Here is a 55,558-nt window from a genome sequence, read left to right on the forward strand (position 1 = left end):
GCCGATCAGCACGAGCACTTCGCCTGGGCGAACCTCGAGATTGATTTCCTTGAGTACTTTTGTTGCGCCGAACGACTTGCTCACGCCGTTCAGGTTGATGACTGGCTTGGACCCGATGGATGTGGTCATGACAACAGGCTCCTACGATCATGGTGGCGCACCCACTGCGACAGCGGGAAACACACGACGAAATACAGTACGGCGACGAGTCCATAAATCTCGACCGGCTTGCCGACGCGGTCGACGATGGCCTGTCCGCCATGCATCAGTTCGGACATGCCGATCATGCTGACAATCGACGTATCCTTGATCAGCGAAAGGTACTGACCGATCAGCGGCGGCAACACGATCTTGCCCGTCTGCGGCAATACCACCGAGAAGAACGTCTGTGTCTTGCCGAGGCCGAGAATCTGCGAGACTTCCCATTGGCCTTTGGGCACGGCTTCGATGCCCGAGCGGAACACTTCGGCGATATACGCGCCCTGGTACACGCTCAGGCCGACGACGCCCGCCGCGAACACATCGATCGCATAGCCGAAGTACGACACGCCGAAATAGATGAACATCAGCGTGATGAGCACGGGCGTGCCGCGAAACAGTTCGGTGTAGAGCTTTGCGACGCGCGCGCTGCCCCACGGTCCGAACGAGCGCAAGACGGCGGCGAGCAGGCCGATCAGCGTGCCGCCGACGATCGATGCCGCGGATAGCAGCAGGGTTGCGACCAGTCCCTGAAGCAGGATCGACAGGCTGGTCGTCAGCAGTTCGGTTGACATGAGCGGTTTCCCCTTCGATGGATCAGGTGCGGTTCGCCTGACGTGGAATCAGCCATAGCCGCCTGCGCGTGTGCTGCGTCAGCATGAGGGGCGGATGGAACACGCGCGCGCCGATCTGCTCCGCAATCCATGACAGGCAATTGCTCAGGATCAGATACGCGATCAGCGTGACCGAGAAGGTCTGGATATAGAGCAGGGTGCGCGCATTGATCACGGTCGCCGTGCCCGTCAGTTCCGGCAACGCAATCGCGGACAGCAGCGACGTGCCGAGCAGCAGCTGGATCAGGTTGTTGACGATCGCGGGATACACGGCGCGCGCCGCTTGCGGCAATACGACTTCGATAAAGACCTGCGAGCGCCCGAGGCCAAGAATGCCGGCCGCTTCGATCTGTCCGCGCGGCACCGACTGAATGCCGGCGCGGAAAACTTCCGCCATGTAGGCACCCACATTCACGCCGAGCGCAATCACGCCCGCTGTGTACGCACTCAGATTCAGACCCAGCGACGGCAGACCGAAGAACACGATGAAAATCTGCAGCAGCACGGGCGTATTGCGGATCAGCTCGATATAGCCGCGCGCGACGACACGCAGCGGCGTGAGATGCGAAGCGCCCGCGAGCGCCGTCAGCAGACCGAGAATCAGCGCGACGCAGAACGCGAGCAGCGTGACCTGCAACGTGAGCCACGCGGCCTGGAAGAACTCGGGCACATAGCCCCACAGGGTCAGCCATTGATAACTCATCGTCGTTCCTTCGCAAAGTCGGGCTGTCGTTCGCGTCGCGCGGTTGCTTTCGGGTTCAGAACTGCGGGTTCAGCGGATAGCGAGGCCCGGTGCCGAACCATTTCGTGTACAGCTGCGCGTTGAGCTTCGACGCGTTGATGTTGAACAGGAACAGGTTCAGGTAATTCAGCCACACCTGATCGCCGGCCTTCACACCGAACGCGTTGTATTCGAGCGGCACGAGGGCCTCGTTGGTGACGGTCAGCTCCGGGTCAAGCTTCGCCTGATAGGCGAGGAAGTTGTTGTCCTCGATCATCGCGTCGGCCTGGCCCTGCTTGACGGCGAGAATGGCCGCTTCCGAGCTGTCGAATTCCTGGATCTTCACTTGAATGCCCAGCGCACGCACTTCGTCGCCGTTCGTCGATCCCTTGACGGTCGCGATCGTATGGCCCGACATGTCCTTGACCGACTGAATGCCGCTGCTCTTCTTGACGAGCAGCGCCTCGCTCGCGACGACATACGGCGTCGTGAACGCGATTTCCTTTGCGCGTTCGAGATTGCGTGTGAAGTTGCAGAAGACCACGTCGACTTTGGCGGTCTGCAGATTCGGAATGCGGTTTGCACTCGTCGTGTTGACCATTTCGAGCTTCACGCCCATCTGCTTCGCCAGTTCTTTCGCGAGGTCGACGTCGTAACCGTCTGGTTGTCCGCTCTTGTCGTAGAAGCCGAACGGCGCGAAGGTCAGGCAGTCGCCGACACGCAGCGTGCCGCGTTGCAGGACGGCCTGCAAGGTCGAACCGGTCGCGGCGTCCTGACCGGGTGTTGCGATCTTGGTGCAACCGGCGAGCGCGAGCAGGCCGACGACGGCCGACAAGCAGGCGAACCTTACGCTTTCTTTGAACAGTCTCATTTTCGACCCTGTGAGAGGAATTCCATCGTCGCGATCCGAGCGGTATTGGCTATGCGCAGGCGTTTCAACCGGCGGATCGCGTGCTTACCTTCTTGTCCGATATATCGGAATCGAATCCGGCACATCAGATGAAGCCCAGTGTTTCATGGAAAAAAACGCATGACAAGCGGGTATACGAGGGCTTCGCGGGAGCCTCTGAGGACGCAGATGAAGTCTGGTGTTTCGTCGCGATGCCGCGTCCGTTGCAACTTGCGCGAGCGGAGCAACAGGCGGCATGGACGTGAGTGCGGCCTCGCAGGCAGCGTCCGCCTGGGATCACACAATCACGATCCAAAGCTTACGAATTTGATTCGACATGCGAAATGAATGAGGGGAAATGTCGGCGCATCCGCTTTGGAACGGTTGCTTGCGCAAGTGGTCGAATCGGGTTCGCGCATGGTCCGCGATCGCGAACAATAGGAGGAGACGTGAAAGCAATCGCAAAGATGCATTCCGGCTTTCTGGCAGCAGGATGCGTGTTGATGGTGGCGTGTCCCGGTTCATCGAGTTTCGCGGCCGGCACGGAGTCCATCCTTCTACCTCAGGATGCACCGCACTACAGGACGGGAGACAGTTGGACGTTTCTGCGGACGGACCTGCTATCCGGCAAGAGCAGAACCTTTACACAAACGGTTAGCTCGGTCCGTGCCGATGGGAGTGCCTCTCTCGTGATTGCTCCCGGAGGCGCGCGTGTAGAACTCACGTCGGAAGCGAATGTGATTCCCGACGGGGCCGATCAGCGTGCCTGCGGTATCGCGCTTCACTTTCCATTGCGAGCAGGCGCACGCTATGAGGCGGATTGTCAGGCTAACGGTGCGGCGGGCGAGACCGTGTTCCGGCGAGCACAGTGCGAAGTCGAAGCCGTGGAAACGATCAGCACGAGAGCGGGTTCGTTCTCTACGATCAGGGTCAGGATGAAGGGCAACTGGTCGCCGCAATCGGGTGCCGGAGGCGGCCCGATCGACGAGACGCTGTGGTACGCCCCAACGGTGAAGCGGGTGGTAAGGGAGGCGTATCAGGTTCGTCTTGCGGGAAAGGGTGTGCCCGCGACCACCGAAATCGACCTGGTGCGTTACGCGGTGAAACCCTAGTCGTGATTGCCGCGCAAACCAGTCAGCGCTCGCTGCGCCGTTTTCCTTCGCCGGACGATTTCCGCTCGCGTTGGAGCGAAGGCGATCGTTCGGTCAGGCGAGCCGTCTCGTCATGAGCCGGAGAGCCCGCCCCCATGAACTGCCGTCGATATTCAGCCGGTGTGGTTTGCCTCGCGGCCTTGAACTGTCGATTGAAATTGGCGACGTTCGCGAAACCCGAGCGGGCGGCGATGACGGCAACGGGCAGAGACGTGTCGGCCAGCATCCGGCACGCATGCCCGATACGAACGCGAGCGATATACCGCCCGACGCTCTCGCCAATATGCTGGACGAAGTAGCGCGTGAGCGTGCGCTCCGACAGGCTGGCCGCCGCGCAGAGTTCCGACAGCCGCAGCGGTTCGGCAAAGCGCGCGTCGATCAGTGAAAGCACGCGGTTGATACGCTCGGGCTCATGCCCCGATGGCCCCGTGTTCGTCTGATTGAAGGCGCTCGGTGATGCGAGCGGCTGGCCGGGCGCGTCGGCGAGCGTGCACAGAATATCGAGCGCCGTGCTCAACCGTTCGCGCGCCACGTTCGAAAGCAACGAGTCCAGACGGCTGCGCATCCATTCGCCGGCGGGCAGCTCGAACGCCAGCCCGCACGCCGCTCTGCGCAACAGCTTGCGCAGCGGTTCATATTCGCGGCAGCAATCCGCCATCCGCCGCGCCCAGTCGCCGTCGAACCAGATAACGATGGCGACCTGCGGAGAAGACGGCTCGATCGAGCGGTTCGACGCCCACGTATGCGGCAAATCCGGCGGCACGAGGACGAGATCCTCTGCTTCATAGTCGTTGACCGAGTCGCCGATGTAGCGCTTGCCATGGCTATTCATCGTCAACGTCAGCTCGTATTCCGGATGGTGATGCCATTCGAACGGAATACGCGGAAGCTGCCGATGGTAAACCCGGACCGAACAGTCCTCGCCGAACTCGACATGCTCGTAGGCTGGTTTCATGGCGGAAAACGCAAATCAATTGCCTGAATAGTATCACCATGGCTGATATGCGCGTCATATCCTAGCGGCACGAAATTCACACACGGAGACAAACATGGCGCTGCAAATCGACGACTTGCCGGGTGCAATCCGGCAGGCAAAAAAGGAGTTGCGCGCGGCACTGCCGAATTACCGGGAAGTCTTCGCCGAAGTCGAACAGGCGATCGGCGAAGAGGCGAAGCGAATTGCCGCGCAGCGCGATCGCGGGGAAGACGTCATTCCCGAGATTCAGTATTCCGACATCGCCGGGCAACGCGTGACTGCCGAACAGATCGCGCTCGTCAAGGCACGCGGCGCATGTGTGATTCGCAATGTCTTCCCGCGCGCGCAAGTGCAAAGCTGGGATGACGAAATCGCGCACTACGTCGAGCGAAATCGTCTCGACAAGCGCCTCGAAAACCGCGCGGAGGACAAATACTTTGGTCAGCTAGCTTCAAGCAAGCCGCAAATTTACGGCGTGTACTGGTCGAAGCCCCAGGTGCTGGCGCGTCAGTCGGAATCGCTGACCGCGGCGCGCGTATTCCTCAACAAACTCTGGCGAAACGAGAGCGACGGACGCGTTCATTTCGATCCGGAGCATATTCCCGTTTATGCCGATCGTTTGCGTCGACGGCCGCCTGGCTCGGCGTCGCTCGGCTTGTCGGCGCATTGCGACGGCGGATCGGTCGAACGCTGGATCGAAAGCAATTTTCGCAAGGTGTATCGCCATGTGTTTTCCGGCAACTGGCGTAATTACGATGCGTTCGACGCCGCTTTCCGTACTGACGTGGAAGAGATCGCGTCGCCCGCTGTCTGTTCAATGTTCCGCACCTTCCAGGGCTGGACGGCGCTGACGCCGCAAGGCCCCGGCGACGGCACGCTGCAGCTCGTGCCTATCGCCAATTCGATGGTGTACATCCTGTTGCGCGCGCTTCAGGACGATGTCGCCGACGACGATCTGTGCGGCGCCATGCCTGGGCGTGCCCTCTCGATCAAAGCGGAATTTCACGCGCCCCTGTTCGAGGCGTTGTCGTCGATTCCCAAAATGGAAGCGGGCGATACCGTCTTCTGGCACAGCGACGTGATTCATGCCGTTGAAGACGAGCATAAAGGCGCGGGCTACAGCAATGTGATGTACATCGCGTCGGTGCCGGCGTGCGCGAAAAACGACGCTTATCTGAAGCGTCAGTTGCCGAGCTTCCTGAAAGGCGAAAGCCCGCCCGACTTCCCGACTGACCATTTCGAAGTGGACTTCACTGGCCGTGCAACGGCCGACGACCTGACACCGCTTGGCAAGACACAACTCGGCTTTGATCTGTAGTTGAAACGGGCACGCATGCGCGATCGTTCTGATCGTGCATGCGTCGCACCACCCATAAAGAAAAATTTCGGAGACTGCAATGAAACAATCACTGACGTCGGTTGCGACGGCTGTCGCGCTGCTTATTTCAGGTACACATGCTGTTCTCGCTGCAGAACAGATTTCCGTACTTCACTGGTGGACCTCCGGTGGCGAATCGAAAGCCATCCGGGTGCTCAAGGACGACATGAGCAAACAGGGCTACGAGTGGAAAGACTTCGCTATCGCGGGCGGCGCGGGCGCGGCGGCCATGACGGCGCTGAAGACGCAGGTGATCTCGGGCAACGCGCCGTCGGCCGCGCAGATCAAGGGGCCGCTGATTCAGGACTGGGCGGAGCAAGGGACGCTGGTCACGGTCGATCCCGCTGCGGCCGACTGGAAAGCGCACACGCCCTCGCAAATCGATAGTGACGTGAAAGCAGGCGGTCACTACGTGGCTGCGCCTTTCTCCGTTCATCGGATCAACTGGCTGTGGATCAACAAGGCGGACCTCGACAAGGTCGGGGGCACACCGCCGACGACGTGGCCGGAGTTCTTCGCGCTCGCCGACAAGTTTCGCGCCGCGGGCATCACGCCTGTCGCGCATGGCGGTCAACCGTGGCAAGACATGACGATCTGGGAGACGGTCGTGCTGTCGCAGGGCGCGGACTTCTATCGCAAAGCACTCGTCGATCTCGATCAGAAGACGCTGACCTCGCCGCAGATGGTGCAAGTGTTCGAGACCGTCCAGAAGATCCGCACTTACTTCGACAAGGGCTATCACGGCCGCGACTGGAATCTTGCGACCGCGATGGTGATATCCGGCTCGGGCGGCATGCAGTTCATGGGCGACTGGGCCAAGGGCGAATTCGCCAACGCGAACAAGAAGGCCGATGTCGACTATATCTGTGCGGCTGCGCCCGGCACGTCGAACGCCTATACATACACGGCCGATGCATTCGTGTTCTTCCAGCAGAACGGCAAGAAGGACGCGACGCCGGGACAGATCGCGCTCGCGAAAACGATCATGTCGGTGGATTTCCAGCAGCAGTTCAGTCTCTACAAAGGTTCGATTCCTGTGAGGCTGGATGTGCCGATGGACAAGTTCGACAGCTGCGCCAAGAAATCTCGCGCAGACGAGCAGGCGACGATCAAGACGGGCGGCTTCCTGCCTTCGCTGGCCTTCGGTGAACTTCAGTCGCCGGTCACCGCCGGTGCGATCACCGACGTCGTGACCAATTTCATGAACTCCAACGAGGATGCGAAAGAGGGGGTGCGTAAGCTCGCCGCCGCTGCGAAGGTCAAGTGACGGTGCGTGTCGGCCGATCAGGAAACGCGCAACTTCACTCGTGAAAAGGGGAGAAAGATGGATCCGGTAGCAAAGCGAAAATGGCCGCGCTCAGGGCTCGAAACAACCGTGATGGGGTTCGGCGCCGCGCCGATCGGCAACATCTTCAGGCCGATCAGCGAAGCGGATTCGGCGGCACTGATCGAGGCGGCGTGGGACGCGGGCGTACGTTACTTCGACACCGCGCCGATGTATGGGCATGGTTTGAGCGAAGCGCGCTGCGGACAAGGGTTGCGCTGGTATCCGCGCGATCAGTTTGTGCTGTCCACCAAGGTTGGGCGGCTGCTCAAGCCGCGCAGGCGCGCCGACATCGAGTTCACACCGTGGGTCGACGGACTGCCGTTCGAAACGGTTTTCGACTACAGCTATGACGGCACGATGCGTTCGATCGAAGACAGTCTGCAACGTCTGGCGCTGGAGCACATCGATATCGCGCTGATCCATGACATCGATGTCTTCACCCACGGCGAGCGCCAGCCCGAGATGTTCGAAGCGGCGATGGCGGGCGCGTCCAAAGCACTGCTGAAGCTCCGCGACGAAGGTGTCGTGAAGGCGGTGGGGCTGGGCGTCAACGAATGGCAGGTCGCGCACGAAGCGATTCGCAGACAGGATTTCGACTGCCTGCTGCTGGCCGGCCGCTACACACTGCTCGAGCAGGATGCACTGGACGGCTTTCTGCCGCTGTGTGAAGAGAGGCAGGTGTCGGTGATTCTCGGTGGCGGCTACAACAGCGGCATTCTCGCGACGGGCGCGGTGCCGGGTGCGAAATACAACTACGCGCCTGCGCCCGAAGCCATTCTGGAACGCGTGCGCAAGATGGAGCAGGTCTGCCGGGATTATTCCGTGCCGCTCAAAGCCGCTGCATTGCAATTCGTACTCGGCCATCCCGCGATCCCGACCAACATTCCGGGTGTACGGTCGGTCGCGCAACTCGAAGACAATCTTAGGACCTTCCGGACCGACATACCCGCCGAATTCTGGGCCGAGCTGAAGCGTCGGGAGTTGATCCGTCACGACGTGCCGACGCCGCAATAACGTTGGGCTTCGATCATGGCCGCGCTGTACCGGACTGTCGGATGCGCGCAGCGATAACCAGAGGGAATTGCCCCATAAACCAATTTCAATAGACGGCTATCACCGTTTTCTCCAGACTCTGGGGGCGTCGGACCTCGCACCATGGCCCGCCCCCCGATAAGAGCGCGCACTAGCGCAAAAGCCCCGGAGGAGACACACGATATGCCGCATCGCCCAAGAGTCACACGCTCGGTCCTCGCGCTCATGTGCGCGATGTCTTTCATCATGTATCTCGATCGCGTGAATCTTTCCGCTGCCGCGGGACTGATTCGTGACGATCTGCATCTTTCCAACACCGATATCGGCTTCGTGTTCGGCGCATTCGCCTATACGTACGCGATTTGCCAGGTGATCGGCGGATGGTTCAGCGACCGCATGGGCGCGAAGACCACGCTCGTACTCTGCGCGACGATCTGGATCATCGCGACGGTCGCGACAGGTGTCGCCGGCGGCGTGGTGTCGCTGTTCTGCGCGCGGATGCTGCTCGGTATCGGCGAAGGGGCGGCATTGCCCGCGCAGGCGCGTGCGCTCGTCAACTGGTATCCGGCGAGCAGGCGCGGTTTTGTTCAAGGACTGACGCATTCGTTCTCACGTCTCGGGAACGCGGTCACGCCGCCGCTGATCGCGCTCCTCGTGGCGTTCGCGTCGTGGCGCGCATCGTTCCTGCTGGTCGGCGCGCTCACTGCCGTCTGGGTCGTGGTTTACGCGTGGTACTTCAAGGACGACCCGCGCAAGCATCGCCATATCACGCCGGAGGAAGTGGCCGAACTGCCGCCGGAAACGATGGGATCGGCGAAGAAGACACGCGAGCCGACGCCTTGGGGCCGGCTCATCAAGCGTATCGGTCCGACCATGATGGTCTACTTCTGTTACGGCTGGACGGGCTGGCTGTTCTTCACGTGGCTGCCGACTTTCTTCATGCACGGACGCGGCCTCGATCTCAAGAGTTCGGCGCTGTTCTCGGCGGGCGTGTTTCTTTCGGGCGTGGTCGGCAATACGGCGGGCGGCGTGTTGTCGGATCGCATTCTCAAGCGTACGGGCAACGTGGTTGCGGCGCGCCGCAACATGATCATCGTCGCGTTCCTGGGTGCGCTGGTGTTCCTGGCGCCCGTGATGGTCGTGCACTCGCTGCCCGTCATGGCTGCATCGATGAGCCTGTCGTTCTTCTTCCTCGAAATGACGATCGGGCCCATCTGGGCCGTGCCGATGGACATCACGCCCAAACACGTGGGCATCGCGAGCGGACTCGTAAATGCAGGCTCTGCCATCGCGGGCATTTTCTCGCCGATCGTGTTCGGCTTGATCGTCGATCGCACGGGAAGCTGGACGCTGCCGTTCATCGGATCGCTGGGCTTGCTGGCGGTGGGAATCGTGATGACGTTTTTCATGCGTCCGGATATCAAGCTGGATGAGGACGCGCGGCACACGGAGGCTTCCGTCGAGCATGGCTTGAAGCTCGCCGACGAGCATCGTTGAAGCATTCGAACGCAACAGGCCGCCTTCGTGACAGAAGGCGGCGTCCCTTTTCAAGCGGCGCGAATCGCCTCGATCACCAGCTGTGTTGCCGGACTGATGCGCCGGTTCTTGCGCAGGATCAGTCCATAAGGGGCGAGGCGGCCACGTAAGGCCGTGCCGAGCGAGGCGATCGTGCCGAGCGCCTCGTAGTAATCCGCCACGGACGATGGCAGCACGGCCAGCATGTCCGAGTCCCGCAGCAGCGAGAGTGTCGTGAGAATCGACGAGGTCTCCACGGTGCTCGCAGGCGGTGCCACGCGCGATTCCCTGAATGTCTGGTCGATGATTTCGCGCATCGGGCTCGGATGCGGCTGCATGATCCAGGCAAACTTCGCGACTTCCGCCAGTCTGGGCCGACCCTCGATCGCCAGCGCCGGATGATCCGGCCGCGCGACGATGGAAAGCGCCTCTTCCGATAAGGTCTCGAAGCTCAGGTCCAGCGCCGGAAAGCCATACGGTATGCGCCCGACCACGATATCGAGCTGGTCCTGCTGCAAGGCCTGCACGAGCACGTCGCTGGTATCGATCTGCACGCTGATCTGCAGGCGCGGATGTGCCTCCTTCAACTGCACGATCACGCGTGTCAGCAGGTCCGGCGCGGGCGCCATCACCGCGCCGATGCGCACCTTGCCGATATCGCCTGCCTCGATGGCGGCCAGTTCCTCGCGAAGCTCGTCGAGGTCCTCGAACATCACCCGCGCATAGCGCATCACCGCCTCGCCATAGACAGTCGGCTCCATGCCGCGCGCATGCCGCACGAACAGCAATACGCCGATGGTGTCCTCCAGTTCCTTCAGCGCCTTGGTGGCGGCCGGCTGTGTCATGGCCAGTTCGTCGGCGGCGCTGCGCAGCGATCGGGTTTCGGAGAGCGCGTGCATCAGTTGCAGATGGCGCAGACGAAGTCGTTTCCGGATGGTCGAGGAGGGCGCAATCATCTGTTGGCGTGATCTTCTTGAGTGATAACCGCGAGAAATAGGCTGATGCAAATAATTCAATAGTCAGTTATCGCGGAGTTTCGCACACTAGCGCTACCCGAAATAGCCGCGCAAACCCTCGATGTGTGTGGCGCAACCCGATTGAACGGAGACAACCCAGATGAAGATCAAGCACGTCCGCGCACGCGTTTTCGAATGGAAGGGCAAGGTCGTTCCGCCGCAATCGCACTTCTGCACGAATGCCGTCGACATCCTCTTCGAACGCGGCGACGCGATGGGCTCGTTTCGCTTTCACGGCTGGCTGGTGGTGGAAATCGAATGCGACGACGGCACCGTGGGCATCGGCAATTGCGCGCTCGCGCCGCGTGTGGCCAAGCAGATCGTCGACGAATATCTCGCGCCCATCGCAATCGGCGAGGACCCGTTCGATTACGAATACCTGTGGCAGAAGATGTATCGCCGCACGCTGGCATGGGGCCGCAAGGGCATCGGTATGGCGGCCATCTCGGCGATGGACATCGCCATCTGGGACATCATGGGCAAGGCGGTGAAGAAGCCCGTGTTCAAGCTGCTCGGCGGGCGCACGAAAGAGAAGATCTGGTGCTATGCGTCGAAGCTCTACAACAACGACGATCGCGATGCCTTTCTCGGAGAAGCGCAAGGCTATCTCGACCAGGGCTTCACTGCCATGAAGATGCGCTTCGGCTACGGCCCGAAGGACGGCCCGAAGGGCATGGCGAAGAACCTCGAACAGGTGCGCCTGCTGCGCGAACTGGTGGGCGACGAGGTGGACATCATGCTTGAATGCTACATGGGCTGGACGCTCGAATACGCGCGCCGCATGCTGCCGCGCCTAGCCGAATTCAATCCGCGCTGGCTGGAAGAGCCGGTGATCGGCGACGACGTGGAAGGCTATCAGGAGCTCAAGAAGATGAACGTCCTGCCCATTTCGGGCGGCGAGCACGAGTTCACCGTGTACGGTTTCAAGGACCTGCTCGAACGGCGCGCGGTGGACGTCATCCAGTACGACACCAATCGTGTCGGCGGCATCACGGCGGCGCGCAAGATCAATGCGATGGCGGAGGCGTGGTCCGTGCCCGTCATTCCGCATGCGGGGCAGATGCACAACTATCACCTCACGATGGCCTCGACCGCCAGTCCGATGTCGGAGTTCTTTCCGGTGTTCGACGTCGAAGTCGGCAACGAGCTTTTCTATTACATCTTCGACGGCGAACCGCAGCCGGAGAACGGCTATCTGCAACTGTCCGACGAGACGCCGGGGCTGGGTATCACGCTTTCGGACCAGCATCTGAAGGACTTCGACATCATCGAATGAGCCGCGTGACGGCAGGGCCAATGCAGCCCGTGAGGCACAACAGGAGACGGACATGCAGAGCAGGATGGAGACCCGCGTGGCGACGCGCGATGCGGCAACGGCTGAGCGCGCAACCAGCGTGCGCTGGCGCATCTTCGGTGTGGTTTTCCTCATCACGCTGATCAACCTGGTGGATCGCATTTCGTTGTCGATCGCGATGCCCACCATCGCGAAAGAGTTCGCACTTTCGCCCGCGATGCAGGGCCTTATCCTCTCCAGCTTCTTCTGGTCGTATGCGCTGCTGCAGATTCCGGGCGGCTGGCTGATCGACCGCTTCGGGGCGCGCAAGGTAGTCGCGGGCGCGACGCTGCTGTGGGGCATCTTTCAGACGCTGATGGGCGCGGCGACGGGCGGCCTCTCGATGCTCTGCATGCGCATCGGGCTGGGCGCCGCCGAAGCGCCGTTGTTTCCCGCCGGCAGCAAGCTCAATGCGTTATGGCTCTCGAAGAAGGAACGGGCACGCGGCGCGGTGCTGATGGATGCGGGCTCGCCGCTCGGCGCGGCGATCGGCGGGCTCGCGATCTCCAACCTGATTCTGATGTTCGGCTCGTGGCGCACGGCGTTCGTCGTCGCCGGTCTCGCGACCATCGCGTGCGGATGGCTGGCGTGGCGCTATCTCCGCGACGACCCCGCGAAGCATCCGGGCGTCAACGCGGCGGAGCTGGATCATATCCGCGATGGCGCACCCGCGCAGGCCAGCGCAGCCGTTCAGGCGAGCGCGCACACGCAGGATGCGCCCTTGCCGCTGCGCTCGACGGTGGCGATGTGCGCGGGCCGCATGGCCTGGGCGATGATCTTCTTCGGCCTGTTGACCTGGGGCCCGACCTATCTGACACAGGCGCGAGGCTTGAGCCTGGCGCAGATCGGCGCGGCCACGTTCTTCATTTTCCTGGCGGGCGCATGTGGCTCGCTGACGGGCGGCTTTCTATGCGATGCGTTGTGCTCCTGGGGCGTCGCGCGCGGCAGGGTCGTGAAGGGGATGATCGCGGTGTCGGGTCTCGCGACGCTTGCGGTGTTCGCCATGCTGCCGGGTATTTCATCGCCTGTGACGGCCATCGCGGTGTTGTGCGCGGCAGCGTTCGTGCTGCTGTGGGGCAGCCTGTACTGGAGCTTGCCGTCGCTGCTCGCGAGCCCCGGGCGCGTGGGCCTGCTCGGCGCGTGCATGAATTGTGCGGGCAGCGTCGGCGGCATTTCGATTCCGCTCATTACAGGCTTCATTCTCCAACGCACCGGCTCGTTCGATGCGGTGCTGCATTTTTACAGCGCATGTGCGCTGGTGTATATCTTCGGCTCGCTGGCGATCGATCTGCGCCACACGCGCTGACAACTGAAAGGCAAAACTACGATGAAACCCCGTATTGCAGTCCTGCTCGGCGATCCTGCCGGCATCGGTCCCGAACTCATCGCGCGTCTGCTCGCGCGGCCCGAAAACCGCGCCTGCGCCAATCTGCTCATCATCGGCGACAGACGCGAACTCGATAAAGGCATGGAGATCGCGCAACAGCGCTTCGATTACACCGTGGTCGAGAACGAAGCCGATGCGAAGCGCGATACCGACGTGCCGTCGCTGATCGATTTCCGCCTCGCCGACGACGCGCCCTATGAACGCGCCGTGTCGACGGAGCGCGGCGGCCGTTACAGCCTCGAAGCCTTCAGGAAGGCCTTGCGCCTGACGCGGGACATGCGCACTCACGCGATGATGTTCGCCCCCGTCAACAAGACCTCGCTGCACCTGGCGGGCATGGAAACGAGCGACGAGATGGAATGGTTTGCGCGCCAGCTCGATTACAGCGGCGCGTTCTGCGAATTCAACGTGCTGGACGAACTGTGGACCTCGCGCGTGACGTCGCACATGGCGCTGAAGGACGTGAGCGCGCGCCTGTCGGCGCAGCGCATCGTCGGCGCGATCAAGCTGATCGACGATGGTCTGAAACGCGCGGGCATCGCCGCGCCGCGCATCGCGGTGTGCGGTTTCAATCCGCACAACGGCGACAACGGCGCGTTCGGCCGCGAGGAGCTGGACGTGATCGCGCCCGCCGTCGACCTCGCGCGTTCGCTCGGTCACGACGCACAGGGCCCGTTCCCCGCCGATACGATCTTCGTGCGCGCGCGTGATCAGAAAGCATTCGACGGCGTGGTCACGATGTATCACGATCAAGGCCAGATCGCGATGAAGCTGATGGGCTTCTGGCGCGGCGTGACCGTTCACGGCGGTCTGCCCGTGCCGATCACCACGCCCGCGCATGGCACCGCGTTCGATATCCACGGCCAGGGGAAGGCCGACGTGGGCGCGACGCAGAAGGCGTTCGATATCGCCGTGCGAATGGCGCAGGACCGTCTGGGCTGACGCCATGATGCGCGAGCATATCGAGGCGTTGCGCCAGCGCTTCCTCACCAGCGGCGATGACGCAGACCTGCCCATCGTCGATGCGCATCATCACTTCTGGGATCTGAAGCGCAACTATCATCCCTGGCTGTGCGACGAGCCGCGCATTCCGTTTCGATACGGCGACTACGGGAATATCTGCCGCGACTTCCTGCCCGACGATTATTTCGCGCGGGCGGCCGCTCATCGTATCGTCAAGACGGTGATGATGGAAGGCGAGTGGGACCCGCGCGATCCCACAGGCGAAGCGCGCTGGGCGACGGATTTGCATCAGCGTACCGGTCTGCCCAGCGCGATGGCCGCGCAGATATGGCTGGACCGCGACGACGCCGCCGATGTACTCGCCGCGTATCGCGACCTGCCGCTCGTGCGCAGCGTGCGGCATAAGCCCGCCACCGTGCCGCGCGGCGCGCATCGCCGCGATTTCAGCGCTCCCGGCTCGATGCGTTGCGAACGCTGGCGGCGAGGCTACGCGCTGCTCGGGGCAAGCGGCCTGATGTTCGAACTTCAGGCGCCGTGGTGGCATTTCGAGGAAGCGGCGGAACTGGCGCGCGACTTCCCGCGAACCATGATCGTCGTGAATCACACGGGGCTCCCCGCCGATCGCAGCGACGAAGCGCTGACCGCATGGCGTCGTGCGCTCGATGCGCTGGCGCGTCATCCCAACGTGTGGCTCAAGATTTCGGGCATCGGCGAGCAGGGCGCGGCATGGAGCGTCGAGCGCAACGGTCGTGTCGTGCGCGACGCGATCGCCTGCTTCGGTGTGGCGCGCTGTCTTTTCGCGAGCAACTTTCCCGTCGACAGTCTCGTGGTGACGCTCGACGATCTCTTCAGCGGCTTCAAGGCGATGGTCGCCGAACGCACGCGCGAAGAACGGCTCGCGCTCTTTCACGACAACGCGTGCCTGCTCTATCGCATCTAGATACCGTTTCGAGGTCGGCTCACGCCCGCGCCAGAATCTCAAGTATCGGCAGGCTCCGCGACGTCGATATCGAGAAGCGCCGTGCTGATCGACTTGCCGTGTGCATCGAGCGCAAGCGAGCGCGTGACACCTCCTCCGAGCGCATGCCCGAGCACAAAATTGAATGCGCCCAGAAGCGGCAGTTCATAACGGACGACATCGCCTTTCACGACATCGGCGAGGTGAGCCCTGACACGCTCGGGCGTCAGGGTGTCGCGCAGATGCGCGTAATGCTTCGCGTCGAAGCAGATCACGGAAACGTTGAGCGTGTTGCCTTTGTCGCCAGTGCGGCCGTGTGCGAGTTCACGCAGTTTCATCGCTTGCCTCCACGATTTCGAAGACGGGATTGACCCGTTCACGCGGCAGCAGAACGGACTGCACCGCGAGGACTTCGCGGACCGCTTTCGTCACACCGCCGCCGCCCGCTGGTCCGTTGGTGTAGAGCGTTTCGACCTCGTTGCCGATGCGCGTCGCTTCCGCGGCGCTCGATGCGCGGCCCGCGACGCGCACGCGAACTTCGTACGGCTCGTCATGGCTTGCAGCGAGGCTGTCGCCGTAAAGCGCATTCACGCCGATCAGATCGAAGCGCAATTCGCTCGTGCTCACACCTGTTATCGCGAGGCGCTCGCGCACGATGTCGAGCGCCAGCCGCGCCCGCGCGACTGCGCCCGGCCCGCCGTAGGAAATCTGCCCTTCGCCGATATAGCCGTCGATATAAGCAACGGACACCTTGAGCGTCCCGGTGCGCGCCGTGCCGCGCCCGCCCGTCACGCGCACGCGATCCTTGGCTTCCTGCGCGACCCGCACCTGCGTGAAGTCTGCGACGACATCCGGCTGGTAATAGCGCGCGGGATCGTGAATCTCATACAGCAGTTGCTCCTTGCACGTTGCCTCGGTCACGCAACCGCCCGCGTGCGGCACTTTGCCGATCACGATGTTGCCGCTTGCATCGACTTCGCCAACAGGAAAGCCGAGACGCGCGAGATCCGGCACGTCCTTGAAGCCCGGGTCCGCGAAGTAGCCGCCCGTCACCTGTCCCGCGCATTCGAGCAGATGGCCGACCACGGTGGCCTGCCCGAGCGTGCGCCAGTCATCCATCTTCCAGCCGAATTCGTGGATGAGCGGCGCCGTGAACAGCGACGGATCCGCGACGCGTCCAGTCAGCACGACGTCCGCGCCCGCCGCCAGCGCGGCGACGATGGGCGCCGCGCCGAGATACGCATTCGCCGATACGATCCGGTCGGCATAGGCGCTGACGTCATCGCCCGATTCCTCGAAGCGCAGAGGCGATCGCAGCGCGACGTCGAGCACGTCGTCGCCGGTCACGGCTGCGATCTTGAGACTGCGCAAGCCGAGTTCGCGCGCGATCTGTGCCGTCTTCCGCGCGGCAGCGCCCGGATTCGCCGCGCCCATGTTCGAGATGATGCGCACGCGGTTCTTCGCGGCGACGGGCAATACCGCGCGCATGCGTGCTTCGAGCAACGGGTCGAAGCCTTGCGACGGATCGCGGCGGCGCGCCTGCTGCGCAATGGCAATCGTGCGCTCGGCAAGACATTCGAACACGAGATAGTCGAGCGCGCCGTGTTCCGCGAGTTCGACGGCCGGTTCGATGCGGTCGCCCGAGTAGCCCGCGCCTGCGCCTATCCTGATGTGGTCTTTCATGACGTCACCCAAACTCGATCAAAGCGAAAACACGCCCAGCACGACACACGCGATCGTCATCACGATCGATGCGCCGAACAGGAGCGGAAACGTAAACTTCTGATGGTCCGCGAGATCGATCCCGCACAAACCGACGACGAGAAACGTCGCGGGCGTCAGCGGGCTCACGGGAAAGCCGGTGGTCATCTGACCGAGCAGCGCGGCCTGACCGACGTGCACGGCCGGCACGCCAAGTTGCGACGCCACTTCCGCGATCACCGGCAGCACGCCGAAATAGAACGAGTCGGGATCGAAGAGCATCGAGAGCGGCATCGACAGGATGCCGAGCGCAACGGGGATGTGCGAGGCCATCGAGGGCGGCACGAAACCGACGGCCGCCTGCGCCATTGCCTTCAACATGCCGCTGCCCTGCATGACGCCGGTGAAGACGCCTGCCGCGAGCAGAATGCCCGCCATCATCAACGCGGCGCGCGCGTGCGCATCGATGCGCTTTCTCTGCATGTCGACATTCGGGTAGTTGACCATCAGCGCGATGCACAGGCCGACCATGAACATGATCGCGGGCGGGATCTTCTCGCCCATCGCGACCATCGTGCCCAGCACCACGATCGTCAGAACGATGTTGAACCAGAAGTTCTGCGGACGGCGCAGCGCTTGTTCTTCCGGCGTGAGCTTGCGTTCGGGCATCGGAATGGAGCCGTTCGCGCTCGAATAGCCGAGACGCCTTTCCTCGCGCCGGCCGAGCCACCACGCCATGCCGAACACGAACGCGAGACCGATCGCCTGCACGGGAATCAGCGGATTGAAAAGCGCTGAAATGGGCAGATGCAGCGACGCGGACGCTCGGATCATCGGCCCCGTCCACGGCAGGAAGTTGATGCCCGCCGCCATCGACACGGCTGCTGCGAGCACGCGCTTGTCCATCTGCAGACGTTCGTAGAGCGGCAGCATCGCGGGGATCGTGACGAGGAAGCAGACTGCGCCGGAGCCGTCGAGATGGATCAGAAGCGCAAGCAGCGTCGTGCCCATCACGATGCGCGTGGGCTTCGTGCCGACCGCGCGCAGGATGCGGTCGATGATGGGGTCGAGCGTGCCTGCGTCGGTGATCGTGCCGAAGTAGAGAATCGCGAACACGAACATGCCCACGACGGGCGCCAGGCTCTTCAGTCCGTCGATCACGAACTTGCTGGTCTGCAAGCCGAATCCGCCGATCAGCGACGCCGCGATCGGAACGATGATGAGCGCGACGAGCGGCGACATGCGCTTCGAGAGTATCGCGCCGAGCAGGATGACGATGGTGGCGAGGCCGAGCAACGGCAACATGAACGTGTCTCCGAATCTTGATTTGTAGTGAGGTCAAGCGTAAGTTCGAGGCGGCGATAACACAATTGAAATGATTTGATCGTAGCTATTACGAACCATAATGGATCTAAATCTTCGCGATATCCGCGCGCTGGTTGCCGTGGCCGAGGCTGGCAGCTTCACGCGCGCGGCCGAGCGCCTGCATCTGTCGCAGCCGGCGCTCACCGTGCAGATACGCCGGCTGGAAGAAGCGGTCGGCGCGCGTCTGTTCGACCGCAACAGCCGTAACGTCGCGTTGACGGCGACCGGCCGTGAGCTGCTGCCGCTGCTGCGCAAGTCGCTGCAGGACATGGAAACCGTATTGCGCGATGCGCGTGCGCTAGGCGAAGGGGAGAGCGGGACCGTGCGCGTCGCGTGCTTGCCGACGTTCGCGGCGAGCGTGTTGCCGGAGTTGATCATCGATATGAAGCGCGAGGTGCCGCGCGTCGTCTTCCAGATTCGCGATGTCGTCGCGAGTACCGTCAATGCGCTCGTGCGCAACGAGGAAGCGGACATCGGTCTCACGGGCGGCGAGGTGCTCGATCCGCTGCTCGAAGTTCTGCAAACGGGTGTGGACCGGCTCGTCGTCGTGTGTCCGCAGGCGCATCCGCTGGCGAGAAAGCGGCGCATCGGTCTGAGCGAGCTGGCTCGGGTGCCGCTCGTGCTGACCGCGCCGGGCACGAGCGTGCGAGCGGTCGTGGATGCGGCGCTCAGTGAATCGGGCGAGCCGCTGGATATCGCTTGCGAACCCACGTATATGATGACGGCCGTCGCGATGGTGCGTGCGGGCCTGGGCGTGACCATCCTGCCCGAGACCGCGCGCGAGGTGCGAGCGGAAGCGGGGCTCGTCGTGAAGAAGATCGACCATCCGGCGTTCGTGCGGTCGATCGCGATCGTCAAGAAGAAGGGCAGGACGTTGCCCGCGATAACGGAGAAGTTCGTGACATTGATGCGTCAATGCTTATGACGCAATGCATGTGGCGGAAAAGATGCGCGGCTCATTTGTGCACAGACTGCGCGCCGGACTCCATGCCATCTCGTTCACTGCGGCGCAGGTATGCAACGACACGTCGCGTGCCCATGTCGCAGTCGACTCGGAAGCCGAGGCGTTGCGATCGGTCGTCGTGATGTCTGCCGTTCTGCCACAGAAAGCCCAGAGCGAGCCGTTGCTGTTGGTCTGTTTTCGGCGGCGCTTGCAACCAACCATGCTGCTGATCCTCGCCCACGATCGGCCCTTCACGGGGGAGATCGCGGTGACGCCGGAACCGCTATTGCAGGTCATGCCCGCGCGTCGCTGACGAGCCGGGCAAGGCAGGCAGGAGACCCGAATTTTTCATTGCGCCGCGAGCGCGTCGAGACGAGCGCGTGCAATCTCATCGGGATGCAGGCAGTGATACGCGTCGAACAGCTGAGAGCACAGTTGTGCGAGGTCCGCGAGATTGACGGCCTGATCGGGGTGCTCGACTTCTCTCGCGTTGAGTATGTCGTCTAACACCGGGGCTAGGCGACGCAGTTGTTGGAATGTCTCCAGATCCAGTTCCATATCAATTCCTGTAGCCGCGAAATCATGGCTCTTCATGCGGGCCGGTTGCGCTGCGTGTCTCGGCCGTCCACCTCACACGCTAACATTTTCATAAATCCTGCGCAGAGTGTGGTCTCGTCGATCGTCATTCATATGACGCTATGCGAGGTCTCCCGTTCCAGATTTTTTTACGCGACGCACAATGACTTAAAGAAAACTATCAACTTTTTTCCGCCCTTCACCGTGGTGAAGGGGATTGCGCGCCCATGCAACTGACGCGAACGAGCAGATTTACTGTGCCCAGCGCAGGTATCTTGTGCGGTGCACAGCAAAGCAAATTGTTAAATCGAGGAGAAAGGGTATACGCTTACGCAACTTCCCTACGGAGGCTCTCCCTCGTGTCGACTCTCCTTGCGCAGGACGGACTTGTTGCGACGTGGTGTCGGATCAACTCTGGCGCCGAATCAGGTGGGCTGGAGTGCTCTGAACTCGACGCGCATGGCGAAGCCGTGCCGCACCCCCATCCTTCCGCTCGACGGCAGATCGTCATGACCGACATCTACTGTCAGATTGCCGAGCAGATCGGTCACGTTGCCGCGATGTCGGTTGCGGTCACGACCCGTTCGTTCGGCATCCGCGTGCCGGACGTCGTCTGGATGCCGCCGGAGAAGTGGGAAGGAATCGACAGGGATGGGCCTGTCCCGTTTGTACCGGATCTGTGCGTCGAAGTGCTCCTTGACCGAAGCATGCCCCAGGACATCGCGCTCAGAGTCAGGGCCTATCTGGAAGGCGGGGCCCGTGAAGTCATCGTGGTCGGTCAACGCGGTGAGCTGCAGTTCTGGGGAACTGATGGAGCACGACAGGTCTCCGCGCACGGTATAACGCTGTCGCTCGAGCCTATGTACTTCGACGTGTAGCGCGTCTTCGCGTGCGGGCGCTGCGCCGTGTCGCGTGGGGTATTGGATCAGCCGCCGTGATGCGCGCTCCGCGATACCGCCGTCGATTCCCTGACCATCAACACCGGTTGCACGACGCCCGACTCCGCGTTTGCCTTCCCATCGAGCACATCGAGCAGATAATGCGCCGCGCGCCGGCCGATCTCCGCGGTATCGACACGCACCGTCGTGAGCGACGGATGAATCTGCTGCGCGATGGCGACATCGTCGAAACCCGTCACCGATAACTGCTGCGGCACCTTGATTCCCAGTTCGGCAGCTTCCAGAAGCACGCCGATCGCCAATTGATCGTTGCCGCAAATAATCGCAGTAGGGCGTTCGTCCGCACCCTGCCAGATCGCGCGCAAACTCTCGCGCCCGAACGCGATCGTCGCCGGCCCCTCATGCAGATGGGAAGGGCGCACCGCGATCCCATGCCGCTCCAACGCTTCCCGGATGCCTGCGATACGCGCCTGAACGCGATCGTTGTCGCGCGCCGGTTGAATCACGGCGGCAAACGTGCGATGCCCCAGTTCGAGCAGATGCTCGGCGATCTCAACGAACGCCGCGCGATTGTCGAAGCCGATGCAGTGATGCGGACTGCCCTCGCGATACGCGTAAGTGATCGCATACGGCACGCGAGCTTGTTTGAGCGCATCGAAGAGTTCCGGCGGATGCGCTTCGCCGACGATCGCGATCACTTCGACGCCGCGCGCAAGCATCGCCCGCACCTGGGTCAACGCCTGCTCCGGATCGTAGTTCGAGCAGCCGAGGAACAGCGTGATGCCACGCTCGGCGAACACCGCCTGCATGCCGGCGACTTGCGATGCGAAGACCTGATCGTCGAGTGTCGGGATGATCGCGCCGGCGATGTGCGTGCGCGTCGATGCGAGCGCGCGGCCCGCTGCATTCGGAATCCAGTTGAGTGTGGTCGCAGCCTGCAGCACGCGTTCGCGCACGCTCGGCGAGACCTTGTCCGGCTCGTTGTAGACCCGCGATACGGTGGCCGTCGACACGCCCGCGAGCCGCGCCACGTCGCCGAGAACCGCACGCCCGCTCTTGCGGCGCGTGCGGACGGCGGGCGTGTCGGATGCTGCGGGCGAGTGTGAACTGCTCATGGTCGTTGTGTTCGTCGTGGATGAACTGCTGCGCGAGGCGTGTGCCGCCGCCATCTTACAGGGCGATGCGGCGTGAATCGTCGTCGCGTCTCCTGAAGCGCGATCCGGGCGAGGAAGCTGCGCGTTTACCCTCGGCACGCATCATCGCACTTGCAATTTTCGCGCAATTCGGCCGAAAATGTAAGCGCTAACACATTGGTACTCGCAATCTGTCTATGCCGTAAATTGCACTGCAATATTCGGGTAGAAGCGATTCATCATCACGCTGAATGTGATAAATGTAAGCGCTAACACTTGCACGGTGAGTGGCTTGCCAAACGTCGCCCGTCAATCGAAACCATTGCGTCAAACATGAGTTCATCTGCCGTTGCACCCCTCGTTGTCGTAGTTGGAAGCGCCAATATGGATCTCGTCGTCCACGCGCCGCGTCTGCCGTCGCGAGGCGAGACGCTGCTCGGTGACTGCTTCGAAACTGTCAACGGCGGGAAGGGCGCGAATCAGGCCGTCGCCGCGGCGCGGCTCGGCGCGAACGTCGCGATGGTCGCCTGTGTGGGCACCGATACGTTCGGCAGGTCGCTGAGCGACGCGCTGCACCGCGAACGCATCGACCTTGCTCACGTGCATATGATCGAGGGCCAGCCGAGCGGTATCGCCTCGATTACGGTGGGCAGAGACGGCGCGAACACCATCGTGGTTGCGCCAGGTGCGAATGCCTGCTTGACCACTGCGCATGTCGATGCTGCCGCTGACCTGATCGCGCGCGCCGACATGCTGATCTGCCAGCTGGAAGTGCCGCTCGCGGCCGTCGAGCGCGCCATCGGGATCGCCGCGCGCAGCGGCACGCCCGTGCTGCTCAATCCTGCGCCGGCACAGCCCTTGCGCGACGCGCTGTATCGACAGATCGACTATCTGCTCGTCAACGAAACAGAAGCCGCGCTGCTGACGGACATCCCCGTGAACGGCGTGCCATGCGCCCGCTTCGCCGCCGATGCGTTGCTCGGCAAGGGCGTGCGCAATGTGCTCGTGACCCTTGGTGCACAAGGCGTGATCTGGGCCGGCGCGCAGGGCAGCGGGCATATGGCCGCGCCGACCGTGCGCGTCGTCGATACGACGGCAGCAGGTGACACCTTTGCAGGCGGCTTTGCAGTCGAACGCGCGCGCGGCGCATCGTTGCAGCAGTCGATTGCTTTCGCCCAACGCGCAGCAGCCGTTAGCGTGACGCGCGCAGGCGCGCAGACGTCCATTCCGTATCGCGCGGAAGTGGAAGAAGACAGCGTGAGCAAGGTTTGATGCAGGGCTTCGAAGCTCGCGTACCGAACGCGCGGTGAATTGGCATTGCAGCAGGCAGTGAACGACCAAAGCATTCATACAACAGACGGAGACAGCGAACGTGAACACGACCTCTGAACGCCCGACCGCTCCACCGCGCATTCGACGCGCGCAAACCATCGCACTTGCGCTGCTGATGGTCAGCGGTATCGTCAACTATCTGGACCGCGGCACGCTCGCGGTCGCGAATCAGCTGATCCGCGAAGACCTCGGTCTCTCGCTGGGGCAGATGGGACTGTTGCTGTCCGCCTTCTCGTGGAGCTATGCGCTATGCCAGTTGCCCGTGGGCGGTCTCGTCGACCGGATCGGGCCGCGCCGTCTGCTGGGTGCAGGGCTGATCGTGTGGTCGTTCGCGCAGATCGCGGGCGGCCTCGTATCGACGTTCGGCTTCTTCGTACTCGCACGTATCGTGCTGGGTATCGGCGAGGCGCCGCAGTTTCCGTCGGCGGCGCGTGTGGTGAGCAACTGGTTTCCGCTGAAGTCGCGCGGCACGCCGACGGGCATCTTCAACTCGGCATCGCCGCTCGGTAGCGCGCTTGCGCCGCTGTGCCTGTCGGTGCTGATCGTCTCGTTCAACTGGCGCTGGGCGTTCATCGTGACGGGCTCGCTCGGTCTCGTGGTCGCGCTCGTCTGGTTCGCGCTCTATCGTGACCCGGACAGCCAGGCGCTGAGCCGCGAAGAGCGCGCGTATCTGGACGCCGATGCCGAACCTGCGGCCGGGCCTGCGCCGAAGCTCACATTCGCCGAATGGCGCGCGCTGTTTTCTTACGGCACCACGTGGGGCATGCTGATCGGCTTCTTCGGTTCCGTGTACCTGAACTGGGTCTATCTGACCTGGCTGCCCGGCTATCTGACGATGGAGCGCCATATGAGCCTTTCGCGCACGGGTATCGCCGCATCCGTGCCGTTCCTGTGCGGCTTCGTCGGTGCGCTGCTGGCGGGCTGGTTCTCCGATCTGATCACGAAGCGCAGTAGCTCGCCCGTCGTGAGCCGCCGCAATGCCGTCGTGATCGCGATGCTCGGCATGGTCGCGTTCACGATTCCCGCCGCCCTCGTGCAGAGCAATACGATCGCGATCGCGTGCATTTCCGTGGTGATCTTTCTGGCAAATGCGGCGTCCGCTGCATCGTGGGCATTGGCGACGGCGGCCGCGCCGCCCAGCCGGATCGCATCGCTCGGCGCGATGCAGAACTTCGGCGGCTTTCTGGGTGGTGCGCTCGCGCCGATCGTGACGGGCTTCATCGCGCAAGCGACGTCGTTCGTTCCCGCGCTGTTGACGGCGGCGGGCGTCGCGTTCGTCGGCGCGATGGCCTACCTGCTGCTGGTCAGAAAACCTATTCCCGAGCATGACACGTCGAGTGTGCCCGCGCAGCTTCCCGTATGAGGGATGTCGAGCGAGTGCGTCCGTGCCGTGCAGATCTATGTATTCAAGGAGAACCCAATGATCGATAAAGCGAAAATGACCGGCCCGATCGAGGGCATCGTGCCCGTGATGCTGACGCCGTTCCACGAGGACGGCACGATCGACTACGCGGGCCTCGAACGGCTGATCGAATGGTATCTGGCGAAAGGCTCGGATGCGCTGTTCGCCGTCGCGCAGTCGAGCGAGATGCAGTTTCTGAGTCTCGCCGAGCGCGGCGCGCTGGCGCGCTTCGTCGTCGAGAAAGTGGCGGGGCGCGTGCCCGTCGTCGCATCCGGTCATATCAGCGACGATCTCGATGCGCAGGCAGAAGAATTGCGCGTGGCGGCAGAGTCGGGCGCGCAGGGTGTCGTGCTGGTGACGAATCACCTGGACCCGAAACGCGAAGGCTCGCAGGTGTTTCTATCGAATCTGAACCGGCTGTTGTCGAAGCTGCCGACGGATATCCCGCTGGGCCTGTATGAATGCCCCGCACCGTATCGGCGTCTGCTAACCGATGATGAGTTGAAGGTCTGCATCGATACCGGTCGCTTCGTGATGCTCAAGGACGTGAGCTGCGATCTTGCGACGGTGAAGCGCCGTGTCGCGCTGGCGCAAGGCTCGCCGCTGAAAATTCTCAACGCGAATGCGGCAATTGCGTGGGATGCGATGAAAGCGGGTTCGGCAGGCTTCAACGGTGTGTTCACGAACTTCCACCCCGATCTGTATCAATGGCTGCGCAGCCGTAGCGCCGACGATCCGGTTCTGGCGGAAGAGCTGTCGACGTTTCTGGTCGTCGCGGCTGTGTCGGAAGCGCTCGGCTATCCGGCGCTCGCGAAGATGTACCACCAGCGCATCGGCACCTTCGATTCGATTCGTTGCCGCGTGATCGACTATGACGTGCGCGAGCGGTTCTGGGCGCTCGACGCCGTGCTCGACAAGATCGTCGCGGGAACGGAGCGCTTTCGGGAGCGTATCGCGGCGCTTTGAGTTTTGCGGGTCGAGCGAGGCGCGGCGCGGCTTACTCGATATCAAGTATCTGCGAATGCGCGAAGATCAGCGCGCTGCGTTGGCCGGCGGCGCGCTCTTCTTAATGCGTTGCACGAGTCTCTCTACGCGTCGACGCAGTGCCAGAAAGATGAGGAAAGGTTCTTCTGTTTTTGTTTCGATTGATTTTGCTTTGTTCTGCATTTAGATTCCCGAATTTTCGGGAATTGTTTTTCCTTGTTATCTTCACGTTCTATCGGAACTGGCTATACGGATTGCAAAAGTCTTTGCTTAAGAATCCGTAAGTTTGGTATGCGTACCAATCGTTGTCAGTAACCAACATTCCAATTTGGCGATGTGAAGAGACCTGTAGGCTTCGATCCGCAGTTCTCTCCACAAGTCTAAAGAGGAATTAGATGAAGAAGATCACACTGGCAATGGCTTCTGCGGCATTGCTCGCAGCTACGGGAATGGCCCACGCGCAAAACAGCGTCACGCTCTACGGCATCGTCGATACGGGTCTCACGTACGTTTCGAACGATGGCGGCAGCAAGTCGTTCAGCATGACTTCGGGTAACGAATCGGGTAGCCGCTGGGGCTTGAAAGGCTCGGAAGATCTCGGTGGCGGTCTGAAGACGGTCTTCCAGTTGGAAAACGGCTTCAGCTCGGTGAACGGCAAGCTCGGTCAAGGTAGCCGCATGTTCGGCCGTCAAGCGTTCGTCGGTCTGAGCAGCGGTACGTGGGGTACGGTCACGGCCGGCCGTCAGTACGATCCGCTGGTGGATCTCGTGCAGCCGGTTCAGGGCGACGGATACCTCGGTGGCGTGTTCATTTCGCCGGGCGACATCGACAACGCCGACAACAGCGCGCGCGTGAACAACTCGATCAAGTACACCTCGCCGTCCATGTCCGGCCTGCAGTTCGAAGCCATGTACTCGCTGGGCGGCGTCGCTGGTGCGACGGGCTCGGGACAGAGCTATGCAGCGGCGGCCGCCTATAGCAACGGTCCCGTCAACGTAGCAGCGGGTTACTATCACTTCAGCAACGGCAACGGCGCGAATCGCGGCACCACGACGTGGGACTCGCTGTTCAACACGTCGGTCAACTCCGCCTATTCCACGGCTGCAGCCGTGAACAATGCGCGTATCGGCGGCAACTATGTGTTCGGCTCGGTGACGGTGGGCGGTTACTACAGCTACGCCGAATACACGGCGGACGCCAGCTCGACGTTCAAGCAATCGGAAAAGTACAACACGGGTTCCGTGTACGCGGTGTGGCAGGTCTCGGCTCCGCTGCAAACCCAGATTGGCTACGTTTATTTGAAGTCGAGCGGCAGCTCGTCGGCAAAGTACAACCAGTTTGCCGTTGCTGCGGACTATTCGCTTAGCAAGCGTACCGATGTCTACGCGTGGGCGGCGTACACCCACGCAGCGGGCACGCAGGACGCGTCGGGCACGGCGGCTGTCGCCGTGATCGGTTCGGCGACGGGCGATTCGGGTTCGAACAAGCAAGCGACGGTGACCGTGGGTATTCGCCACAAGTTCTAATCGGCACTTGCGAAAAAAAGCCCGCTTTCAAAGCGGGCTTTTCTGTTTTTGAGTCCCCGTGCTATGCCTTCGGCGCGACTGACGCCCCATTGATCCCGTGCCTTGCGAGCGCATCGGCGACGAACCCCGAAGCCTTCATCTCTTCGACGAACGCATGAAGCGCCGCTGCCGCCGCATGGCCACGGCTTTTCGGCGTGCCCATCGCCTGCTGGATCACCATGAAGCGCTCATCGAGCAGACGAAGACCGGTCGTCTTGCTCGCATCCGCTTCGAGTTGCTGCTTCACGCCAGCCGCGACTTCGAGATTCTGTTCGAGGAAAGTCTGCACGACTGCCGGTGACGACGGCGCGCGAACGATCTGCGCAGCCTTCAACTCGCGTGTCAGAAACAGATCGTAAGCACTGCCTTTGCCGACAGCGACACGATTGTGCGGCTGGTCGACATCCGCGTTCGTCTTTACAGGCGAGTCATCGCGTACGAGATAGAAGCCTTCGATCAACACATATGGCGCGGTGAATGCAATCGTCTCGCCGCGCAATGGATCGACGGCAAAGAAGCCGAAGTCCGTGCGTTCCTCGCTGACGGCCTGCACGGATTTGCCCGCAGTATCGAAGACCACCAGCTCCAGTTCGACATCGAGCCTTTTGGCAAACGCATGCGCGAGGTCGACCGAAACGCCGAACGGCTCGCCCGTTTCAGGATGCTTGTTGGCAAGAATCGGATTGCCGAGATTGATGGATGCGCGCAGCTTGCCGGTCGGCGTGAACGCCGAGACAACGGATGGATCGATAGTCATGAATGCTCTCGTTGCGACCGCGCTTCAGGCTGCGGTCTCAGGGTTCAAGAATCTCGCTGATGCGCGAGAGGGCGTCGAGCGTATGCAGCAAATGTTCGCGCATCGCCTGCGACGCTTCTTCGTTGCGCTCGTGTTCGAGCAGTTCAAGCAGATGCAGATGTTGCTTCGCGTGTTCAACGTAACGTTCGCGATGCTGCATCGAACGGTATGACAGCAGACGCCGCACGCGGTTGACCCGTTTGATCGTGTCGATAAAAAAGCTGTTGCCCGATGCTTCGACCAGCGACTCATGAAACCGCACGCCGCGATCGTGCAGCTGGTCTGCCGTATCGGTTTCGATGCCGCCCGCCAGGAGATGTTTCTCGACATCGCGGCAGCGTTCCAGCACCTTGCGTTCGAGCCGGTAACCCGGTTCGAGCAATGCTGCCGGTTCGAGCGCGAGACGCAGCCGATACGACTTCAGGAGACTATCGGGCGTGGTCAGCATCGGCGAGAACTGCCAGCCGTAGCCCGGCTTGCGTTCGGCCCAGCCTTCCTGCGCGATGCGTCCCATCACGGCCGTCAATTGCGCGCTCGTCAAACCATAGCGATTGCGGATCAACTGCTCGGAGAACTCGTCGGGCAATTCGCCTTTCAGACGATCATCCGCGATCTGGAAATACACGCTCGTCACGACATCGGTTTCGGCCAGACCTAACTCGTCCACAACATCCGCAAGCGGTTCGATCACCGGCTTCGCGACGAAGAATCCGCGATTCTTTTCACGCGTCACGACGCCTTTCTCGTACAGCAGCGCAAGCGCCTCGTTGACGGGCGAGCGCGACACGCGCAGACGGTCGGCCAGCATCTGCGCAGGCAGATGCGCGCCGACGTCGAGTCCTTCCGTCTTGATCAGTTCAACAATCTGCGTCGCAATGGATCTGTCGATCATGTGAGTCGTGCCTTCTGCTTTCGGCTCGTAGCGTGAACGCAGCGGCGGCCGGGTCTCAAGCCTCCTGCGTCAGCACATTTTTCTGCAATATCAGCGGGATCACGCCGCCTGAACGCAACAGCGTGCATTCGAGTTGCGTTTCCACGGCCGCCGTCGCGTCGATGGATTGCACGGTGCCGTTCGCGCGGATCACGCGGACGGCCACCTTGCAACGAGGCGATAGCGTATCACCCGCAGCGTCGACTTCGAGCTTATCACCCGGCTGAAGATCGAGTGTCTGCGGGTTGGTGCCGGGCGCGAAGCGAAGCGGCAGAATGCCCATGCCGATCAGATTCGATCGATGGATGCGCTCGAAGCTCACGGCCAGCACCGCGCGAATGCCGAGCAGCCGCTGACCTTTCGCCGCCCAGTCGCGCGACGAACCCGTGCCGTAGCGCTCGCCCGCGACGAGCACGACGGCGTCGCCGTCCTGCTGATAACGCTGCGCCGCTTCGAAGATCGGCATCACGTCGCCGCTCGGCACATGCAGCGTGTGCGCGACGGGCATGCCGGGACGCAGGCGATTGACCAGCGTCCTGTTGTAGAAGGCCGCGCGCACCATCACTTCCCAGTTGCCGCGCCGCGATGCGAACACATTCAGATCGTTGCGATCGTCGCCGCGTGCGACGAGAAAATCGGCGACGAAGCTGTCCTTCGGAATCGCGCTGGCGGGCGAGATGTGATCGGTCGTCACGTCGTCGCCGAGCACGAGCAGCGGATACGCGCTGTAGCGTCCGAGTTGGCTGCCTTCCGTCGCCGATGCAAACGGCGGGCGGCGCAGCGCGGTCGATGCCGGATTCCACGGAAAGCGCGCGCTGTCCGGCGCGTCGAGATCGTGCCACGCCGGATTGCGGCTCGCGAGCGTGAAGGCGCGCGGGTAGTCTTGCGGATCGGCGGCAACTGCGACGAGCGCGGCGACTTCTTCACGCGTCGGCCAGAGATCGCGCAGATAAACGGGCTTGCCGCCGGCGGTGTGCTGGAGCGGTTCGACGCTCAAATCGCGTTGCGCGTCGCCCGCCAGCGCAAAGGCGATCACGAGCGGCGGCGACATGATGAAGCCGAGGTCCAGGTCGGGATGAATGCGGCCAGGGAAATTGCGGTTGCCCGACAGCATCGCGACGGGATAGATGCGCTTTTGTGCGAGCGCTTCGCGAATCGGCGCAGTCAACGGGCCCGAGTTGCCGATGCACGTCGTGCAGCCATAACCCACGATATCGAAGCCGACGGCCGACAGATCGCCGATCAGCGCGGCGCGTTCGAGATACGCAGCGGCGGCAGGCGAGCCGGGGCCGAGCGACGTCTTGACCCACGACGGCACTTTCAGGCCTAAAGCATGCGCCTTGCGAGCAAGCAGGCCGGCGGCGATCAGCAACGCGGGATCGGACGTATTCGTGCAACTCGTGATCGCGGCTATCGCGACGGGATGCTTCGGCATCGACGGATCATGCTGCGCCGGATGAAAGTCGAGCTTCGCCAATGTCGTCGCCGTTTGCGAGTAGTCGAGCAGATCCTGCGGACGACGCGGCCCGGCGATATGCATGTCGATCGTGGCGAGGTCGATATCGATCGTGCGCGTATAACGCGGCTCGGCCTGCGGATCGAACCAGAGGCCCGTTTGGTGCGTAAAAGCTTCGACCAACCGAACCGACGATTCAGAACGATTCGTCGCGCGCAGATAGTCGAGCGTGTGCTGATCGACGGGGAAGAAGCCCGTCGATGCGCCGTATTCCGGCGCCATGTTCGCGACGACGGCACGGTCGCCGGCCGTCAGCGTCGCCACGCCGGGGCCGAAGAACTCGACGAATTCACCGGACACGCCGATCGCGCGCAGCCGCTGCGTGACGGTCAGTGCGAGATCGGTGGCGAGTACGCCGGGCCGCATCGCGCCCGTCAGCCGGACGCCGATCACATCGGGAATGCGCTGCATCACAGGCATGCCGAACATGACCGTCTGCGCTTCGAGCCCGCCCACGCCCCAGCCCAGCACGCCGATGCCGTTGATCATCGGGGTATGGCTGTCGGTGCCGATCAGCGTATCGGGCACCGCCCATTGCTCGCCGTTGCGCTCGATGGTCGTGACGACGGTCGCCAGCTGCTCGAGGTTGATCGTATGCATGATTCCCGTGCCGGGCGGATGGATGCGCACCCCCTTCAAGGCCTTCGACGCCCAGCGCAGGAAGCGGTAGCGCTCCGCGTTGCGCCGCAATTCGAGCTTCAGATTCTCAGGCGCCGCGTCTGGTTGCGCGAAGTACTCGACGGCCAGCGAATGGTCGACGGACGAATCGACGGGCAACACAGGGTTGAGCGACGCAGGATCGGCGCCCGCTTCCGCGAGCGCGTCGCGCATGCCGGCGATATCCACCAGCGCGGGCGTGCTCGTCGTGTCGTGCATCAGCACGCGGTTGGGCTGGAACGCGATCTCGGCAACGCTCGTCGCGTGCGCGGTCCACGCGAGGATGCCTTCGACGGCCTGCCGCCGCTCGTCACTTTCCATGTTGCGGATCACGTTTTCCAGCAGCAGACGCATGACGACGGGCAATTCACGCAGCCTGTCGCCGAACAGGCCGGGCAGATCGACATGCCGATATGTCGCGCCGTCGACGCTCAACCGGGCCTCAGTGGGGCAGTAAGTGTTTTCCATGACTGTATTTTTGCACTTTGCCAGGTAAAAATGCAATCTAGTGCAAACCCCAGATACAAAAAAATCGGAGACATCACGTGAAGAAAGGCGGCCATGACAGGCCCGTGCAGTTTGCAAATGCGGTCCCGAACGGCGTGCGGCGGCGCATCGTTCAAGGCGCGACGGCGCTTGGTGTGCTGGCCGCGATCGGCCCCGTCGCGCGTCCGGTTTTCGCGGAGGAACAGGCGTTGCGCCAGACAGATTTCAAAGGAAAGAAACCTATGTTTGCTTATGTCGGATCGCGGACCACCCGCGAACGGAATGCCCACGGCGATGGCATCAGCGTGTATCAGGTCGATACGGAAACGGGGGCGCTCGAACTCGTGCAACTCGTCAAGGACCTCGTCAATCCCTCGTTTCTCGCGCTGAGCCGCAACGGCGAGCGTCTTTACACCGTGCATGGCGACCTCAGCGACATCAGCGCGTTCAAGGTCGACAAGGCAACGGGCAAGCTCACGTTCCTGAACCGGCAAAGCACGCAGGGCAAGAACCCCGTGCACCTCGCGATCGATCCGACGGGCCGTTACGTCGTCGTGTCGAACCATATCGGCGCGAGCCTCGCCGTGTTGCCGATTGCCAGTGACGGCTCGCTTCAGGAACTGACGCAACTGGTTCATCTGGAAGGCCCGATCGGTCCGCATCGCGTCGAGCAGAAGCAGGCCAAGCCGCACTTCAATCCATTCGATCCGACGGGTGAGTTCGTCATCGTGCCCGACAAGGGACTGGACCGCGTCTTCACGTTCCGTTTCAAGGACGGCCAACTGGCGCCCGCCGCGACGCCGTTCGTCGTGTCGCGCGAGACGGCGGGGCCACGGCACGTCGCGTTTCATCCGCAGGGCGCGTATGCGTATGTCGTCAATGAACTCGACTCGACAGTGACGACGTACCGCTATTCGGCGGGCAGCGGCGCGCTCACGCCTGTGCAGATCGTGTCGTCGCTGCCCGATACGTACACGGGCAACAGCCGTGCGTCGGAGATCGAAGTCGACCGGACGGGGCGCTTCGTCTATGCGTCGAATCGCGGCGACGACAGCATCGCGGTATTCCGTATCGATCAGTCGACGGGACATCTCACCTTCATCCATGCCGAGCCGTCGCTGGGCCGCACGCCGCGCTTCATGACCGGCACGCCCGACGGCCGCTTCATGTATGCGCTGAACGAAGACAGCGACACGATCGTCGCGTTTTCCGTGAATCCGACGACGGGACAGCTCAAGCCAACCGGCTTTTCCGTCGAGTCGGGCAGCCCTGTTTGCATGGTGTTCTCACAACATCAGGCGTAACCCGCAAGACGGATTTCACAAAACCTGGCGGGTGCGCCCGCCAGTGGAGAGACACATGCAAGCCAAGCAAGACACGCAGCCCATCGACGAGCGCGCGCTCGTACGCAAGATCGCCTGGCGGATCATTCCGTTCGTTTTCATTCTCTACATCATTTCGTATCTGGACCGCGCCAACATCGGCTATGCGGCCTTGCAGATGAACCGCGATCTGGCGCTGAGCAGCGAGGCGTTCGGCTTTGCTTCGGGCATCTTCTTCATCGGCTACTTTCTGTTCGAAGTGCCCAGCAACGTGATGCTCAACAAATACGGTGCGCGCGTCTGGATCGCACGCATTCTCGTGACGTGGGGCATCGTCTCCGTCATCTCGGCGTTCGCGCAGAACGCGACGCAACTCTACGTGTTGCGCTTTCTGCTCGGTGTCGCCGAGGCGGGCTTCTTTCCCGGCATCATCGTCTACCTGACGTACTGGTTTCGCGCAAAAGAACTCGCGACGACGGTCGCGCTTTTCACGGCGGCGATTCCCGTGTCGTACATCATCGGCGCGCCATTGAGCACGTGGATCATGGACAGCGTCCACTGGCTGGACTGGAGCGGCTGGCGCTGGATGCTGGTGCTCGAAGGCGCGCCGGCGTTGATCGGCGGCATTCTGTGCTTCGTCTATCTGACCGACCGTCCCGCCGACGCCAAATGGCTCAAGCCGGCAGAACGCGACTGGCTGCTGAACGAACTCGCCAACGATCGCAGAGCGCGCCCCGAAGCAAAGCATTTCGGCTCGATCAAGGCGATGACGAACCCGAAAGTGCTGTATCTGTCGTTCATCTACTTCGTGTATCAGTGCGGGAGTCTCGGCGTCGGCTACTGGATGCCGCAAATCATCAAGGGCTTTTCGAAGACCCTGAGCCATACGCAGGTCGGTCTCATCGCGACGATTCCATATGTGTTCGCGACGATCGTGATGGTGCTGTGGTCGCGTAGTTCCGATCGTCACAGCGAGCGGCGTCTGCATTCGGCGATTCCGCTGGCCGTGGCTGCGCTGGCGCTGCTGGGCGCCGGCCTTGCGACGAATCCTTACGTGTCGATCACGATGATCAGCCTGAGCCTCGCGGGGCTGTACGCATTCAAGTCGCCGTTCTGGGCACTGCCGACGCTGTTTCTCACGCGTTCGACAGCGGCCGTTTCGATCGCGGTGATCAATTCCGTGGGCAACCTCGGTGGTTTCGTCGGGCCGTTTGCGATCGGCTATATCAAAGGCTCGGGCCAAAGCGCGACGCCTGGTCTGCTCTTCCTTGCCGCATTGCTCGTATTGTCATTTCTGATGACGTACTTTATTCGCGTCAGTGAACAACGAGACGTCGATGCGCATGGTGCGGTCGCCAATCAGAGCCAGTAAAAGATTTTCCTGTATCGGGACGTCTGGCGCGATGCCGGACGTTCCCTGAAGGCCGAAGCAAAAGAACATTCACTTACCGGAGGAGATTTTTCGATGAAGAAGTCGGCAATAACATTAGTCATGCTAAGCGGTGTCGCATCATTTGCTAACGCGCAAAGCAACGTCACGCTTTACGGCATCATCGACAGCGGCTTGAACTATACGAACAACGTCCAGACGGCAAGGACTTCTGCGGGACTCGTCGGCGGACATCAGATCGCGATGATCGAAGGTGGCTCAGCGGGCTTGCAAGGCAGCCGCTGGGGACTGAGAGGCACTGAGGACCTGGGCTCGGGCCTCAAGGCGATCTTCGTGCTGGAAAGCGGCTTCTACAGCAACAACGGTGTATCGAATCAGGGCGGCGCGCTGTTCGGACGTCAGGCGTATGTCGGTCTGAGCAATCCGGTCGGAACCGTCACGCTGGGCCGTCAATACGATCCCGTCGTCGATCTGTACGGTCCGTTTCTCGCCGCGCCGCAGTGGGGCGGCTACATGAGTTCCCATCCGGGCGATCTCGACAACGCGTTGAACACGCGCCGCATCAACAATTCGATCAAGTTCCGCAGCGCCAGCTATCGCGGTCTCACCGTCGAAGCGATGATGAATCTCGGTGGCACGCCTGGCTCTTTTTCGAGCAACTGGATCTGGGGTGCGGGCGCTGCGTACGCGACCGGACCGTTTTCGATCGGCGCGGGGTATTTGAATATCCGCAATCCGAACACGTCGTTCTTCGGTGCGAACCCGAACACAGGGCCGGCTACGACGAACAATCTGGGCAGCTTCGGCAGCGCGACGAGTCCTGAGAGTAACCCGGTGTTCGCCGGGTATGCGTCGGCGAACCGGCTCGAAATTGCGGGCGTCGGCGCCGGTGTGACGCTGGGTTCGCTCAACGTGAACCTCGCCTATTCGAATACGCGCTTCGAGGATATGGGCTCGTCGTCGGGACCGAATACGCTGCGCTACAAAGGTACAGCTGCATTCAACAACGCGGAAATCAACGCGAAGTATCAGTTCACGCCTTCGCTGCTCGCGGGTGTTGCATACGATTACACGCGCAACGGCGGCGCAGGCGGAAAGGGTGGAGCGAACTACAACCTGTTCAGCGCAGGCGTCGATTACTTTCTGTCGAAGCGCACGGATGTGTACACCATCGCGGTGTATGAGAAAGCGAGCGGCACCGACTCGCTTGGGCAGAGCGCCGTCGCGCAGATCACGGGGTTGACTCCGTCGACCACGGACAAGCAGGTGTCGCTGCGGATCGGGATGCGACACAAGTTTTGACCGCTGTTCGTGCGCAGTACCTTAAATATCACAATATGATGTAATATTTTCGTGGCTACCAAGCGAGCATTGTCCGCAAACTGTGATGGATGCGTGCGCTCACAGCAGCGGCGGACGAGGCACTGAACTTGCGCGACTTCAAGTATCGGTCACGCGTACGCTGACGTGCACTGCGTCAGTACATTCTGTTACTCGTGACGCTCACCAACCGGAATAAGTCGAAGCCGGATATTTGCAGTGCAGCATCAAGCACGACTACGCGAACGCCGCTCCGCGTTTGACGCAGTCGATTCGAAACCAACGGAGACAATCATGAACAATCTCGACAACACTTACCCGCAAGACGTCGCGCATGGGGAGGCGATTGACGGCAGCGAAACTTATACGCCGTCTTATCAATTGCTCATGCACGAGCCCACGGTGTTGCTGGCTGGCAATCCGTCTGACCGGACCGATGTCGCGACGGCCGCGATCCTGGGCTACAACTGACAGCGACAGTTCATAACGAAGGGCGCGCGGTGCTGCTACTTGATGCCTATCGCCATCGAGTCCGGTCCAACGAGCCCTTCGACACGGACTTGCGTAAAGCCCGCTTCGCGCATCCACTCGATGCATTGCGCGCCTGTGTAATCAAAGCCGCCTGGCGTCTCGATCAGCATGTTCAGGCTCATGAGCAGGCCAAAAGCGTTGTGGCGGCGTTCGTCGTCGATCATCGCGTCATAGACGATCAGGCAGCCGCCATCGGGTAGTGCGTCGTAGCATTTGCGCAGCAAGGTGCGCTTCTGGTCGAGATCCCAGTCGTGCAGGATGTGGCCCATCACGAGCACGTCGGCGGTTGGGCACGGATCGGCGAAGAAGTTGCCCGCGTAGAAGTGAAGTCGCTCCTGCAAGCCTTGGGATGCGACGTATTCCTCGAAGACCGGGCGCACCGGAGGCAAGTCGAAGCCGCCACCCGACAGATGCGGATGCGCGAGCGCGACCTGCACGGGCAGCGCGCCCTGCGCTGCGCCGAGGTCAATGAACGTACGGTAGTTCTGCCACGGAAACTGCTTCGCAATGGCGCGCGCAGCGCCGAGACTGACGCCGCTCATCGCGTGCAGGAATGTGCGCAGCCGCGCTTCGTCGGCATAAAGCGCTTCGAAGACGTTGCCGCCGTGCCTGGACTCGTTCTGCGGCGCACCCGTGCGCAACGCCTCTGTAAGCGAGCCCCAGAAAGGATAGAGGCGTGAGTTCGCCATGTCGAGCAGGCCGCCGACATAGCTCGGCTTCGCCTGATCGAGGAAGAGGTTCGCGTCGCGCGTGTTGGCGTAGACACCGTTTTCGCGGTTCAGCACATTCAGCGCGACGAGTGCATCGAGAAAATCGAGCGCCGATCGCGGATGCAGCCCCAACGCCGTAGTGAGTTGCTGGGCGTTTTGCGGGCCGCGCGCCAGATGGGTGAACAGTTGCAATTCGACGGCCGAGAGCAAGGTTTTCGATGCCCAGAAGCCCATTGCCACCTGCAGAATGTATTCGGGCGAAGGCTCCGTTTCTGCTGCGTGGTCGGGCCGCGGCTCTTGCTGCTCGGGGACTGAGGTTGGTGCCATGACATCTCCTGTACGAAGATCGTTCGTCGCCGGATCGCACATGGTAGGCCCACGAATCGCTTTCAAATGTGGGCTGCCGCACGAAGCAGCGCGCGTGATCGTTGATACCAATCGCCGCTCACGAAACGTAATGGCTTCATCCTATTCAGCTTTGCTTTCCGGCGAGTTTCACTCGCGAAGGGAGCGACCGCGATGCGAAGCAAAGCGGTCGCCAAAGTTCAGTCGAATGCCTGTGTGTTTTGAGGGAAGAGGGCGCGGCGCGTCTCATCGTCAAAGTCCGCCTTCAATGCAAGACCCGTCTTCAATGCCTGAGCGCGGATGGCGGCGGGACGAGCGCTAACTTCGTCGACCAGGCGTTTGACATGAGGATAGTCAGTCAAGCCTTTGTCGCCGAGGATGTAGCCTGCAAAGCTGGCCCAGCCCCACAGTGCCATGTCGGCAATCGTGTACTCATCGCCCGCGAGGTAGTGCGAAACGGCGAGCCGTTCGTCGAGCACACGGTAGTGACGCTCCACTTCCTTCAGATAGCGGTTGCGTGCATAGGCGATCGCTTCTGGCGCATGGTGCAGAAAATGGACTGCTTGCCCCGAGAACGGCGACAGCCCCGTCGCGATGAACATGAGCCACGAGAGCGTGGCGCCGCGCCCGGCTCCCGTGCGTGGGAGAAAGCGGTCGTGCTTCTCCGCGAGGTGAAGAAGGATGGCGTGCGAGTCGAATATCGTCACGCCTTCGTCCGCAATGGCGGGAACCTTGGCGTTCGGATTGATGGCCCGAAACGCGGCTTGATGCTGTTCGCCCTTGAACGTGTCGACGGCGATGAGTTCGTATGGCAATCCGAGTTCTTCGATCAGCAGTGCAGCCTTGAGCGGATTCGGCGACGGGTGAAAATAAAATTTCATGGTGAGTCCTTCGAGGATGGAGGAAGCAGGGTGAATTCGCGGCGAGTGCGCTTGCGCCCACCCGGTGCCGACACGTTCATTCCGAACGGGAAAAGAGCTTGAGAAGTGCGTCTGTGACGGCGGCAGGTTGTTCTTCGGCCACCCAGTGACCGGACCCTTGCACGTTCACGGCTTCGACATGGGTCGCGACGTGGCGCAGGTGATCGCCGATGATCGGGCCGAAGCTGCCTTCGCCACCGATGCCGAGTACGGGCATCGTGAGTTTCGTTCTGGCAAATTCGCGGTTGGCTTTCGCGTCTTCGGGGAAAGCGCGGTAGTACTCGAACCCTGCGCGTAGTGCGCCGGGCATCGCATATTCGCGGGCATAGATTTCTTCCGCTTCGTTGCTGAACGCACGCGTGTTCACGGCCTCGGAATTGTGGAACCACTTCAGGTACTCGAGTTCGCGGCCCGCAATCAGCATTTCGGGCACGTCCTGAACCGAGTAGAACCGGAAGTGCCACGTGCGCGGCATCTGCACGATCTGATCCCACGGCTCTATGCCCGGCAACGGCACGTCGAGAATCGCGAGCGTCCGCACCTCGTCGGGATGCTGCGCGGCATACGCGTAGGCGACCATTCCACCCATGTCGTGGCCGACGAGATCGATATGCGGATCGAGGTTCAGCTTTGCAACGAGCGCGTGAATGTCTTCGGCGATGTTGGCCTTTTCGTAGCCTGTCGCCGGCTTCGACGTATCGCCAAGGCCGCGCAGATCGGGCGCAAGCACTGTATAGCCGCGAGCGACGAGTTGCGGCATCACATAGCGCCACATGTAGGACGTCGAAGCCCAGCCATGCAGCAGCACAACCGGCGTCGCGCCCGGTTTGCCTTGCGCGAGCAGATAGTGATAGCGCACGCCGTTCACGTCGACCTTGCCGTCCTGTACCTTCGCAATTGCCTTGACGATGGCGGGTGCGGTAGCGGGTAGATAGTCGTCCGTAGACGCTGCTTGAACGTGATGCGCTGCGCCTGCCAGGAAGAGAGACGTGGCGACGAACGCTGATGCGAACAGGTTCTTCATAAGGGTCCTCGAGTATCGGTCGGTAGCAAGCGAGTCAACGCGAGCTGATGGGACCGATACTAAGGACGGGCAGGGGAATTGACGTGCGGATGAGCCGATGAAGACGTTCGATCCGATCGAACATGTCGTGCACTGGAGCGCGTCGGGCCGCGCCCCTCGTGCCGCCTATGAAGTCGAACAATCAGATCGCTGCCTTGCCGATCGAAGTTCCGCCGTCGACAAAGAGTGTCTGCCCGGTGACGAATCCTGCGGGCTCGGAGAGGAAAAATTCAACGCTCGCAGCCAGTTCATCCGGCTTGCCGAATCGCTTCATTGGCACGAGTGACAGAAAGCGCTTTTCGGCTTCGCTGCCGACGGGTGTGTTTTGCCGGAACATCTCGGTCTCGGTCGGTCCGGGCGCGACTGAATTCACGGTAATGCCCGTGTCCGCGAGTTCGAGGGCCCAGGTACGCGTGAAACTGATCATCGCGCTCTTGGCTGCTGCATACGCGCTGCGTTGAGCCACACCCAACACGACGAGGCTCGACAGATTGATGATGCGTCCCCAGCCCCGCTCTTTCATGTTCGGCAGCAGTGCCTGGGCGGTTTGCACGGCGGGAATCAGGTTGGTGCTGAACGTGCGATCGAGATCGTCGAGATCGATGTCGCCGAGCCGTGCGAGCTTGACGAAGCCCATGTTGTTGACGACACCGTCGAACGCATAGCGCGAGGTCAACTCACGCAGGCTTTTGGCCGTGGCCTCGCGATCGGCGAGGTCGATACTCACCAGCGTTCCGGGAAAGGTAGCGTCGTCGGTGTTGCGTGCGATGCCCACGACCTTGTGCCCCGCGCGCGCCAGCCGCTCGGACAGCGCGCGCCCAATGCCTTTGCTCGCACCGGTGATAAGGAATGTACGTTCGATCATATTGCTTCTTCAAGTGACAGGAGGGAAATGCACGGTTTGCGTGCCGAGCAGGTTCGGCATCGAGCCGTACGTCGAAAGTTCATGTGAAGCACCGGCATTCAGTGTGCTTCGTCATGTTTGACATCGTAGTCAAGTTTGACGATGCTGTTAAGATTGAAATCCGCAACAGAGTTTTGTGCGAGACCAGGCGATTGAAGAGGCAGAACCGTTGGGCCGGTATAAACCCTGGTTCGCATTCCGCCTTAAGCTGTTTGCAAGGTTTCGGCCGCCGGCTGTTCCGTTTCCGTGTGCGGGCAGCTCGAACTGAATCGACTAACGGCGCTCACTCACCTAATTTGCGGGTTTTGCCGAAATCCGATAGTGCTCGTAGTTTTGGCTTCCTACCGTTCGCCTATTGGAGCGTCACGGCTGCCCTTTGCGGCAGCAGTCCGGCTCCGACGGCCCGGCCGGCGCGGCAGGCAGCATCGATGGACGCGCAGGCCTGAAATCTGTGACCCCCGAACGGGAGCGCGTATGGAAACCAGGCAGCAACTGCAAGCAGAGACCGATGGAGACGTCGGTCTGCTGCACAAGATGGGTTACGCCCAGGAACTGTCGCGGCGTATGAACGGTTTTTCGAATTTCGCCGTTTCGTTCTCCGTGATTTGTATTCTGTCGGGCGGGATCACGGCGTTCCAGATGGGATTTTCAGCGGCGGGCGGCGCGTCGATCGGATTGGGCTGGCCGCTGGGCTCCGTTTTTGCGTTGATCGTCGCTGTCTCGATGTCGCAGATTGCATCCGCGTATCCGACCGCCGGCGGCCTTTACCACTGGGGATCGATCCTGGGCGGCAAGTGGTGGGGATGGGCGACGGCATGGATCAACCTCATCGGGCTGATCTTCGTCATCGCCGCGATCAATTTCGGCACCTACGATCCGTTCTTCAAGACGTTGATCGCGCCGATGTTCGGCATCAATCCCGACAGCCTCAACTGGTGGCATCAGACGGCGTTTCTGACGCTGATTACGGTTTCGCAAGCGTATCTGAACGCGCGCGGAATCCGGATCGCCAGCAAGATCACCGATCTGTCCGGCTATCTGATCTTCGTCGTCACGATCGTTCTGGTCGCTGCGTTGCTGTATTACTCGCCTGTTCCATTCAACTTGCAGCGCCTGTTCAGCATCACGAACTTCACGGGCGTGGATGGCGGCGCGTGGCCGAAGCAGGCAACCCCTCTCGCGTTTCTTTCCGGACTGCTGCTCGTGACCTACACGATTACGGGCTTCGATGCCTCGGCACACACGTCGGAGGAGACACACGACGCAGCCCGCAACGTGCCGCGCGGGATCATCGGTTCGGTGTTCTGGTCGGCGGTGTTCGGTTATGTGATGGTGTGCGCCTTCGTTTTGGTGATGCCTGATCTCACTGCAGCGATGAAGCAGGGAACGGGTTTCTTCAGTGCGATCCTCGCGCCGATTCCGCCCGCATTCCGCGTCTGTCTCGAACTGGCGATGTTCTTCATCAACTATGTGTGCGGCCTCGCCGCGATCATGTCCACGTCGCGCATGGTTTACGCGTTCGCTCGCGACGGCGGCTTGCCGTGCTCGAAGTATCTGCGCAAGGTGAGCGAGCAGCATCGCACGCCCGGTGCGGCGATATGGACATGCGCGGTGCTCGCCATCGTCGTCACGCTATACGGCGACGCCTTCTCGGTGCTGAGCGCGGGCAGTGCCGTGTTCCTTTATATCTCTTACGCAATGCCCGTCGGGGCCGGCATGCTCGCGGAAGGCCGCACGTGGAACGAGAAAGGTCCGTTTCAGCTTGGCATGTGGTCGAAGCCGTGTGCGTTTCTCGCGTTGATCGGCGCCTGCGTGCTCGCCTATGTCGGCATTCAGCCGCCGAACGAGAAGGTGCTCTACGTACTGGTGGCCTTCGTCGCTGCGTTGATCGTGATCTGGTATGTGTTCGGCGTGCGCAAGACTTTCAACGGACCGCCGGCGCTGGGTTCGCAAGCCAATGTGGAGCGTATCCGTGAAATCGAGGCGCGCGTCGATCCGTCGGTTTAAGAGCATCCAGTCGAATGGGAACGATCATGACTCAAGCGAATAATGTGGGCCGCCTCGCAGGAAAAGTGGCGATCGTGAGCGGCGGCGCGGGCGGCTGCGGCGCAGCGGCGTCGACGCTGTTCGCCGCAGAAGGTGCGCGCGTGGTGATTATCGACCGCGACGGCGATGCCGCCGAAGGGCTCGCGGCAAGGCTGCGCGATGAAGGAAAAAGCGCGCTTGGCTTGCAGGCCGATGTGTCGCGGCAGGCGGACGTGCAGCGCGTCGTATCCGCTGCGCGAGAGAAATTCGGCAGCGCCGATGTACTGTTCAATCACGCCGGTACATTGATCGTGAAGCCGTTTCTCGAGATCGAGGAGACGGAGTGGGACTGGCTCATGAGTGTGAACGTCAAGAGCATGTTCCTGATGACGAAGGCGGTGCTGCCGCAGATGCTGGAGAAAGGGCGCGGCAGCATCATTTGCACGTCTTCGATTTCCGCCGTGCTGGCGACGCCCGGCGAAGTGCTGTACGACGCCACCAAAGGCGCGTGCCACATGTTCGCTCGCGCGATTGCCGTCGAGTATCGCGACCGGGGCATCCGATGCAACGCCATCGCTCCCGGCTTCATTCGCACGCCGCACGGCATGCGCGAATTGAAGGACCTTCAGGCAATGGGTGTCGATGCAACGGAAGCCGCGATTGCCGCGCAGCAAGGGCGTTTGTGCGATCCATCGGAAGTCGCGGCGGCCGCGCTCTTTCTGGCATCGGATGAAGCGAGTTTCGTCAACGGTACACATCTGTTCGTCGACAACTGTTTTTCGGCGGTATAGGAGACGGCGGCGAGCCATGCACCTCGACTGGGCAAGCGCGCCAATACATCGTGACAGATGGAAAATTGTTCAGATGTACAATCGAAAGCGCTCGCCGCCACTTTCGAACGATCATGACAGCGCATGCCCAGTCGACTACCGCAGACGTCACGGAGGCCTCGCATGCGCAGGCCGTGTCGTATAGCGCATACACGAACGTCGACGAACAGGCGCGCGCATTCGACGGCTGGTCCGCCACCTACACGCAGATATCGGGCGGCGTATTCCACGGCTCGCTGTCGACGGTGACGCTCGGCGGCGTTCGCCTGCTGGTCGAAGAGCTGGACAAGGTCATCTATCAGCAAGGCGCGATTGCGCCCGATCGCCAGGTGATCGCCGTTCCACTCGAACTGGAAGGCCACGCGCGGCTATGTGGAGAAAAAAGCGGTCGCGACAGTCTGCATGTGTTTTCCAGCGTGCCGCAGTTCGAGTTCTATTCGCCGGACCGGCACGTTCTGGTCAACGTCGAAATCCAGTCCCAACATCTCGCTTCGGATCGTTCCAGCGTGGCCGCGGCTTCGCTGCGCGAGCGGGCGCTGGCACCCGTCATTCCTCTCGACGCGGACATCGCCGAAAAGCTGCGTGCGCTGTTGCGTGTCGCGATGGCCGCGAGCACGCGGTCGGCGCAGGACTGCATGGTCGAGTCCGAGGAGCGCGAACGCCTGCTTGAGCGCACGATTCTGTATGCGATCTCCGAGGCGCTCGCCGTCTATCCCGACGAGGTGAACCTGGGCCGCGAGCGCCCTGTGCGGCACTGGGTACTGGTCAAGGCAGTCGATGAAAAATTGCAGGACGCGGCGACCTGTCCGCTGTCCATTGCCGAGCTTTGCGCGGATCTCGGCATCAGCCGGCGAACGGTGCAGTACGCGTTCCAGGAAGCGCTCGATCTGAACCCGGTTGCGTACCTGCGGGCGGTTCGTCTGAATCACGTCAGGCGGGAACTGCGCCTGGGGGCGACAGTGACGAACGCAGCAACGAAGTGGGGTTTCCTGCACCTGGGCAGTTTTGCGAGCGACTATCGAAGGATGTTCGGCGAGTTGCCATCGACGACGGTCAGACGGTTTGCGGCGTGAAGCAGCGCCAACCTGCGGAGATAGTTGGCCTTCGCTGCCGGGCCGACGCCCGGCAACGAAAGGGCCGCGGCAATGCCTATTTATGCAGCCACGTATCGATCTGGGCCACCACGTAGTCCGCTATGACTTTTTGCAGGTGAGTGGTTGGATGATAGGCGTCGGCGAACATGTAGCTATCGTCGGCATGCGGGGAGACATACGTCGAGGGCGAGCAGAAGAGCGCGCTGGTGTTGTCGGCTTGAAATGCCGGAGGCAAGGTTGCCGGCAGGCATGCTACGTTCGTGCCGAGGCTGCCGTCGAAGCGAAAGCCCAGTTGGCGATAGTGCTGTGATACATCGTCAATGAACTTGAACGCGTCGATCCGCAATATGGCCGGCGATGAAGGGAGCGTGTCATCAAGCGCAGTGTTGAATGCCTGCGCCAGACGCCGAAGCACTTTTGAGGACCCCGGCAGTTGCTGGTCGAGAAGGTTTGCGATCGGCGCCTTGCTGATGTCCGGCACGTTTTGCACGACGATATGTGTGGCGCCGTGTTGCTGCACGTTGTGCACCAGGCCGGACAATTGCTGCGCCGCCTGTTGCACCGAAGGCAGCACGGCCTGCATGGAGGCGTTCGGATCGCCGCCGTTCGCCACCATTCCCGCCCATGCGACATAGGCATCCTGGACGTCGTTGGCGCCGCCTTGCATCAACACCAGTTGCTGTCCGGTGAAGCGCGTGTGCGACTGAAGATAGGCGGCCACCTGCGACGTCAACGGAGTCTGCAATTCGCCCGTGTCGCCCGTTGCGTCGCCGGGGTTCGGCGGCGCGGCGACCCGGGCGCCACCTTGGGCGTATCCGAATCCTTCCGGATGAACGACGCTCTTCTGGCCGAAACCGCCCGTCAATGCGGGCCTGAGACTCGACCCATAGTGTTCCGCGACGACCTGCACGGATATCGCGCCCGGATTCGTCGTGTAGGTGCCGCCACCGAATTGTCTCGCGTACGCGTAGGTGCCGACGTCCGACAGACTGTCCCCGAACGAGACGACCTGGGTGAAGCTTCGCTGCGGATCGGTCGAGTCAGCCGATGCGTTCGATGAATGGGACAAACCAATGACACTGCATGTCAACGCAACGAACGCGAAACGGCGGGCTGTCTGCATGGGACGCTCCGGGGCGATGGGGTGTATCGAAGAATAACCGTGTTGTCCGATTGGCACTATCTCGACGCTCGATCGTCGACACCCGCTATTCGGGAGACTAACCGGACGGTCGACGTAGCGTGTCGTACCGTCGCGGGCCGCTATGTGCGGTTCCTCACACTTTGTTTCAATTTGTTGCAAATGCCCGGAAGGCCCGCCCGTCAAGGGTTTGCGGGCTTCGGAGGGGTATGGAAGCTTACGCGCGCGTCGCGGCATGGTGAAGATTTCAAACCGGTGACCGTTAAAGGACTCAACAGATCGGGAACGGACATCATGAAGATCGAATCCAGCAACAACAGCCTCACAATTCTCCAGCCTGGCGCGGTACGCGCGACCAACGACACCGAAGCGCAGAGTGCGGTCGGCGCCGTGCAAAAAGCCGGCGCGACCAACCCGGGCAGCTCGACTGTGAGCCTGACGGCGCTGCCTACGGCGACCGACTCGGACATCGATACGGCGAAGGTCGAATCGATCAAGGCCGCGCTCCGCGACGGCAGCTACACGATCGATTCGGGCAAGATCGCGGACGGCATGATCAGCACCGCGCGCGACCTGCTGCAAACGGTGACCCGCTGATCGGCGGCCGGATGCGGCAGCACGTGAAAAACAGCGTGCTACCCGTTTGCGCCCGGCGTGCGCAGATACTCGCCTAGAAACTCGACAAACGTCCTGAGCTTGACCGAAAGCTGGTTGCGCTCCAGATAGATCGCGTGGATATTGGCATCCGGCAGTGCCCAGTCCGACAGCAGCGGCACGAGTTCGCCGCTTGCGAGATGTGCCTCGATCTCCCACTGCGATCGCACGACGATCCCGCGGCCTTCGAGCGCCCAATGAAGCACGACGCTGCCGTCGTTGCTGGCCAATGCCCCATCGACCTTGACCGTCTCCGTGCGCTTGCCACGAGAAAAATGCCACGTGCCGTAAGCCGATTCGTTCTCGCGTAAAACGATGCACGCATGCCGCGTCAGATCGTGCGGCACGGAAGGCTCGCCGTGCTGCGCCACGTAACCGGGTGACGCACATACGAGGCGCCTGTTTTCGAGCAGAAGCCGCGCGTTGATGCGCGCATCCGGCACCTCGCCGAAGCGAATGCCCAGATCGAAGCCCTCGTCCTGAAGACTCATCGGCCGGTCGGTCAGATGCAGCAGGATTTTCATCGCGGGATAGCGCGCGACGAATTCCGACACCGCCGGCGCAATGCGCGCCCGGCCGAATCCGAACGACGCGTTCACGCGCAGCAAGCCGGTCGGTTCGCCGCGGCTCTGCGTGACGAGATGCTCCAGTTCCGATAACTCGTCCAGAATGCGCGAGCCGTTCGACAGGTAGAGCTCGCCCTCCGGCGTGAGGCTCAGACGCCGCGTCGTGCGGTTCATCAGGCGCACGCCGAGGCGCCGTTCCAGTTGCGCAAGCCGCTTGCTGACCGCGGGCGGCGTCACGCCCAGTTCGCGCGCGGCAGCCGCCAGATTGCGATGCCGTGCCACCAGCGCGAACAGATTCAGGTCCGAGAAACCGTCCATTGCGATGCTCCACATTGTCTGCCGATTCGTTCCTGTTAGTTACGACCGGAATGCTTTTCAGGAAACCAAATCGCATGATTCATCAATTAGACTCGAATCACGATCAGGAGACAACCATGTTCGAAGGATTCAGGAACGTGTCGGCGACCGTCGACGACGTACGCATTCACGCCATTCAGGGCGGGCAGGGCCCCGCGCTGTTGCTCTTGCACGGGCATCCGCAAACGCACGCGATCTGGCACAAGGTTGCGCCGGTGCTGGCGGAGCATTTCACGGTGATCGCCGCCGACTTGCGCGGCTACGGCGACAGCGGCAAGCCGCCGGGCGCCGCCGATCACGCCAACTATGCGAAGCGCCGCATGGCGCTCGATCAGGTCGAACTGATGCGCGGTCTCGGTCACGAGACCTTCGCGGTGATCGGCCACGATCGGGGTGGGCGCGTCGCGGCGCGCATGGCCCTCGATCATCCCGATGCCGTGACGCGCCTCGTGACGCTCGATGTCGCGCCGACGCTCGCGATGTACGAGCAGACCTCGTTCGACTTCGCGCGCGCCTATTGGCACTGGTTCATGCTGGTGCGCCCCGCGCCGTTCCCCGAGACCTTGATCCGCGCGGACCCCGATCTCTATCTCCGACAGACCATCGGCGCGCGCAGTGCCGGCCTCGCGCCGTTCACGGCGGCGGCTTACGCGGAATATCTGCGTTGTCTCTCCGATCCCGAGACGGCGCACGGCATCTGCGAGGACTATCGCGCGAGCGTGACGATCGACCTCGAGCACGACCGCGCGACGCTCGCTTCGCAGCAGCAGATCGGTTGTCCGTTCATGGCGTTGTGGGGCGCGCAGGGCGTGATCGAGCAATGCTTCGATCCGCTCGTCGAATGGCGTGCGTATGCGCCGAACGTGCAGGGCGAGGCGCTGCCTTGCGGCCACTACATCCCCGAAGAAGCGCCGGAGCAACTGCTCGAACGCGTGCTGTCCTTTCTCAGCGACTCATTCAGCGACTCATTCAGCGACTCATTCAGCGACTCATTCAGCGACTCACTCAGCGAGTAACCGATGTCCGACCGAACCCTTTACCAGAAGCTCGTCGATTCGCACACCGTGTCGCGTATCGACGAACACAACGTGCTGCTGTACGCCGATCTGCATCTGATGAACGAGTACACCAGCCCGCAGGCGTTCAGCGCGCTCGATGCACGCGCCCGCGCGGTGCGCCGTCCGCGTCAGCAACTCGCTGTCGTGAGCCACATCATCCCCACGCATGCCGAGTCGCCGCGCGTGATTCGCGACGCAGCGTCGCTGTTGCAGGCGCAGAACCTGGCGCGCAATTGCGAACGAGCCGGCATCCGGCTCTTTGCGGCGAACGATCCGCTGCAAGGCATCGAGCACATCGTCGCGCCGGAACTCGGGCTGATCCGGCCCGGCATGGTCGTGCTGTGCGGAGACAGTCATACCACTACGTATGGCGCGCTCGGCGCACTGGGCTTCGGCATCGGCACGTCTGAAGTCGAGCATGTGCTCGCGACGCAAACGCTCGTGTACCGGCTTGCGCAGACCATGCGCATCACGATCGACGGCGCGCTGCCATACGGCACGTCGTCGAAGGACGTTGTCATCTGGATCATCAGCAAGATCGGCGCACAAGGCGCGCGCGGCTATGCCGTGGAATTCGCCGGTTCGACGATCGCATCGCTGTCGGCCGAGGCGCGTATGACCTTGTGCAATATGACCGTCGAAGCCGGCGCACGCGCGGCACTGATTGCGCCGGACGCGACCACCTTCGAATACGTGCGCGCCCACACCCCTTCACTCGACGACAGGGCATGGCAAGCAGCGCTCGAAGACTGGCGCGACCTGCATTCCGACGTTGGCGCGCAATTCGACGCCGAGCACCGCTTCGACGCGAGGAACATCGCCCCGTTCGTCACGTGGGGCACGAGTCCCGATCAGGCCGTCGCCATCGATCAACCGATTCCCGACGAAGCCGCGCAAACGACGCCCGAAGCCGCCGCATCGCTGCGCCGCGCGCTCGACTACATGGGACTCGAAAGCAATCGGCCGCTTGCCGGCACGCGCATCGACCGTGTGTTCATCGGCTCGTGCACCAACGGACGCATCGAAGACTTGCGCACGGTGGCCGCGATCGTGCGCGGCAAGCGCGTGGCGGCAGGCGTGCGCGCGATGGTCGTGCCGGGCTCGGGCAGCGTGCGCCGGGCAGCCGAACAGGAAGGCATTGCGAAGACGTTGATCGACGCGGGCTTCGAATGGCGCGAGCCGGGCTGCTCGATGTGCCTCGCAATGAACGATGACGTGCTCGAAGCCGGAGAACGGTGCGCGTCCACGACGAACCGCAATTTCGAAGGCCGCCAGGGACGCGGCGGCCGCACGCATCTGATGAGTCCGGCGATGGCGGCGGCCGCCGCGATGACCGGCTGCATCACCGATGTCCGCACGCTGGAGGCACCCGCATCATGACCCGACTCACGACCATTCAAGGCAGCGCCTTGCCGTTGCCGATCGACAACCTCGATACCGATCAGATCATGCCGAAGCAGTTCCTGCGCATCATCGACAAGGCGGGCCTCGCCGACGGTCTGCTCTACGACCTGCGCTTCGATGCGCGCGGTGCGCCTCGCGCGGACTGCGTGCTCAACCAGAGCGCTTACGAGAACGCGCGCATCCTGATCGGCGGCGCGAACTTCGGCTGCGGATCGAGCCGCGAGCACGCGGTGTGGGGTTTGCAGCAATACGGCTTTCAGGCGGTACTCGCGCCGAGCTTCGCGGAGATCTTCTATTCCAATGCAATGAATAACCGCCTGCTGCTCGTGCAATTGGAGCGCGACGCGATCGATGCGCTGATGCACGAGGCGATCGAGACGCCCGGTGCATCGATTGCGATCGATCTCGAACAGCAGATGGTGAGGTCCGCGTCGGGCGAACGATACGCGTATCCGCTCGGCGCGCGCCACAAGCGCATGGTGATCGAGGGCATGGATACCGTCGATCTGACGCTCGACTCTCTCGCCGCGATCGAAGCATTCGAACAAAAGCATTTTGCGCGGCATCCCTGGGCGCAAGTGATGTAACTGCGCATCCGTCGCGCGCCGCGGCGGCTTCCCTGTTTCAGCCGGGCCGATTCCCTTCCGATCGAAGAAGGGAAGGGCTCCCCTTTGCCTCGAAAATGGAGGAGACACATGAAACGCAAACCGTTCTACACGATTCTCTATGTGCAGGTGCTGGCGGCCATCGTCGCCGGCGTGCTGCTCGGCCATTTCGCGCCGCATGCAGCGGTGGCGTTGAAACCGCTCGGCGATATGTTCATCAAGCTCGTGCGGATGATCATCGGCCCCGTGATTTTCTGCACGGTCGTGACGGGTATCGCTGGAATGCAGGACATGAAGAAGGTCGGGCGCGTCGGCGGCAAGGCGCTGCTCTATTTCGAAGCGGCCTCCACGCTGGCGCTGGCGATCGGATTGCTTGCCGCCCATGTGCTCGCGCCGGGCAAAGGCTTCAACGTCGATCCGTCGACGCTCGACGCGCACGCAGTTTCGGGCTATGCGGCGCAGGCGGCGCATGGCGACGGCATCGCCGGATTCATCGCGCACGTGATACCCGAGACGTTCGTCGGCGCGCTGGTTCAAGGCGACATCCTTCCCGTGCTGCTGATCGCGATGCTGTTCGGCACGGCACTGGCGCTGATGGGCGAGCCTGCCGCGCCCGTCACGCAGTTGATCGAGACCTTGTCCAAAGCGTTCTTCCGCGTCGTGCGGATGGTCACGAGTCTCGCGCCGATCGGCGCCTTCGGGGCGATGGCCTTCACGATAGGCCGTTACGGCATCGTCTCTTTGCTGCCGATGCTGAAGCTGATCGGCGCGTTCTATCTCACCGCGTTTCTGTTCGTGGCTGTCGTGCTCGGTGTCGTCGCGCGTCTGTGCGGGTTCAGTCTCTGGCGTTTTCTTGCCTATATCCGCGACGAACTGCTGATCGTACTCGGTACGTCGACATCCGAAGCGGCGCTGCCGCAACTGATGGACAAACTCGAACGAATGGGTTGTCCGCGCGGCGTCGTGGGGCTCGTCGTGCCGACCGGTTACTCGTTCAACCTCGACGGCACCAACATCTACATGACACTCGCGGTGCTGTTTCTCGCGCAGGCGACCAATACGCATTTGTCCTTCGGGCAGGAAATCACGCTGTTGCTCGTCACGATGCTGACCTCGAAGGGATCGACGGGCGTGACGGGCGCGGGCTTCATCACGCTCGCCGCGAGCCTGTCCGTCGTGCCGACCGTGCCCGTCAGCGCGATGGTGTTGATTCTCGGCATCGATCGCTTCATGTCCGAATGCAGGGCATTGACCAACATCGTGGGCAATGGCGTGGCGACGATCGTGGTGTCGGCGTGGGAAGGCGGGCTCGATCGAGCGGCGCTCGCGACGGCGTTGAGCCATCGCGATCGGGACGGAGGCGATGGGTGGTCGCCGGCCGCAGGCGAAACGGCTGCTATCGACGATCGCGAACGGTCCTTCACCAATGATCTGATTCCGTGACTGGGGCGGTTGGTCAACGCTCAGAGAATGCGTTACGGCGACTGCACCTGTACGGGGGCACCAGGCTTGCCCGACTCTTGCGGGGCGACCACGAGGTAGCGCCGCTTGTCGCCGGCGTCGACCATTCCGGGTGTGACCAGTTGGCGAATCTGCCCGAGCGCATTGACGATCGCCGAGCCGGCCGGATTGGACATGAAATTCGCGAGCACCTGCAGGTCGCCTTTTCCATCGGCGTTATAGGCAAGACCCAATACGTAGGGCTGCCGCGGTTGCAGACCCGTGACGGCGGCCTGCAGAACCTGCACGAGCCCCTGATCGAACAACGCGACAGTCGTAGGCGCGTTGGCGGTATCCGCCGTCTTGCCCGAGCCCGCCGGCACCAGCACGATATGAACGCTTTGACCGGCCAGGCCAAGCGCTTGCAGGTTCTGTGCAGCATCGCCTTCGGGCACCGCATTCGGCACATAGGTGACGGCCTGCGGCGCCTGGCCGATGGGCACTGTTGCGATGACCGTGTTGGTCAGTGTGTCGATCGCGGTCATCGCATCGGCGTTTTCGAGGCCGACATAAATGCGGCGGCCGTCCCCCGACGGCCATAGCCCGTGCGGCAGGTTGCCGACAGGAATCGTCGCGACCTGCGAAAAGTCGTCGGTTCGAAATACCTTGATCACGTTCAGGCCGCCGACGCTGACGTACGCGAACGTGCCCTTGTCGTTGTGCACGATGTTCACGTGATTCGTGATCGGGCCTGTGTCCAGGATCGTGATCGGCGCGAATGGCGGCCTTGCATCGAATACCTGGACCTTGCCGGTGTCCTTGAGTGTGAACCAGACCTGTTTGCCGTCGGGCGTTGCAGCCAGGTCGGGACAGAAGGGGCTGGCCTGTTTGACCGTCCCGACGATCTTGTGGCTCGCCACGGACGCCACCTCGATCTCCGGGTTGAAGGACGAACACACATACCCGTACTTTCCGTCCGGCGAGAAGATCTGCATGCCGGGGCCGGACGGGACAGTGATGCGTGCTTTCTCCTCGTATGTTTTTCCGTCGAGTACCGCAACGTAATTTTCGCCGCGCACGGTCACCCAGACCTCTTTTCCATCGGGCGTAAAAAAGGCCTCGTGAGGAGAGCGGCCGACATAGGTGACATGCTTGACGGCGTTGGTCTGCGTGTCGATGAACGAAACCGAATTCGATCCGATCGAGACGACCGCGATCGTGTGATGGTCCGGCGAGAAACCCATGCCGTGCACAAGCAGTTGACCTTTGTACAACGGACTGAAATTGCCAGGCGACGGGTCGCCGAGCCGAATCAGGCCGAGCAGCCTGTTGTCGGCCGGGTCGATCACCGACACCGTGTTCGAGAACTGTTCAGCAGCGTACACGCGATCGTGATGGCTGATGGGAATGTCAGGATCGGATTGCGATCCAGGGGCCTGCCCAGCCCAAACGAACTGCGCTGTCACGAACGCGGCTGCAAACAACGCGACGGTGATGGTGGATTCGTGTTTCATCGTTGGTCCCCTTGCATAGGGTTCGGCATGTTCATTTGCATACCCTGGTCGGACGTCCGGTGAGCAGGAGCGGCAGATCGGGAAGCCGGTTGTTGCTGGTCCGGAGCGGGGGCGGGTGCCGGCAATGGTTGCCCGAGTGCGACGCGCATGGCGACGATTTCCTGTTGTTGCTCGACGATGATCTCCTGCGCGATACGGCGCAACTGTTCGTTGTGTCCGTAACGCAGTTCGGCCTGCGCCATGTCGATGGCACCTTGATGGTGAGGCACCATCATTGCGACGAAATCGCGATCGACGTCACCCGTCGGTCTCGTGGACATGCCGTCCATCATTCTCGTCATGGCGGCGTGGTTCTCTGCCAGGAAGGGCGTTTCGCCCGATGCAGCGTCGGTCTGTAAGCCGGCCGTCAGCGCCGGCGTGTCGCCAAGCGCTGTGATCGCCACGGCAACGATGAGCTTCAGGATCGTCCGCAGGTTACGAGGACTTGGGATGCGCACGATGGTTCTCCCATTGTGACGAACAGGTATTTCTTTGGACGTCGCGCGGATGAGGATTCGAGCGCGATCGGGTGCCGTCGAATTACCCGTGAACTATCGCGCAGGTCATCGGAACTTGCAGACATGGTGGCGCGTGAGGCGGCCGGTCCGAAGACGACCTTGCATGGCTCACTCTGCGCATGGACCGTATCGTTGTGCGTACACCGGAAAGACCGGGCCTTCTGCCGGCACATGGAGCATGCGCTGCGAGACATACTGCGCGGCGTCATCCGGCCACTTGCTGAAAATTCACCTGGCAGCCGCACACATCGTGCATTACAGTAATTGTGCTACGCGCCTTTCAAGCGTGGCTGACTCACGAAGTCACAACTGTGCGGACTTTCGTGCAACTCGCTTCTGCCCGTGTCCGCCGACACCGAGCGAAACATGGCTGCTCGGTGAAGGGCGTCGCCATTCATTATTCTGGCCCACGCCACACTCCTCGACACACGGCCGTGCCCATGACCTCGCGTTCTCGCGTCGCGTGCGCAGCACATGACGCCTGAGAGGGATTGCTGCAGCCATTCTGGTTTTATCTATTCGAATCGGGCGCTTGCACTATCCAGGCACCAGGCGTTCGTGCGTCGTGATGTCAGGCGACCGATTCGGTATAAGGAGGCAACCATGAAGATCAAGTATTTAAGCATTGTGTCGGCGACAGCCGTTGTGCTTCTTTCGTTCAGTGGTGCGGCAAATGCGGGCGGCCTTTGCTCGACCGCAACGCTGAAGGGACCGTTTAGTTTCATCGGTCATGGGGAGATACTTGGATTGAAAAAAGCTTCCAATGGTACGTTGCATCTGTATGCCGCACCGTCGATCCTCGATGACGTCGCGCTGGTGACGTTCGACGGTAAGGGCGGCTTTCAACGCACCGACTTCGGCATGATCGGCGGCTTGCCGAAAGGAGGGAAGACGACGTTCAATCCGGTTCAGCATGGCTACTACACGGTGAACTCCGATTGCACCGGCACCATGAAGATCATCTATGACGCGGGCGGAGCGGTGCCGGCCGGCGTCGAGACCGATCTGAACATCGTCATCGCCGACGACGGCACGCTGGTCGAATCCGTCGTGTACAGAGCAGTCACCGTGGGAGGCTCCAGCCAGGACGGCGAGGCGGTGTGTCCGCCGGACTGCGAGCAAGGTGTGCAGGAAAGTTTCGAAGGGAAGAAGGTCGTGAATTTCGGCTTCTTCCGCTAGCCGGTTCCCGGATGGGGCTCACGCTCGCGAAGGCGCATGCCAAGAGCGGCGCTGAGCCCTTCGGAACGTCTGGCTTGCGGTATAAAATGCGCGATGTCCGGGGCGAGGTGCGGTGTTGATTTTGTTAAGGCACCTCGGCGAACTAAAAATAGAAAAATGTACCAAGCGCATTTATGCCAGAAAATCAAACGGCAGCACTCACCGATGCCATTCCTGAAGCATCCGTTCGAAAGCACGCGACGATAACGATCATCGCGTTCAGCACCATGCTGGTCTCGGTGACACAGCTCATTCAGACATTCGTTTTCTGGATCGTCAATCGTCACCAGGCTTTGGAGGTGATCCATCTGACGCCGTGGTTGAGCCTGATATTGCAGGTTGTCACGCCGATTGCACTCATCGGGTTGCTGGCCGCGGGTATTGGACTTGTCCGGCGAAAGCGATGGGGGCGACCGCTTTTCGCGTGGACCGCGATAGCGTGGATGCTCGTCGTCGCGTTGCTGTCCTACTGGATCATGACGGTCGTGAATTTGCCCGTGTTTCTGCTGGCAATCTGGCTGCTGCATAAAAAGAAGAGCGCTGACTCGACGAACGCGTCCGAGACTCACGCACCGTGGAGCGTGCGTCATGTCACGTCCATCACATGTCTCGTGCTGTCGTGCACATTGCATCTGTGGGCCTGGCTCGCAGCAATTTCCCCTTCTTCATGGGTGTGGACAATCATTCCACATGGACATCCGTGGCATCTGCTTCTGCCCAGCGCGATCCTGCTTATCGCCGGTGCGATGCTCGCTGCAAAATCCAGCCGGATATGGAGCGCGGGCGTTGTTTTGATGGTGTTCTGTGTCGCAATGGGGGATCTGCTCGTGTCGAGCATGCCGTTGA

General features: G+C 61.9%; 53 protein-coding genes (2 of these 53 only partly in view). 30 read left to right on the plus strand and 23 right to left on the minus strand.

All coding sequences use genetic code 11. The features are described from left to right. The 4 genes in view from G3N95_RS26625 to G3N95_RS26640 are tightly spaced (at most 55 nt apart) and all read right to left on the minus strand, a layout consistent with a single transcriptional unit that may run on beyond the window. A protein-coding gene (locus G3N95_RS26625) for an amino acid ABC transporter ATP-binding protein (RefSeq protein WP_205973062.1) crosses the window boundary here: on the minus strand, positions 1–129 show its 5' portion. It extends 624 nt beyond the left edge of the window; only the first 129 of its 753 coding nucleotides appear in the window; it begins with the start codon at positions 127–129; its stop codon lies beyond the left edge, outside the window. Next, the gene (locus tag G3N95_RS26630) at positions 126–773 is read right to left on the minus strand and encodes an amino acid ABC transporter permease (RefSeq protein WP_205973063.1); all 648 of its coding nucleotides are present in this window, start codon (positions 771–773) and stop codon (positions 126–128) included. Before G3N95_RS26630 ends, G3N95_RS26625 begins: the two co-directional genes overlap by 4 nt. A 22-nt stretch (positions 774–795) precedes the next feature. Continuing rightward, positions 796–1,515: an amino acid ABC transporter permease gene (locus G3N95_RS26635; RefSeq protein WP_205973064.1), complete on the minus strand. Its 720-nt coding sequence runs from the start codon at positions 1,513–1,515 to the stop codon at positions 796–798. Positions 1,516–1,570: 55 nt separating this feature from the next. Next, the gene (locus G3N95_RS26640; RefSeq protein WP_205973065.1) at positions 1,571–2,404 is read right to left on the minus strand and encodes a transporter substrate-binding domain-containing protein; all 834 of its coding nucleotides are present in this window, start codon (positions 2,402–2,404) and stop codon (positions 1,571–1,573) included. 707 nt (positions 2,405–3,111) lie between these two features. Here G3N95_RS26640 and G3N95_RS26645 point away from each other — a divergent pair. Then, positions 3,112–3,534, plus strand: a complete 423-nt coding sequence (locus G3N95_RS26645) for a hypothetical protein (protein ID WP_205973066.1) — start codon at positions 3,112–3,114, stop codon at positions 3,532–3,534. A gap of 22 nt (positions 3,535–3,556) precedes the next feature. Here the strand turns inward: G3N95_RS26645 and G3N95_RS26650 are convergent, their stop codons facing one another. Next, positions 3,557–4,528, minus strand: a complete 972-nt coding sequence (locus G3N95_RS26650) for a helix-turn-helix domain-containing protein (RefSeq protein ID WP_205973067.1) — start codon at positions 4,526–4,528, stop codon at positions 3,557–3,559. Positions 4,529–4,622: 94 nt separating this feature from the next. Here G3N95_RS26650 and G3N95_RS26655 point away from each other — a divergent pair, with 94 nt between their 5' ends. The 4 genes from G3N95_RS26655 (at position 4,623) to G3N95_RS26670 (ending at position 9,783) form a co-directional block, all read left to right on the plus strand. Further along, positions 4,623–5,867: a DUF1479 domain-containing protein gene (locus G3N95_RS26655; RefSeq protein WP_205973068.1), complete on the plus strand. Its 1,245-nt coding sequence runs from the start codon at positions 4,623–4,625 to the stop codon at positions 5,865–5,867. A 79-nt stretch (positions 5,868–5,946) separates the two neighbouring features. Next, positions 5,947–7,194 carry an ABC transporter substrate-binding protein gene (locus G3N95_RS26660; RefSeq protein WP_205973069.1) on the plus strand — a complete coding sequence of 416 codons (1,248 nt, stop codon included), beginning with the start codon at positions 5,947–5,949 and terminating at the stop codon, positions 7,192–7,194. Positions 7,195–7,251: 57 nt separating this feature from the next. Further along, entirely contained in the window at positions 7,252–8,268 is a 1,017-nt protein-coding gene (locus tag G3N95_RS26665; RefSeq protein WP_205973070.1) for an aldo/keto reductase, read from the plus strand. A 201-nt stretch (positions 8,269–8,469) separates the two neighbouring features. After that, positions 8,470–9,783, plus strand: a complete 1,314-nt coding sequence (locus tag G3N95_RS26670; protein ID WP_205973071.1) for an MFS transporter — start codon at positions 8,470–8,472, stop codon at positions 9,781–9,783. Positions 9,784–9,833: 50 nt separating this feature from the next. Here the strand turns inward: G3N95_RS26670 and G3N95_RS26675 are convergent, their stop codons facing one another. Continuing rightward, positions 9,834–10,757 carry a LysR family transcriptional regulator gene (locus G3N95_RS26675; protein ID WP_205973072.1) on the minus strand — a complete coding sequence of 308 codons (924 nt, stop codon included), beginning with the start codon at positions 10,755–10,757 and terminating at the stop codon, positions 9,834–9,836. A 160-nt stretch (positions 10,758–10,917) separates the two neighbouring features. On the opposite strand from G3N95_RS26675, the gene G3N95_RS26680 reads away from it, so the two are divergent. Genes G3N95_RS26680 through G3N95_RS26695 form a run of 4 tightly spaced genes read left to right on the plus strand, consistent with a single transcriptional unit; the run spans position 10,918 to position 15,440 of the window. Next, positions 10,918–12,093, plus strand: coding sequence for an L-rhamnonate dehydratase (locus tag G3N95_RS26680; RefSeq protein WP_205973073.1), 1,176 nt, complete (start codon positions 10,918–10,920; stop codon positions 12,091–12,093). A 52-nt stretch (positions 12,094–12,145) separates the two neighbouring features. Continuing rightward, on the plus strand, positions 12,146–13,456 hold the full coding sequence (locus G3N95_RS26685) for an MFS transporter (RefSeq protein WP_241018963.1): 1,311 nt from the start codon (positions 12,146–12,148) through the stop codon (positions 13,454–13,456). A 21-nt stretch (positions 13,457–13,477) separates the two neighbouring features. Beyond that, the gene (locus tag G3N95_RS26690; protein WP_205973074.1) at positions 13,478–14,479 is read left to right on the plus strand and encodes a 4-hydroxythreonine-4-phosphate dehydrogenase PdxA; all 1,002 of its coding nucleotides are present in this window, start codon (positions 13,478–13,480) and stop codon (positions 14,477–14,479) included. A gap of 4 nt (positions 14,480–14,483) precedes the next feature. Beyond that, a complete protein-coding gene (locus G3N95_RS26695; RefSeq protein WP_205973075.1) occupies positions 14,484–15,440 on the plus strand; it encodes an amidohydrolase family protein in 957 nt (318 codons plus the stop codon). A 38-nt stretch (positions 15,441–15,478) separates the two neighbouring features. On the opposite strand, the gene G3N95_RS26700 is transcribed toward G3N95_RS26695, so the two are convergent. The 3 genes from G3N95_RS26700 to G3N95_RS26710 are packed head-to-tail and all read right to left on the minus strand — an operon-like array spanning position 15,479 to position 18,464. Next, positions 15,479–15,796, minus strand: coding sequence for a hypothetical protein (locus G3N95_RS26700; protein WP_205973076.1), 318 nt, complete (start codon positions 15,794–15,796; stop codon positions 15,479–15,481). Then, the gene (locus G3N95_RS26705; protein ID WP_205973077.1) at positions 15,783–17,141 is read right to left on the minus strand and encodes an acyclic terpene utilization AtuA family protein; all 1,359 of its coding nucleotides are present in this window, start codon (positions 17,139–17,141) and stop codon (positions 15,783–15,785) included. The genes G3N95_RS26700 and G3N95_RS26705 overlap by 14 nt, the downstream gene beginning before the upstream one ends. A gap of 18 nt (positions 17,142–17,159) precedes the next feature. Further along, a complete protein-coding gene (locus G3N95_RS26710; RefSeq protein WP_205973078.1) occupies positions 17,160–18,464 on the minus strand; it encodes a citrate:proton symporter in 1,305 nt (434 codons plus the stop codon). A 100-nt stretch (positions 18,465–18,564) separates the two neighbouring features. Between G3N95_RS26710 and G3N95_RS26715 the strand changes: the two genes are divergently transcribed. Then, the gene (locus tag G3N95_RS26715; protein WP_205973079.1) at positions 18,565–19,449 is read left to right on the plus strand and encodes a LysR family transcriptional regulator; all 885 of its coding nucleotides are present in this window, start codon (positions 18,565–18,567) and stop codon (positions 19,447–19,449) included. 4 nt (positions 19,450–19,453) lie between these two features. Then, positions 19,454–19,780 (plus strand): hypothetical protein, encoded by a 327-nt coding sequence (locus G3N95_RS26720; protein WP_205973080.1) that lies wholly within the window; start codon positions 19,454–19,456, stop codon positions 19,778–19,780. Between the two features lie 35 nt (positions 19,781–19,815). On the opposite strand, the gene G3N95_RS26725 is transcribed toward G3N95_RS26720, so the two are convergent. Beyond that, complete coding sequence (locus tag G3N95_RS26725) at positions 19,816–20,025, minus strand: hypothetical protein (protein ID WP_205973081.1); 210 nt, start codon at positions 20,023–20,025, stop codon at positions 19,816–19,818. A 488-nt stretch (positions 20,026–20,513) separates the two neighbouring features. Between G3N95_RS26725 and G3N95_RS41065 the strand changes: the two genes are divergently transcribed. Next, complete coding sequence (locus tag G3N95_RS41065) at positions 20,514–20,921, plus strand: Uma2 family endonuclease (RefSeq protein ID WP_346778415.1); 408 nt, start codon at positions 20,514–20,516, stop codon at positions 20,919–20,921. A 47-nt stretch (positions 20,922–20,968) separates the two neighbouring features. On the opposite strand, the gene G3N95_RS26735 is transcribed toward G3N95_RS41065, so the two are convergent. Beyond that, complete coding sequence (locus G3N95_RS26735) at positions 20,969–22,057, minus strand: LacI family DNA-binding transcriptional regulator (protein WP_205973083.1); 1,089 nt, start codon at positions 22,055–22,057, stop codon at positions 20,969–20,971. Between the two features lie 351 nt (positions 22,058–22,408). Here G3N95_RS26735 and rbsK point away from each other — a divergent pair, with 351 nt between their 5' ends. From rbsK to G3N95_RS26750, 3 genes are all read left to right on the plus strand, one after another. After that, positions 22,409–23,347: a ribokinase gene (gene rbsK / locus G3N95_RS26740; protein WP_205973084.1), complete on the plus strand. Its 939-nt coding sequence runs from the start codon at positions 22,409–22,411 to the stop codon at positions 23,345–23,347. 100 nt (positions 23,348–23,447) lie between these two features. After that, the gene (locus tag G3N95_RS26745; protein ID WP_205973085.1) at positions 23,448–24,770 is read left to right on the plus strand and encodes an MFS transporter; all 1,323 of its coding nucleotides are present in this window, start codon (positions 23,448–23,450) and stop codon (positions 24,768–24,770) included. A 57-nt stretch (positions 24,771–24,827) separates the two neighbouring features. Continuing rightward, on the plus strand, positions 24,828–25,775 hold the full coding sequence (locus G3N95_RS26750) for a dihydrodipicolinate synthase family protein (protein ID WP_205973086.1): 948 nt from the start codon (positions 24,828–24,830) through the stop codon (positions 25,773–25,775). Between the two features lie 66 nt (positions 25,776–25,841). Here G3N95_RS26750 and G3N95_RS40910 read toward each other — a convergent pair whose 3' ends face one another. After that, positions 25,842–25,976: a hypothetical protein gene (locus G3N95_RS40910; RefSeq protein WP_277398039.1), complete on the minus strand. Its 135-nt coding sequence runs from the start codon at positions 25,974–25,976 to the stop codon at positions 25,842–25,844. A gap of 212 nt (positions 25,977–26,188) precedes the next feature. Here G3N95_RS40910 and G3N95_RS26755 point away from each other — a divergent pair, with 212 nt between their 5' ends. Beyond that, positions 26,189–27,319: a porin gene (locus G3N95_RS26755; protein WP_205973087.1), complete on the plus strand. Its 1,131-nt coding sequence runs from the start codon at positions 26,189–26,191 to the stop codon at positions 27,317–27,319. Positions 27,320–27,380: 61 nt separating this feature from the next. On the opposite strand, the gene G3N95_RS26760 is transcribed toward G3N95_RS26755, so the two are convergent. Genes G3N95_RS26760 through acnA form a run of 3 tightly spaced genes read right to left on the minus strand, consistent with a single transcriptional unit; the run spans position 27,381 to position 31,726 of the window. After that, complete coding sequence (locus G3N95_RS26760) at positions 27,381–28,115, minus strand: ABC transporter substrate-binding protein (protein WP_205973088.1); 735 nt, start codon at positions 28,113–28,115, stop codon at positions 27,381–27,383. A gap of 37 nt (positions 28,116–28,152) precedes the next feature. Further along, complete coding sequence (locus tag G3N95_RS26765) at positions 28,153–29,046, minus strand: GntR family transcriptional regulator (protein ID WP_205973089.1); 894 nt, start codon at positions 29,044–29,046, stop codon at positions 28,153–28,155. Between the two features lie 55 nt (positions 29,047–29,101). Then, the gene (acnA, locus tag G3N95_RS26770) at positions 29,102–31,726 is read right to left on the minus strand and encodes an aconitate hydratase AcnA (RefSeq protein ID WP_205973090.1); all 2,625 of its coding nucleotides are present in this window, start codon (positions 31,724–31,726) and stop codon (positions 29,102–29,104) included. Positions 31,727–31,986: 260 nt separating this feature from the next. On the opposite strand from acnA, the gene G3N95_RS26775 reads away from it, so the two are divergent. From G3N95_RS26775 to G3N95_RS26790, 4 genes are all read left to right on the plus strand, one after another. Then, positions 31,987–33,048: a lactonase family protein gene (locus G3N95_RS26775; protein WP_205973130.1), complete on the plus strand. Its 1,062-nt coding sequence runs from the start codon at positions 31,987–31,989 to the stop codon at positions 33,046–33,048. A 55-nt stretch (positions 33,049–33,103) separates the two neighbouring features. Beyond that, complete coding sequence (locus G3N95_RS26780; protein ID WP_205973091.1) at positions 33,104–34,438, plus strand: MFS transporter; 1,335 nt, start codon at positions 33,104–33,106, stop codon at positions 34,436–34,438. Between the two features lie 93 nt (positions 34,439–34,531). Next, complete coding sequence (locus tag G3N95_RS26785; protein ID WP_205973092.1) at positions 34,532–35,758, plus strand: porin; 1,227 nt, start codon at positions 34,532–34,534, stop codon at positions 35,756–35,758. Between the two features lie 312 nt (positions 35,759–36,070). After that, on the plus strand, positions 36,071–36,247 hold the full coding sequence (locus tag G3N95_RS26790) for a hypothetical protein (RefSeq protein ID WP_205973093.1): 177 nt from the start codon (positions 36,071–36,073) through the stop codon (positions 36,245–36,247). A gap of 35 nt (positions 36,248–36,282) precedes the next feature. On the opposite strand, the gene G3N95_RS26795 is transcribed toward G3N95_RS26790, so the two are convergent. From G3N95_RS26795 to G3N95_RS26810, 4 genes are all read right to left on the minus strand, one after another. Then, entirely contained in the window at positions 36,283–37,344 is a 1,062-nt protein-coding gene (locus tag G3N95_RS26795; protein WP_205973094.1) for a methyltransferase, read from the minus strand. 218 nt (positions 37,345–37,562) lie between these two features. Then, the gene (locus tag G3N95_RS26800; protein WP_205973095.1) at positions 37,563–38,243 is read right to left on the minus strand and encodes a glutathione S-transferase N-terminal domain-containing protein; all 681 of its coding nucleotides are present in this window, start codon (positions 38,241–38,243) and stop codon (positions 37,563–37,565) included. Between the two features lie 76 nt (positions 38,244–38,319). Then, entirely contained in the window at positions 38,320–39,306 is a 987-nt protein-coding gene (locus G3N95_RS26805; protein ID WP_205973096.1) for an alpha/beta hydrolase, read from the minus strand. Positions 39,307–39,487: 181 nt separating this feature from the next. Further along, entirely contained in the window at positions 39,488–40,210 is a 723-nt protein-coding gene (locus G3N95_RS26810; RefSeq protein WP_205973097.1) for an SDR family oxidoreductase, read from the minus strand. 513 nt (positions 40,211–40,723) lie between these two features. On the opposite strand from G3N95_RS26810, the gene G3N95_RS26815 reads away from it, so the two are divergent. The 3 genes from G3N95_RS26815 to G3N95_RS26825 all read left to right on the plus strand — a co-directional run bounded on the left by G3N95_RS26815 (position 40,724) and on the right by G3N95_RS26825 (position 44,177). Next, positions 40,724–42,256 (plus strand): amino acid permease, encoded by a 1,533-nt coding sequence (locus tag G3N95_RS26815; protein WP_205973098.1) that lies wholly within the window; start codon positions 40,724–40,726, stop codon positions 42,254–42,256. Positions 42,257–42,282: 26 nt separating this feature from the next. Continuing rightward, positions 42,283–43,065, plus strand: a complete 783-nt coding sequence (locus G3N95_RS26820; protein ID WP_205973099.1) for a glucose 1-dehydrogenase — start codon at positions 42,283–42,285, stop codon at positions 43,063–43,065. Positions 43,066–43,178: 113 nt separating this feature from the next. After that, positions 43,179–44,177: a helix-turn-helix domain-containing protein gene (locus G3N95_RS26825; protein WP_205973100.1), complete on the plus strand. Its 999-nt coding sequence runs from the start codon at positions 43,179–43,181 to the stop codon at positions 44,175–44,177. A 76-nt stretch (positions 44,178–44,253) separates the two neighbouring features. On the opposite strand, the gene G3N95_RS26830 is transcribed toward G3N95_RS26825, so the two are convergent. After that, positions 44,254–45,321, minus strand: coding sequence for an SGNH/GDSL hydrolase family protein (locus G3N95_RS26830; RefSeq protein WP_205973131.1), 1,068 nt, complete (start codon positions 45,319–45,321; stop codon positions 44,254–44,256). A gap of 312 nt (positions 45,322–45,633) precedes the next feature. Between G3N95_RS26830 and flgM the strand changes: the two genes are divergently transcribed. After that, positions 45,634–45,936 carry a flagellar biosynthesis anti-sigma factor FlgM gene (gene flgM / locus G3N95_RS26835; protein WP_205973101.1) on the plus strand — a complete coding sequence of 101 codons (303 nt, stop codon included), beginning with the start codon at positions 45,634–45,636 and terminating at the stop codon, positions 45,934–45,936. Positions 45,937–45,974: 38 nt separating this feature from the next. Here flgM and G3N95_RS26840 read toward each other — a convergent pair whose 3' ends face one another. Beyond that, entirely contained in the window at positions 45,975–46,877 is a 903-nt protein-coding gene (locus tag G3N95_RS26840) for a LysR family transcriptional regulator (protein WP_205973102.1), read from the minus strand. 116 nt (positions 46,878–46,993) lie between these two features. On the opposite strand from G3N95_RS26840, the gene G3N95_RS26845 reads away from it, so the two are divergent. The 4 genes from G3N95_RS26845 (at position 46,994) to G3N95_RS26860 (ending at position 51,426) form a co-directional block, all read left to right on the plus strand. Next, on the plus strand, positions 46,994–47,932 hold the full coding sequence (locus G3N95_RS26845) for an alpha/beta hydrolase (protein ID WP_241018971.1): 939 nt from the start codon (positions 46,994–46,996) through the stop codon (positions 47,930–47,932). A gap of 3 nt (positions 47,933–47,935) precedes the next feature. Further along, positions 47,936–49,354: a 3-isopropylmalate dehydratase large subunit gene (leuC, locus tag G3N95_RS26850; RefSeq protein WP_205973103.1), complete on the plus strand. Its 1,419-nt coding sequence runs from the start codon at positions 47,936–47,938 to the stop codon at positions 49,352–49,354. After that, positions 49,351–49,965, plus strand: coding sequence for a 3-isopropylmalate dehydratase small subunit (gene leuD / locus G3N95_RS26855; RefSeq protein ID WP_205973104.1), 615 nt, complete (start codon positions 49,351–49,353; stop codon positions 49,963–49,965). The genes leuC and leuD overlap by 4 nt, the downstream gene beginning before the upstream one ends. 108 nt (positions 49,966–50,073) lie before the next feature. Beyond that, positions 50,074–51,426, plus strand: coding sequence for a dicarboxylate/amino acid:cation symporter (locus G3N95_RS26860; protein ID WP_205973105.1), 1,353 nt, complete (start codon positions 50,074–50,076; stop codon positions 51,424–51,426). A 32-nt stretch (positions 51,427–51,458) separates the two neighbouring features. On the opposite strand, the gene G3N95_RS26865 is transcribed toward G3N95_RS26860, so the two are convergent. Together G3N95_RS26865 and G3N95_RS26870 are read right to left on the minus strand one after the other, a co-directional pair. Then, on the minus strand, positions 51,459–52,937 hold the full coding sequence (locus G3N95_RS26865) for a YncE family protein (protein WP_205973106.1): 1,479 nt from the start codon (positions 52,935–52,937) through the stop codon (positions 51,459–51,461). After that, a complete protein-coding gene (locus tag G3N95_RS26870; RefSeq protein ID WP_205973107.1) occupies positions 52,934–53,434 on the minus strand; it encodes a DUF305 domain-containing protein in 501 nt (166 codons plus the stop codon). Before G3N95_RS26870 ends, G3N95_RS26865 begins: the two co-directional genes overlap by 4 nt. Before the next feature lie 663 nt (positions 53,435–54,097). Here G3N95_RS26870 and G3N95_RS26875 point away from each other — a divergent pair. Both G3N95_RS26875 and G3N95_RS26880 read left to right on the plus strand, forming a co-directional pair. After that, positions 54,098–54,673 (plus strand): hypothetical protein, encoded by a 576-nt coding sequence (locus tag G3N95_RS26875; protein WP_205973108.1) that lies wholly within the window; start codon positions 54,098–54,100, stop codon positions 54,671–54,673. A gap of 173 nt (positions 54,674–54,846) precedes the next feature. Beyond that, on the plus strand, positions 54,847–55,558 hold the 5' portion of the coding sequence (locus G3N95_RS26880) for a hypothetical protein (RefSeq protein ID WP_205973109.1). Its footprint extends 158 nt past the window's final position; only the first 712 of its 870 coding nucleotides appear in the window; it begins with the start codon at positions 54,847–54,849; the stop codon falls past the right edge of the window.

Source organism: Paraburkholderia sp. Tr-20389 (assembly GCF_017104565.1).
In the GTDB taxonomy this organism is placed as follows: Bacteria; Pseudomonadota; Gammaproteobacteria; order Burkholderiales; family Burkholderiaceae; genus Paraburkholderia.

What these genes read in the sequence shown, in the direction of transcription:
- G3N95_RS26630 (WP_205973063.1), bottom strand. Translation starts at nt 773, where the DNA reads ATGTCAACCGAACTGCTGACGACCAGCCTGTCGATCCTGCTTCAGGGA.
- G3N95_RS26635 (WP_205973064.1), bottom strand. Translation starts at nt 1,515, where the DNA reads ATGAGTTATCAATGGCTGACCCTGTGGGGCTATGTGCCCGAGTTCTTC.
- G3N95_RS26640 (WP_205973065.1), bottom strand. Translation starts at nt 2,404, where the DNA reads ATGAGACTGTTCAAAGAAAGCGTAAGGTTCGCCTGCTTGTCGGCCGTC.
- G3N95_RS26650 (WP_205973067.1), bottom strand. Translation starts at nt 4,528, where the DNA reads ATGAAACCAGCCTACGAGCATGTCGAGTTCGGCGAGGACTGTTCGGTC.
- G3N95_RS26655 (WP_205973068.1), top strand. Translation starts at nt 4,623, where the DNA reads ATGGCGCTGCAAATCGACGACTTGCCGGGTGCAATCCGGCAGGCAAAA.
- G3N95_RS26660 (WP_205973069.1), top strand. Translation starts at nt 5,947, where the DNA reads ATGAAACAATCACTGACGTCGGTTGCGACGGCTGTCGCGCTGCTTATT.
- G3N95_RS26665 (WP_205973070.1), top strand. Translation starts at nt 7,252, where the DNA reads ATGGATCCGGTAGCAAAGCGAAAATGGCCGCGCTCAGGGCTCGAAACA.
- G3N95_RS26670 (WP_205973071.1), top strand. Translation starts at nt 8,470, where the DNA reads ATGCCGCATCGCCCAAGAGTCACACGCTCGGTCCTCGCGCTCATGTGC.
- G3N95_RS26675 (WP_205973072.1), bottom strand. Translation starts at nt 10,757, where the DNA reads ATGATTGCGCCCTCCTCGACCATCCGGAAACGACTTCGTCTGCGCCAT.
- G3N95_RS26680 (WP_205973073.1), top strand. Translation starts at nt 10,918, where the DNA reads ATGAAGATCAAGCACGTCCGCGCACGCGTTTTCGAATGGAAGGGCAAG.
- G3N95_RS26685 (WP_241018963.1), top strand. Translation starts at nt 12,146, where the DNA reads ATGCAGAGCAGGATGGAGACCCGCGTGGCGACGCGCGATGCGGCAACG.
- G3N95_RS26690 (WP_205973074.1), top strand. Translation starts at nt 13,478, where the DNA reads ATGAAACCCCGTATTGCAGTCCTGCTCGGCGATCCTGCCGGCATCGGT.
- G3N95_RS26695 (WP_205973075.1), top strand. Translation starts at nt 14,484, where the DNA reads ATGATGCGCGAGCATATCGAGGCGTTGCGCCAGCGCTTCCTCACCAGC.
- G3N95_RS26700 (WP_205973076.1), bottom strand. Translation starts at nt 15,796, where the DNA reads ATGAAACTGCGTGAACTCGCACACGGCCGCACTGGCGACAAAGGCAAC.
- G3N95_RS26705 (WP_205973077.1), bottom strand. Translation starts at nt 17,141, where the DNA reads ATGAAAGACCACATCAGGATAGGCGCAGGCGCGGGCTACTCGGGCGAC.
- G3N95_RS26710 (WP_205973078.1), bottom strand. Translation starts at nt 18,464, where the DNA reads ATGTTGCCGTTGCTCGGCCTCGCCACCATCGTCATCCTGCTCGGCGCG.
- G3N95_RS26715 (WP_205973079.1), top strand. Translation starts at nt 18,565, where the DNA reads ATGGATCTAAATCTTCGCGATATCCGCGCGCTGGTTGCCGTGGCCGAG.
- G3N95_RS26720 (WP_205973080.1), top strand. Translation starts at nt 19,454, where the DNA reads ATGCATGTGGCGGAAAAGATGCGCGGCTCATTTGTGCACAGACTGCGC.
- G3N95_RS26725 (WP_205973081.1), bottom strand. Translation starts at nt 20,025, where the DNA reads ATGGAACTGGATCTGGAGACATTCCAACAACTGCGTCGCCTAGCCCCG.
- G3N95_RS26735 (WP_205973083.1), bottom strand. Translation starts at nt 22,057, where the DNA reads ATGAGCAGTTCACACTCGCCCGCAGCATCCGACACGCCCGCCGTCCGC.
- rbsK (WP_205973084.1), top strand. Translation starts at nt 22,409, where the DNA reads ATGAGTTCATCTGCCGTTGCACCCCTCGTTGTCGTAGTTGGAAGCGCC.
- G3N95_RS26750 (WP_205973086.1), top strand. Translation starts at nt 24,828, where the DNA reads ATGATCGATAAAGCGAAAATGACCGGCCCGATCGAGGGCATCGTGCCC.
- G3N95_RS40910 (WP_277398039.1), bottom strand. Translation starts at nt 25,976, where the DNA reads ATGCAGAACAAAGCAAAATCAATCGAAACAAAAACAGAAGAACCTTTC.
- G3N95_RS26755 (WP_205973087.1), top strand. Translation starts at nt 26,189, where the DNA reads ATGAAGAAGATCACACTGGCAATGGCTTCTGCGGCATTGCTCGCAGCT.
- G3N95_RS26760 (WP_205973088.1), bottom strand. Translation starts at nt 28,115, where the DNA reads ATGACTATCGATCCATCCGTTGTCTCGGCGTTCACGCCGACCGGCAAG.
- G3N95_RS26765 (WP_205973089.1), bottom strand. Translation starts at nt 29,046, where the DNA reads ATGATCGACAGATCCATTGCGACGCAGATTGTTGAACTGATCAAGACG.
- acnA (WP_205973090.1), bottom strand. Translation starts at nt 31,726, where the DNA reads ATGGAAAACACTTACTGCCCCACTGAGGCCCGGTTGAGCGTCGACGGC.
- G3N95_RS26775 (WP_205973130.1), top strand. Translation starts at nt 31,987, where the DNA reads ATGTTTGCTTATGTCGGATCGCGGACCACCCGCGAACGGAATGCCCAC.
- G3N95_RS26780 (WP_205973091.1), top strand. Translation starts at nt 33,104, where the DNA reads ATGCAAGCCAAGCAAGACACGCAGCCCATCGACGAGCGCGCGCTCGTA.
- G3N95_RS26785 (WP_205973092.1), top strand. Translation starts at nt 34,532, where the DNA reads ATGAAGAAGTCGGCAATAACATTAGTCATGCTAAGCGGTGTCGCATCA.
- G3N95_RS26790 (WP_205973093.1), top strand. Translation starts at nt 36,071, where the DNA reads ATGAACAATCTCGACAACACTTACCCGCAAGACGTCGCGCATGGGGAG.
- G3N95_RS26795 (WP_205973094.1), bottom strand. Translation starts at nt 37,344, where the DNA reads ATGGCACCAACCTCAGTCCCCGAGCAGCAAGAGCCGCGGCCCGACCAC.
- G3N95_RS26800 (WP_205973095.1), bottom strand. Translation starts at nt 38,243, where the DNA reads ATGAAATTTTATTTTCACCCGTCGCCGAATCCGCTCAAGGCTGCACTG.
- G3N95_RS26805 (WP_205973096.1), bottom strand. Translation starts at nt 39,306, where the DNA reads ATGAAGAACCTGTTCGCATCAGCGTTCGTCGCCACGTCTCTCTTCCTG.
- G3N95_RS26810 (WP_205973097.1), bottom strand. Translation starts at nt 40,210, where the DNA reads ATGATCGAACGTACATTCCTTATCACCGGTGCGAGCAAAGGCATTGGG.
- G3N95_RS26815 (WP_205973098.1), top strand. Translation starts at nt 40,724, where the DNA reads ATGGAAACCAGGCAGCAACTGCAAGCAGAGACCGATGGAGACGTCGGT.
- G3N95_RS26820 (WP_205973099.1), top strand. Translation starts at nt 42,283, where the DNA reads ATGACTCAAGCGAATAATGTGGGCCGCCTCGCAGGAAAAGTGGCGATC.
- G3N95_RS26825 (WP_205973100.1), top strand. Translation starts at nt 43,179, where the DNA reads ATGACAGCGCATGCCCAGTCGACTACCGCAGACGTCACGGAGGCCTCG.
- G3N95_RS26830 (WP_205973131.1), bottom strand. Translation starts at nt 45,321, where the DNA reads ATGCAGACAGCCCGCCGTTTCGCGTTCGTTGCGTTGACATGCAGTGTC.
- flgM (WP_205973101.1), top strand. Translation starts at nt 45,634, where the DNA reads ATGAAGATCGAATCCAGCAACAACAGCCTCACAATTCTCCAGCCTGGC.
- G3N95_RS26840 (WP_205973102.1), bottom strand. Translation starts at nt 46,877, where the DNA reads ATGGACGGTTTCTCGGACCTGAATCTGTTCGCGCTGGTGGCACGGCAT.
- G3N95_RS26845 (WP_241018971.1), top strand. Translation starts at nt 46,994, where the DNA reads ATGTTCGAAGGATTCAGGAACGTGTCGGCGACCGTCGACGACGTACGC.
- leuC (WP_205973103.1), top strand. Translation starts at nt 47,936, where the DNA reads ATGTCCGACCGAACCCTTTACCAGAAGCTCGTCGATTCGCACACCGTG.
- leuD (WP_205973104.1), top strand. Translation starts at nt 49,351, where the DNA reads ATGACCCGACTCACGACCATTCAAGGCAGCGCCTTGCCGTTGCCGATC.
- G3N95_RS26860 (WP_205973105.1), top strand. Translation starts at nt 50,074, where the DNA reads ATGAAACGCAAACCGTTCTACACGATTCTCTATGTGCAGGTGCTGGCG.
- G3N95_RS26865 (WP_205973106.1), bottom strand. Translation starts at nt 52,937, where the DNA reads ATGAAACACGAATCCACCATCACCGTCGCGTTGTTTGCAGCCGCGTTC.
- G3N95_RS26875 (WP_205973108.1), top strand. Translation starts at nt 54,098, where the DNA reads ATGAAGATCAAGTATTTAAGCATTGTGTCGGCGACAGCCGTTGTGCTT.